At 66.7% G+C, this 57363-nt stretch carries 58 protein-coding genes and 1 pseudogene (1 of these 59 running past the window's edge); 29 read left to right on the top strand and 30 right to left on the bottom strand.

Annotated elements, in window-relative coordinates; genetic code table 11:
- A protein-coding gene (locus OG587_RS43390) for an LLM class flavin-dependent oxidoreductase (RefSeq protein WP_329084688.1) crosses the window boundary here: on the top strand, positions 1-314 show its 3' portion. Its footprint begins 790 nt before the window's first position; only the last 314 of its 1104 coding nucleotides appear in the window; its start codon lies off the left edge, out of view; it ends in the stop codon at positions 312-314.
- Positions 315-634: 320 nt separating this feature from the next.
- Positions 635-1183, top strand: coding sequence for a VOC family protein (locus OG587_RS43395; protein ID WP_329084689.1), 549 nt, complete (start codon positions 635-637; stop codon positions 1181-1183).
- A gap of 354 nt (positions 1184-1537) precedes the next feature.
- Here OG587_RS43395 and OG587_RS43400 read toward each other — a convergent pair whose 3' ends face one another.
- The 4 genes from OG587_RS43400 to OG587_RS43415 all read right to left on the bottom strand — a co-directional run bounded on the left by OG587_RS43400 (position 1538) and on the right by OG587_RS43415 (position 8977).
- Positions 1538-2821 (bottom strand): dihydrolipoamide acetyltransferase family protein, encoded by a 1284-nt coding sequence (locus OG587_RS43400; RefSeq protein WP_329084690.1) that lies wholly within the window; start codon positions 2819-2821, stop codon positions 1538-1540.
- A gap of 44 nt (positions 2822-2865) precedes the next feature.
- Positions 2866-5046, bottom strand: coding sequence for an alpha-ketoacid dehydrogenase subunit alpha/beta (locus tag OG587_RS43405; protein ID WP_329084691.1), 2181 nt, complete (start codon positions 5044-5046; stop codon positions 2866-2868).
- Between the two features lie 449 nt (positions 5047-5495).
- On the bottom strand, positions 5496-6410 hold the full coding sequence (locus OG587_RS43410; protein ID WP_329084692.1) for an alpha/beta hydrolase: 915 nt from the start codon (positions 6408-6410) through the stop codon (positions 5496-5498).
- A gap of 230 nt (positions 6411-6640) precedes the next feature.
- The gene (locus OG587_RS43415) at positions 6641-8977 is read right to left on the bottom strand and encodes a LuxR C-terminal-related transcriptional regulator (protein WP_329084693.1); all 2337 of its coding nucleotides are present in this window, start codon (positions 8975-8977) and stop codon (positions 6641-6643) included.
- A 507-nt stretch (positions 8978-9484) separates the two neighbouring features.
- On the opposite strand from OG587_RS43415, the gene OG587_RS43420 reads away from it, so the two are divergent.
- The 3 genes from OG587_RS43420 (at position 9485) to OG587_RS43430 (ending at position 11690) form a co-directional block, all read left to right on the top strand.
- Entirely contained in the window at positions 9485-10630 is a 1146-nt protein-coding gene (locus OG587_RS43420; protein WP_329084694.1) for an aromatic ring-hydroxylating oxygenase subunit alpha, read from the top strand.
- A gap of 119 nt (positions 10631-10749) precedes the next feature.
- Positions 10750-11157, top strand: coding sequence for a nuclear transport factor 2 family protein (locus OG587_RS43425; RefSeq protein WP_329084695.1), 408 nt, complete (start codon positions 10750-10752; stop codon positions 11155-11157).
- 92 nt (positions 11158-11249) lie between these two features.
- Complete coding sequence (locus tag OG587_RS43430) at positions 11250-11690, top strand: nuclear transport factor 2 family protein (RefSeq protein ID WP_329084696.1); 441 nt, start codon at positions 11250-11252, stop codon at positions 11688-11690.
- A 121-nt stretch (positions 11691-11811) separates the two neighbouring features.
- On the opposite strand, the gene OG587_RS43435 is transcribed toward OG587_RS43430, so the two are convergent.
- A complete protein-coding gene (locus OG587_RS43435; protein WP_329084697.1) occupies positions 11812-12483 on the bottom strand; it encodes a GntR family transcriptional regulator in 672 nt (223 codons plus the stop codon).
- A gap of 130 nt (positions 12484-12613) precedes the next feature.
- Here OG587_RS43435 and OG587_RS43440 point away from each other — a divergent pair, with 130 nt between their 5' ends.
- Both OG587_RS43440 and OG587_RS43445 read left to right on the top strand, forming a co-directional pair.
- Positions 12614-13873 carry an aminotransferase family protein gene (locus OG587_RS43440; protein WP_329084698.1) on the top strand — a complete coding sequence of 420 codons (1260 nt, stop codon included), beginning with the start codon at positions 12614-12616 and terminating at the stop codon, positions 13871-13873.
- Positions 13870-15354 (top strand): NAD-dependent succinate-semialdehyde dehydrogenase, encoded by a 1485-nt coding sequence (locus OG587_RS43445; protein ID WP_329084699.1) that lies wholly within the window; start codon positions 13870-13872, stop codon positions 15352-15354. The genes OG587_RS43440 and OG587_RS43445 overlap by 4 nt, the downstream gene beginning before the upstream one ends.
- An 80-nt stretch (positions 15355-15434) precedes the next feature.
- Here OG587_RS43445 and OG587_RS43450 read toward each other — a convergent pair whose 3' ends face one another.
- Entirely contained in the window at positions 15435-16898 is a 1464-nt protein-coding gene (locus tag OG587_RS43450) for an APC family permease (protein WP_329084700.1), read from the bottom strand.
- A 548-nt stretch (positions 16899-17446) separates the two neighbouring features.
- Here OG587_RS43450 and OG587_RS43455 point away from each other — a divergent pair.
- The 3 genes from OG587_RS43455 (at position 17447) to OG587_RS43465 (ending at position 20308) form a co-directional block, all read left to right on the top strand.
- Positions 17447-18052, top strand: a complete 606-nt coding sequence (locus OG587_RS43455; RefSeq protein ID WP_329084701.1) for a flavin reductase family protein — start codon at positions 17447-17449, stop codon at positions 18050-18052.
- Positions 18053-18063: 11 nt separating this feature from the next.
- A complete protein-coding gene (locus OG587_RS43460; protein WP_329084702.1) occupies positions 18064-19716 on the top strand; it encodes an amidohydrolase in 1653 nt (550 codons plus the stop codon).
- Between the two features lie 208 nt (positions 19717-19924).
- The gene (locus tag OG587_RS43465) at positions 19925-20308 is read left to right on the top strand and encodes a DUF427 domain-containing protein (protein WP_329084703.1); all 384 of its coding nucleotides are present in this window, start codon (positions 19925-19927) and stop codon (positions 20306-20308) included.
- Between the two features lie 213 nt (positions 20309-20521).
- Here OG587_RS43465 and OG587_RS43470 read toward each other — a convergent pair whose 3' ends face one another.
- The 3 genes from OG587_RS43470 to OG587_RS43480 all read right to left on the bottom strand — a co-directional run bounded on the left by OG587_RS43470 (position 20522) and on the right by OG587_RS43480 (position 23083).
- The gene (locus OG587_RS43470; RefSeq protein WP_329084704.1) at positions 20522-21358 is read right to left on the bottom strand and encodes a class I SAM-dependent methyltransferase; all 837 of its coding nucleotides are present in this window, start codon (positions 21356-21358) and stop codon (positions 20522-20524) included.
- A 268-nt stretch (positions 21359-21626) separates the two neighbouring features.
- Positions 21627-22250: a hypothetical protein gene (locus OG587_RS43475; protein WP_329084705.1), complete on the bottom strand. Its 624-nt coding sequence runs from the start codon at positions 22248-22250 to the stop codon at positions 21627-21629.
- A 596-nt stretch (positions 22251-22846) separates the two neighbouring features.
- A complete protein-coding gene (locus tag OG587_RS43480) occupies positions 22847-23083 on the bottom strand; it encodes a hypothetical protein (protein ID WP_329084706.1) in 237 nt (78 codons plus the stop codon).
- A gap of 39 nt (positions 23084-23122) precedes the next feature.
- Between OG587_RS43480 and OG587_RS43485 the strand changes: the two genes are divergently transcribed.
- Together OG587_RS43485 and OG587_RS43490 are read left to right on the top strand one after the other, a co-directional pair.
- Complete coding sequence (locus tag OG587_RS43485) at positions 23123-24175, top strand: hypothetical protein (protein ID WP_329084707.1); 1053 nt, start codon at positions 23123-23125, stop codon at positions 24173-24175.
- 128 nt (positions 24176-24303) lie between these two features.
- Positions 24304-24963 carry a rhomboid family intramembrane serine protease gene (locus OG587_RS43490; RefSeq protein ID WP_329084708.1) on the top strand — a complete coding sequence of 220 codons (660 nt, stop codon included), beginning with the start codon at positions 24304-24306 and terminating at the stop codon, positions 24961-24963.
- 125 nt (positions 24964-25088) lie between these two features.
- On the opposite strand, the gene OG587_RS43495 is transcribed toward OG587_RS43490, so the two are convergent.
- The 8 genes from OG587_RS43495 to OG587_RS43530 form a co-directional block, all read right to left on the bottom strand.
- On the bottom strand, positions 25089-25541 hold the full coding sequence (locus OG587_RS43495; RefSeq protein ID WP_329084709.1) for an NUDIX domain-containing protein: 453 nt from the start codon (positions 25539-25541) through the stop codon (positions 25089-25091).
- 177 nt (positions 25542-25718) lie between these two features.
- Positions 25719-26393, bottom strand: coding sequence for a hypothetical protein (locus OG587_RS43500; RefSeq protein WP_329084710.1), 675 nt, complete (start codon positions 26391-26393; stop codon positions 25719-25721).
- Positions 26394-26758: 365 nt separating this feature from the next.
- Positions 26759-27202 (bottom strand): NUDIX domain-containing protein, encoded by a 444-nt coding sequence (locus OG587_RS43505; RefSeq protein WP_329094189.1) that lies wholly within the window; start codon positions 27200-27202, stop codon positions 26759-26761.
- Between the two features lie 323 nt (positions 27203-27525).
- Positions 27526-28305 carry a helix-turn-helix domain-containing protein gene (locus OG587_RS43510; RefSeq protein ID WP_329084711.1) on the bottom strand — a complete coding sequence of 260 codons (780 nt, stop codon included), beginning with the start codon at positions 28303-28305 and terminating at the stop codon, positions 27526-27528.
- A gap of 15 nt (positions 28306-28320) precedes the next feature.
- Positions 28321-28806, bottom strand: a complete 486-nt coding sequence (locus OG587_RS43515; RefSeq protein ID WP_329084712.1) for a DUF6879 family protein — start codon at positions 28804-28806, stop codon at positions 28321-28323.
- A 4-nt stretch (positions 28807-28810) separates the two neighbouring features.
- A complete protein-coding gene (locus OG587_RS43520) occupies positions 28811-29050 on the bottom strand; it encodes a hypothetical protein (protein WP_329084713.1) in 240 nt (79 codons plus the stop codon).
- A gap of 109 nt (positions 29051-29159) precedes the next feature.
- Positions 29160-29366 (bottom strand): DUF397 domain-containing protein, encoded by a 207-nt coding sequence (locus OG587_RS43525; protein ID WP_329084714.1) that lies wholly within the window; start codon positions 29364-29366, stop codon positions 29160-29162.
- Positions 29357-30268, bottom strand: a complete 912-nt coding sequence (locus tag OG587_RS43530; RefSeq protein WP_329084715.1) for a helix-turn-helix domain-containing protein — start codon at positions 30266-30268, stop codon at positions 29357-29359. Before OG587_RS43530 ends, OG587_RS43525 begins: the two co-directional genes overlap by 10 nt.
- Positions 30269-30473: 205 nt before the next feature.
- Here OG587_RS43530 and OG587_RS43535 point away from each other — a divergent pair, with 205 nt between their 5' ends.
- Together OG587_RS43535 and OG587_RS43540 are read left to right on the top strand one after the other, a co-directional pair.
- Positions 30474-30764 carry a hypothetical protein gene (locus OG587_RS43535; protein ID WP_329084716.1) on the top strand — a complete coding sequence of 97 codons (291 nt, stop codon included), beginning with the start codon at positions 30474-30476 and terminating at the stop codon, positions 30762-30764.
- On the top strand, positions 30704-31246 hold the full coding sequence (locus tag OG587_RS43540) for an ATP-binding protein (protein ID WP_329084717.1): 543 nt from the start codon (positions 30704-30706) through the stop codon (positions 31244-31246). The genes OG587_RS43535 and OG587_RS43540 overlap by 61 nt, the downstream gene beginning before the upstream one ends.
- A gap of 85 nt (positions 31247-31331) precedes the next feature.
- On the opposite strand, the gene OG587_RS43545 is transcribed toward OG587_RS43540, so the two are convergent.
- The 5 genes from OG587_RS43545 to OG587_RS43565 form a co-directional block, all read right to left on the bottom strand.
- A complete protein-coding gene (locus tag OG587_RS43545) occupies positions 31332-31931 on the bottom strand; it encodes a hypothetical protein (protein WP_329084718.1) in 600 nt (199 codons plus the stop codon).
- A gap of 184 nt (positions 31932-32115) precedes the next feature.
- Positions 32116-32919 (bottom strand): ABC transporter permease, encoded by an 804-nt coding sequence (locus OG587_RS43550; protein WP_329084719.1) that lies wholly within the window; start codon positions 32917-32919, stop codon positions 32116-32118.
- A gap of 9 nt (positions 32920-32928) precedes the next feature.
- Positions 32929-33690: an ABC transporter permease gene (locus tag OG587_RS43555; protein ID WP_329084720.1), complete on the bottom strand. Its 762-nt coding sequence runs from the start codon at positions 33688-33690 to the stop codon at positions 32929-32931.
- 12 nt (positions 33691-33702) lie between these two features.
- Complete coding sequence (locus OG587_RS43560; RefSeq protein WP_329084721.1) at positions 33703-34680, bottom strand: ABC transporter ATP-binding protein; 978 nt, start codon at positions 34678-34680, stop codon at positions 33703-33705.
- Positions 34681-35211: 531 nt separating this feature from the next.
- Positions 35212-35667: a YncE family protein gene (locus OG587_RS43565; RefSeq protein WP_329084722.1), complete on the bottom strand. Its 456-nt coding sequence runs from the start codon at positions 35665-35667 to the stop codon at positions 35212-35214.
- 287 nt (positions 35668-35954) lie between these two features.
- Between OG587_RS43565 and OG587_RS43570 the strand changes: the two genes are divergently transcribed.
- The 9 genes from OG587_RS43570 (at position 35955) to OG587_RS43610 (ending at position 44590) form a co-directional block, all read left to right on the top strand.
- On the top strand, positions 35955-36671 hold the full coding sequence (locus OG587_RS43570) for an arsenate reductase/protein-tyrosine-phosphatase family protein (RefSeq protein ID WP_329084723.1): 717 nt from the start codon (positions 35955-35957) through the stop codon (positions 36669-36671).
- A gap of 101 nt (positions 36672-36772) precedes the next feature.
- Entirely contained in the window at positions 36773-37081 is a 309-nt protein-coding gene (locus OG587_RS43575; protein ID WP_329084724.1) for an ATP-binding cassette domain-containing protein, read from the top strand.
- The gene (locus OG587_RS43580) at positions 37078-37557 is read left to right on the top strand and encodes an HIT family protein (protein ID WP_329084725.1); all 480 of its coding nucleotides are present in this window, start codon (positions 37078-37080) and stop codon (positions 37555-37557) included. The genes OG587_RS43575 and OG587_RS43580 overlap by 4 nt, the downstream gene beginning before the upstream one ends.
- A gap of 327 nt (positions 37558-37884) precedes the next feature.
- The gene (chrA, locus tag OG587_RS43585; protein ID WP_329084726.1) at positions 37885-39066 is read left to right on the top strand and encodes a chromate efflux transporter; all 1182 of its coding nucleotides are present in this window, start codon (positions 37885-37887) and stop codon (positions 39064-39066) included.
- Positions 39067-39552: 486 nt separating this feature from the next.
- The gene (locus OG587_RS43590) at positions 39553-40722 is read left to right on the top strand and encodes a multicopper oxidase family protein (protein ID WP_329084727.1); all 1170 of its coding nucleotides are present in this window, start codon (positions 39553-39555) and stop codon (positions 40720-40722) included.
- 60 nt (positions 40723-40782) lie between these two features.
- A complete protein-coding gene (locus OG587_RS43595) occupies positions 40783-41235 on the top strand; it encodes a hypothetical protein (protein ID WP_329084728.1) in 453 nt (150 codons plus the stop codon).
- Complete coding sequence (locus OG587_RS43600) at positions 41232-42257, top strand: IS3 family transposase (protein WP_329084729.1); 1026 nt, start codon at positions 41232-41234, stop codon at positions 42255-42257. Before OG587_RS43595 ends, OG587_RS43600 begins: the two co-directional genes overlap by 4 nt.
- A gap of 3 nt (positions 42258-42260) precedes the next feature.
- Positions 42261-42581: a multicopper oxidase domain-containing protein gene (locus tag OG587_RS43605; RefSeq protein WP_329084730.1), complete on the top strand. Its 321-nt coding sequence runs from the start codon at positions 42261-42263 to the stop codon at positions 42579-42581.
- Between the two features lie 665 nt (positions 42582-43246).
- Positions 43247-44590, top strand: coding sequence for a condensation domain-containing protein (locus OG587_RS43610; RefSeq protein WP_329084731.1), 1344 nt, complete (start codon positions 43247-43249; stop codon positions 44588-44590).
- Between the two features lie 304 nt (positions 44591-44894).
- On the opposite strand, the gene OG587_RS43615 is transcribed toward OG587_RS43610, so the two are convergent.
- Together OG587_RS43615 and OG587_RS43620 are read right to left on the bottom strand one after the other, a co-directional pair.
- Positions 44895-45785 (bottom strand): NAD(P)-dependent oxidoreductase, encoded by an 891-nt coding sequence (locus OG587_RS43615; RefSeq protein ID WP_329084732.1) that lies wholly within the window; start codon positions 45783-45785, stop codon positions 44895-44897.
- Between the two features lie 13 nt (positions 45786-45798).
- A complete protein-coding gene (locus OG587_RS43620) occupies positions 45799-46800 on the bottom strand; it encodes an NAD(P)-dependent oxidoreductase (protein ID WP_329084733.1) in 1002 nt (333 codons plus the stop codon).
- A gap of 183 nt (positions 46801-46983) precedes the next feature.
- Between OG587_RS43620 and OG587_RS43625 the strand changes: the two genes are divergently transcribed.
- Positions 46984-47319 (top strand): winged helix-turn-helix transcriptional regulator, encoded by a 336-nt coding sequence (locus OG587_RS43625; RefSeq protein WP_329084734.1) that lies wholly within the window; start codon positions 46984-46986, stop codon positions 47317-47319.
- Positions 47320-48152: 833 nt separating this feature from the next.
- Here the strand turns inward: OG587_RS43625 and OG587_RS43630 are convergent.
- Both OG587_RS43630 and OG587_RS43635 read right to left on the bottom strand, forming a co-directional pair.
- Positions 48153-48713: pseudogene (locus OG587_RS43630) on the bottom strand (alpha/beta fold hydrolase); the annotation flags it as partial.
- A 463-nt stretch (positions 48714-49176) separates the two neighbouring features.
- Positions 49177-50517 carry an OmpA family protein gene (locus OG587_RS43635; protein WP_329084735.1) on the bottom strand — a complete coding sequence of 447 codons (1341 nt, stop codon included), beginning with the start codon at positions 50515-50517 and terminating at the stop codon, positions 49177-49179.
- Positions 50518-50590: 73 nt separating this feature from the next.
- Between OG587_RS43635 and OG587_RS43640 the strand changes: the two genes are divergently transcribed.
- Positions 50591-50734: a hypothetical protein gene (locus OG587_RS43640; RefSeq protein ID WP_329084736.1), complete on the top strand. Its 144-nt coding sequence runs from the start codon at positions 50591-50593 to the stop codon at positions 50732-50734.
- Positions 50735-50855: 121 nt separating this feature from the next.
- Here the strand turns inward: OG587_RS43640 and OG587_RS43645 are convergent, their stop codons facing one another.
- Entirely contained in the window at positions 50856-51128 is a 273-nt protein-coding gene (locus OG587_RS43645; RefSeq protein ID WP_329084737.1) for a hypothetical protein, read from the bottom strand.
- Between the two features lie 224 nt (positions 51129-51352).
- Between OG587_RS43645 and OG587_RS43650 the strand changes: the two genes are divergently transcribed.
- The 4 genes from OG587_RS43650 (at position 51353) to OG587_RS43665 (ending at position 53545) form a co-directional block, all read left to right on the top strand.
- Positions 51353-52078 carry a hypothetical protein gene (locus tag OG587_RS43650; RefSeq protein WP_329084738.1) on the top strand — a complete coding sequence of 242 codons (726 nt, stop codon included), beginning with the start codon at positions 51353-51355 and terminating at the stop codon, positions 52076-52078.
- A 22-nt stretch (positions 52079-52100) separates the two neighbouring features.
- A complete protein-coding gene (locus OG587_RS43655; protein ID WP_329084739.1) occupies positions 52101-52424 on the top strand; it encodes a hypothetical protein in 324 nt (107 codons plus the stop codon).
- A gap of 9 nt (positions 52425-52433) precedes the next feature.
- Positions 52434-52898: a hypothetical protein gene (locus tag OG587_RS43660; RefSeq protein WP_329084740.1), complete on the top strand. Its 465-nt coding sequence runs from the start codon at positions 52434-52436 to the stop codon at positions 52896-52898.
- A gap of 110 nt (positions 52899-53008) precedes the next feature.
- Positions 53009-53545 (top strand): GNAT family N-acetyltransferase, encoded by a 537-nt coding sequence (locus OG587_RS43665; RefSeq protein WP_329084741.1) that lies wholly within the window; start codon positions 53009-53011, stop codon positions 53543-53545.
- 21 nt (positions 53546-53566) lie between these two features.
- Here OG587_RS43665 and OG587_RS43670 read toward each other — a convergent pair whose 3' ends face one another.
- The 3 genes from OG587_RS43670 to OG587_RS43680 form a co-directional block, all read right to left on the bottom strand.
- A complete protein-coding gene (locus OG587_RS43670; protein WP_329084742.1) occupies positions 53567-54799 on the bottom strand; it encodes an MFS transporter in 1233 nt (410 codons plus the stop codon).
- Positions 54796-55956: a tetratricopeptide repeat protein gene (locus tag OG587_RS43675; protein WP_329084743.1), complete on the bottom strand. Its 1161-nt coding sequence runs from the start codon at positions 55954-55956 to the stop codon at positions 54796-54798. The genes OG587_RS43670 and OG587_RS43675 overlap by 4 nt, the downstream gene beginning before the upstream one ends.
- A gap of 67 nt (positions 55957-56023) precedes the next feature.
- The gene (locus OG587_RS43680; protein WP_329084744.1) at positions 56024-57259 is read right to left on the bottom strand and encodes an FxsB family cyclophane-forming radical SAM/SPASM peptide maturase; all 1236 of its coding nucleotides are present in this window, start codon (positions 57257-57259) and stop codon (positions 56024-56026) included.
- Between the last annotated feature and the right edge of the window lie 104 nt (positions 57260-57363).

Raw genomic sequence — 57363 nt, forward strand, 5'->3', positions numbered from 1 at the left:
TTAAAGAGACGCTGGGCTCGTACGCGCACTACGCGAGCCAGGCCGAGGCCATGCGCGGAACGTCGGAGGAGGCGGCCTTCGAGGGTTATCTCAGTGCGAATCTCTGGGGCGACCCCTCACGGATCCTTGACCAGCTGGCCAAGCGGCGGGAACTGCTCGGAGACTTTGAGCTCGGGGTGTCGGTGAACTTCGGCGAAATCGACTTCGAGGTCGCCTTGAACAGCATGCGCCTGTTCGCCGACAAGGTGCTTCCCGAGCTGAAGAGCTGGACGAGCACGTCGGATGTGGCGGTGGACGCCACCCGTGCGGTCTGAACCTCCCCCTTGGACGAGATCACGGTGACGGTCGAGGTCGCCTCGGGGATGGGGACGGGACCTGGTTCCGACGCCACCGTCACCGCTGCGGCCTGGGACCGGTCACCCACCGGGAATCGATACGCGTGTCCGTCACGGATTCCGATGGACGCGCGTACCCGCCAGGGCACCCACTCCCCGCGACCTGTTCATGGCGTTCATGGCGGCCGGATCGCGCGGGAGTCCGGCAGGGAATTCATCGCGGCACGTCGGACGTGCCACTTGCGCCAGGACCGGCCCCGTCACCCCTCAAGACGTTGGCTTCCCCAGAAGGAGTCCCCATGGAATCAAGTCGGCTCCCGCCACCGCTCGACGACCTTCGAGTCGCCCAGATCGCGTTTCTCGTACCCGATCTCGAAGTGGCCGTCGCGCGCTGGAGCCGCATGTTCGGGCTCACCGAGTGGTACGCGCTCACCTACAGCACCCGGTCGGTCCCGGTTCTGAGGTATCGCGAAGAACCCGGTGGTTTCAGCATGCGCCTCGCCCTCGCCGGCGCCGGGCCGCAAATCGAGCTGATCCAGCCTCTGGACGGCCCCAGCATCTACCACGAGTGGATCGAGGAACACGGTTTTGGTCCGCACCACGTCGGGGTGCACGTGTCCTCGATCGAGGCCACGGTCGACGCGATGGCCGACGCCGGGATCGGCGCGATCCAGGAGGGTTACGGGTACGGCGTCCGTGGCGACGGCGGATTCGCCTACTTCGACACCCTGGACACATACGGTGTGATCGTTGAGGCGATCGAGGTCCCCTCGCTACGGCAACCCTCGGAGACGCTGAGCCACGCGGGGATCACGTTCACCCCGTCTACCGGAGTACGTGGCCGGTAGACGTTGTCCGCCCGGGTGACAGCCTGGGGCGTGAAGTATTCAGGCAGAAGCGGGTGCCGTCCGGCCCGGGGTGCGCGGCGGAGGCACCGGGGTCACGGGCGGCGGACGTCTCCGGAGGGGTCGGACCGCCCCGGGTGACGCGGCTGCCGGGGGTGACCCGCGGCTCGGGGCCGGTCCTGTTCCACCGGTTTCGCACAGCGGGCAGGGCCGGGGCCGGCCCCGATCCGGCTATTGATCATTCGGTCGGCGAGTACCGGTCTCGCGATGGAAAATCCTGTCCCATCCCGACAGGTGGCGGCCTGTCCTTACCCGGCGGTGACGGGTAACTCCAGGGATCAAAGGGACCGAACCCACTTAGATGAGAATCCCCATGGGGTTCTCCACCAGTTCGACGAAGACACGCATCCACCGTGCGGCCAGCGCACCGTCGATCGGGCGGTGGTCGACGGACAGGACCACCCTGAGAACCTGTGCCACGTCGACGAGACCGTTGACCACCACCGGCTCCGTCCGTGCTTGCCCGATCGCGAGAATCGCCGCCTGGGGCGGGTTGATGATGGCGCTGAACTCCTCGACACCGAACATTCCGAGGTTGGTGATCGTGATGCTGCCGCCCTCAAGGTCGCTCTGATTGAGCCGTCCGGATCTCGCGCGCTCGACATGGCCCCGGACGGCCTTCGCGATGGTGGACAGCGACATGGTGTCGACGCCGCGCAGGACGGGAGTGACGAGGCCGGTCTCGGTCGCGATGGCCACCGAGACGTCCACGGCGTCGAACTGTCGTATCGCCTCGTCGGTCCATATGACGTTGGCCTGAGGAATTCGGACGTGCGCGGCCGCGATCGCCTTGATGAGCAGGTCGTTTACAGAGATCTTGATCTCACTGTTCTCGTTGATCTCATCCCGCAGAGCCAGCAGGTCGTCGACGCGGCAGGTCGCTCGCAGGTAGAAGTGCGGTATCTCCTGTTTGCTCGCCACCAGCCGGCGGGCAATGGCGGCTCGCATCCGGGAATGAGTGACATCGCGATAGCCGGTGCCGCCGGTGGCCGCCGCGGGGACAGGCGCCTGCCGCGGCACCGCGGTCGTCTGGCCGGCGATGACGGCGGCGACGTCGCGGCGCACGATCCGGCCGCCCGGTCCGGTCCCGTTCAACGAGTCGACGTCGATGCCCGCCTTCCTGGCCATCTGCCGGGCCAACGGGCTGGTGAACACCCGTTCCGGTCGCGCCGGGCCGGGGGCCACCGGGGTGTCCGAGGTGGACCCGCCCGCTGACCTCTTCTTCTGCCCCGCTACGTCCTGCTCCGGTACCTCACGGCGTACCGGAGCGGAAACAACGGCTCGCGGTGCGGACCCGACGCCCATTTCGGCGAGCAGCGCGTCGATGTCGGGCACCTCTTCACCCGGTGCCCCGAGAACCGCGATCGGGTCTCCCACCTCCACCTCGGACCCGGCCGGTACCAGAGTCTTGATGATCCGCCCGTCCACGATGGCGGGCAGGTCCACCTCCGCCTTGTCGGTCTCGACGATGGCGATCGTGTCGTCCTTCTCGAAGTCCGCCCCTTCGTCGAATGGCCAGGAAGAGACGGTCGCGGTCGTCGCCGCGGTCGCGACCTCCGGCATGCGGAGCAGTTCCGCCATTTGTTTTCCCTCCTCGGGATGTCGATATCCGAAGTCCGAAGAAATCAGTAGCTCGTGATCTCCGACAGTTTTTCCACGACCTCTTCCGTCTTCGCGATGGCCGCCCGCTCCAGGACTTTGCTGATGCTTGGCGAGGCCTCACCGCCGTGCACGCGTTGCACCGGCTGATCCAGCCAGTCAAAGAAACGTCTCTGGATCTCGTCGGCCAGCCAGCTGCCGTAGGAGGTACCGGCCGCCCCCTGCTCCGCGATGAGGACGTTGTTCGTCTTACGGATGCTCTCGCCGATCGTGTCCCAGTCGATGCTCGCTCGGTCCAGCCAGCGCAGGTCGATGACTTCGGCGTCGACCGATCCGAGTTGCTCGACCGCGGCGAGGACAAGGCTGGTCATGGCGAGGTAGGACAGGATGGTGATGTCGCCGCCCACCCGCCGTACAGCGGCCCTGCCGACCGGCAGGCAGTAGTCCAGGTCGTCGACAGGACCCTCGCCGACAGAGGTGTAGAGGTCGACATGCTCGATGACCACGACCGGATCCGCGCACCGTAGGGCGCTGTTGAGGAGTCCGACGTAGTCGAACGGCGTCGAGGGAGCGACAATGCGCCAGCCTGGCGCCGAGGCGAATATTCCTGCCGGGTCCATGGAGTGCTGTGACCCGTATCCGGTGCCCATGGCGACCTTGCTGCGCAACACGAACGGCACGGATCCATCACCGCCGAACATGTGCCGCGCCTTGGCGATCTGGTTGAACAGCTGATCGGCCGCGACCCACATGAAATCGGCGTACATGAATTCCACCACCGGTTTGAAACGGCCGTCTACGGCGATCCCGCCGCCAAGACCGGCGAAGGCGTTCTCGCTGATGGGGGTGCCCAGCACCCGATCCGGGTAGGCGGCGGCGAGGCCCTTCGTGGCGCCGTTCGTCCCCCCGTTGAGGCGGTGGACGTCCTCTCCCAGCACGACGACGGATGTGTCGGTCTCCATTCGTCGCGCCATCACGTCGGCCACGACATCGATGAACCTGCGTTCCCCTACCTTGCCGGTGAAGGTGTCGCGGTCCTCGATCCGCGCGCCGGCGAACTCGCTGAGATCCCCGCGCACACCGACGTCGACGAAGCCGGGGGCGGGCCATTCATCTGCCCTGATCCTGCGCTGGCCGACCTTGCCACCGGGAACCGGCTCGAGCAACTCGTCGCCGATCGCGTCCATGACGGCCTTCGCCCCCGTAGTGGCCGCGTCGATCTCCTCGGTGGTGAGGATGTTCCTGCGGACCAGTTGCGCGGCGACGAGATCACGGGGGTCACGCGCCTTCCACTCGGCCTCCTCGGCCTTGGTCCGATAGCCGAACGCACTACCGGGGAAAGGGCCGTTCTGGTGGAAGTAGCGGTATACCTCCGCCTCGACGATGGTGGGCCCGTTCCCCGCTCTCATGTGCGCCACGGCCTCAAGCATGGCGATGTGCACCGCGAGAGGATCCATGCCGTCGACGCGCCAGCTCGGGATGTTGAACCCGGCCCCACGCGCGGACAGTCGCGGCTCCGCCGTCGCCTCGTCGACGTGGGTGGAGACGGCGTACCGGTTGTTCTCGATGAAGAAGCACACCGGCAGCTTCCAAGCGGCCGCGAGGTTGAACGTCTCAAGTACCGAGCCGATGTTCACGGCACCGTCCCCGAAGTAGGTCACCGACACCGCGTCGGTCCCGGCTTGCCGGGCCGCCCAGGCGAAACCGGCGGCCTGGGGAACACCGCCACCGACGATGGCGTTCGTGCCCATCGCACCCGCTTCCTTCCACTGCAGGTGCATGGATCCGCCACGGCCGCGGCAGAACCCGCGGGCGAGACCGGCGATCTCGGCCAGGGTGCGCGAGAGTACCGTGCGAACCGCCTCCGGCATCGTCCCCGCGAGGTCGATGCCGGACGGCGCGACGTGCCCCAGCGCCTTGGCCAGGAACTGATGGTGTCCGCGATGCGAGCCGTTGATGAAGTCGCCGCCCGTCAGCGGCAAGATCGAGCCGACCGCACCGCCCTCCTGCCCGATGCTGGAATGGGCGGGCCCGTGGACCAATCCCTGGGATGCCAGTCCGAGGACGTACTCCTCGAAAACGCGGATCAGCGTGATCTGCTCAAACAGCCGTTTCAGGACCTCGGGGTCGGCCGAATCCCAGTCCTTTCGCGACGTGCTGACCTCGACCCATGGAGATGCGGGGTGGAGCTTCTTGCGTACGGCCATCGATATTCCTCGGTCTCCGGTGCTGGTTGTGCTGGTCGTACGGTTCGGAAAGGCTGTTTCGCGGGTTCGGGGTGCTTGCCGATGATTCTCGAAACCCCCTCGGAGATCTCCGCCCCGACTCGCCACCGGGATGCCCGCGTGGGCCGTCGGCGCGAACTCGGCGGACCCGCGGGTCGGCAAACCACCGGAGGTGGGCGCGTGGGCCGTCGGCGCGAACTCGGCGGACCCGCGGCTCGGCGAACCACCGGAGGTGGGCGCGTGTCCCACGGTGCGACAGGAGGGCCGGGAAACCCGGCCCTCCTATCCGATCGTCGGTGTGGCCTTTCCAGAGTTCGGACGTGTCCCCCGCGTGACTCCCGAACCGCATGACACCGGGGTCGACCTTCCCTCCGTCGCCGGTGAGCCGTCGGCGTACGCGAGAACCCCGGCGAGGGCACCCTCTTCGCCGGTCACATTCGTTCGGTGACCTGGGCCCTGCCGGGCAGGTGCCGATCGATGAACTCGCCCATCGCGGCGATCGCCTCGGCGGTCTCCGGAAGGTGCGCCGCGAGCTGGAAGTTGTGCATCAGGCCGTGATAGGTCTTCACGGTCGCGTCGACACCCGCCCGCCGCGCGCGCTCGGCGATGGACAGCGCGTCCCGGTAGCCGACGTCGCGGGTGGCCGCCAACAGCAGCAGCGGGGGTAGTTCACGCAGGTCGCTGTACAGCATGTTGACCACCGGGTCCGTCGGCGGGTGACCCTGCAGGTATTCGTCGGCGAAGAAGGTCAGGCTCTCGCGCGTACCGAACGGGTCGCCGACGTCAGCGGCCTCGGAGATCGTGTCACCGACGGCGAGATCCACCCACGGGCAGAAGCCGACGACCGCCGCCGGTGTCGCGATGCCCTCGTCGCGGACGCGCGCGGCGAGTGCGAGCGAGAAACCGACGCTGCCCGAGTCGCCGGCGATGATGACGCGGCCGGCGGGAAACCCGTCGTCGAGCAGGGCGCGATACGCGGCGAAGGCGTCATCGAACGGGGCGGGGTACGGTGCCTCGGGTGCCAGGCGATAGTCGACGGAGACCACACGCGTCCGCAACTCGTGGGCGACCCGCGCCGTGAACCCCCGGTAGCCGACCGCCGAGCCCATCGCGTAGCCGCCACCGTGCAGGTAGAAGACGACGCGGTCCTCGCGCGCCCCGGGCACGGTGACCCACTCGACCGGGACGCCGCCCAGCTCCGCGACGGTGACCTCCGCCTTCTCCGGTACCGGCTGCGCGGCCAGATAGGCATCGAACCCGACGCGCCGATCGTCCAACGTCGCGTCGGGCCGTGTCGGGTTGTCAAGGAACGCCTGGACCAACTGCTCATGAGCCTCGCTCGGCATGTGATCTCCCCTGCCTCTCGGTTGTACAGCGAACCCGAGAAGATTCGCAGTGGTGTACGGACCCGAGTAACGGGAGGAATCCCCGCCCCGATACCCGCAACCGACGAGCGGCGGGAGTGTGCCTGGAAGACCGTTGCCACCCTGCCGGTCTCCGGGTTGATCCTCGCGACGGTGGCGGTGGCCGGTGTTCTTCGCTTCGGGCCGTTGAGCCACGACAACGGCCCGAGGATTCAGCCCCCGTCCGTGGCGCGCGACATCCAGGCGGCGACCTGGGCACGTGAGTTGCAGCTGAGCTTGCGCAGTATGTTCTCGACGTGGCCCTCTGCCGTGCGCTGGGCGATGACGAGCTGCTGAGCGATCTTCTTGTTCGTCAGGCCCTGACTGATCAACCGCGCGATCTGTAGCTCTCTGGGAGTAAGGTCTTCGATGCCGCCCACAGTCTCAGGGCCGCGCGGCGAGGCGGCGGGCGTCTTCCTTCTGAGGACGCTGTTGATCGCTTCTGTCGGCGTCATCCTGGTTCCGCGCTGGTATGTCTGGTTGAACGACTCCTCTCCCAGCGATCTACACGCATGGGCACGTGTCTGTTCGTGGATGTGCCCCCATTCGGCGAACCGCAGGAGCGAGATGCCGGCGTTGCCCCACGTCGCGTGTGCCGCGCCGAGCAGCCAGGCCGCGGAGGCCGCGTCCTCGCGTTGCCCGGCCAGCCAGGACAGCGACTCAAGACACGAACCGGAGCTCATCTGGTCCTCGAAATCGAGGCTGATCTTGAGGGTCGATTCGAGCAGCCGCGTGGCCTCGTTGTGGTTTCCCTGCATGCGCAGAAGGTCGGCGACGGTCCATTGCAGGTACGACTGGAACCAGCGGGCGCCGTGCTCGACACATTGGCCGATCGCGAGCCGGCAAAGGTCGATGGCCGTGTCCTTCTCTCCCCGTGCGCCCAGCGCGCCCGCGAGATCCGAGGTCGCCAGCCACGCTCCCGCCAGATCACCCGTCTCCTCGTGGAGATCGCGGGCTTTCGACATCAGGGTCTTCACGCGCTCGTAGTCGTGGTCACAGGCGGCCACCAGGCCCATGAGGTAGGTCGCGTAGGCGCGGCCGAACGTGTCGTCGAGACGTTCGGCGAGCGCGGTGCTCTCCTCACCGTGGCGGCGCGTCGCCTCGATGTCGCCCTGGTAGAACGCGAGCCATCCGGCCAGCCAGTGTCCCCGCACCTTGGCCTTGTCCGCGTCCTCTCCCCTGGGCAGAGCGGCCAGCAGGCGTTCGGCATGGCGCCTGCCCTCGCTGATCCCGTGAACCAGCCAGAAGTATCGAAGGTTCACGGCCATACGCAGGCCACGAATGGCTTGGTCCGGGACGGTCAGGCTGTATTCGATCGCCGCGCGGATGTTGTGCCGCTCGGCCTTGAGCCGCCGATTCCACTCAAGCTCCTCCGCTCCCGTCCAGCCGGCGATGGCCTCCTTGGCCAGTGCGCCGTACCAGTCGCGGTGCCGCGCTCGCATGTTCTCCAGCTCGTCGGAGCTCGTGAGGTGGGCTCGACCGAACTGCCGGAGTGTTTCGAGCATCCGGTAACGGATTCCGGTCTCCACTTCGTCGCGGACGACGATCGAGCGTTCGACGAGGCTGTGCAATCGATCCAGCAACGACTCCACCGGGAGGTCGTCGTCGCAGCACACGGCCTCCACCGCCGCGAGGTCGAAACCACCGGCGAAGACGGACAGTCGCGCCCACAGCATGCGGTCGGGCTGATCCAGCAGTTCGTAGCTCCACTCGACCATCGCCGTCAGCGAGGTCTGGCGCGGAGCGGAGGCTCGGTGTCCGACGGACAGGAGCCGGAAGCGGTCGTCGAGCCGGGCGGCGATCTGGTCCACCGACAGCAGGCGCAGGCGCACCGCCGCGAGTTCGATGGCGAGCGGCACTCCCTCAAGATCGAGGCACAGGCGTGCGACGGCTTGGTGATTCGCGGTGTCCAGCTTGAAACCGGGGATGATCGACCGTGCCCGGTCCAGGAACAGATTGACCGACTCGTAACGCTGCAGCGCCTGGGCGGATTCACTGTCCGCCCCCTCCTCCGGCACGCTGAGGGGTGGCACCTCGAAGGCCTGCTCGCCCTCCACCCCCAGTGGCTGTCTGCTCGTCGCGAGTATCCGCAGGCCCTGCGAGGCTCGCAGCAGCGCCCGCACGAGCTGCGCGCAACTGGCGACCAGGTGTTCGCAATTATCCAAGATCAGCAATCCGTCCCGTTCGGACAGATAGTTGATCAGCGCCTCCATCCGGGCGGTGTTGGGCACGTCCGGCAGGCCGATCGCCGCCGAGATCGTCTGTGGCAGCAGGCTCGGATCTGTCAGCGTGTCGAGTTCCACCGACCATATGCCGTCGGGAAACGCACGGTGCATGGAGCGTGCCGTGTGCAGCGCGAGACGCGTTTTGCCGATGCCTCCGGGGCCGGTCAACGTCAGCAGCCGACTGGACTCCAGCAACCTGCGGACTTCGGCGCTCTCCCGCCGGCGTCCTATGAAAGTGGTCAGCGAGGCGGGGAGCGCTCGATCCGACCGGGAGGGTTTGGTCACTGTACGACCTCCTGGGTGCCAGCTCCTGGATACCAGGCGAAGCTGTGACACTTATCACATTGTAGTCATAGTGGCAAGGGTAGGGGCCGCAACGATCACCAGCACGAACGCCGGCCGGGTGCCGATCTCATAGGAGAACGACGGTGACCCGAGGTCATCGAGCTCGGGTTCATCGTGTCCACCGGACGTCGCGGGCCCGAGCAACCTCCCCACCGGCCGCCCCCGAGACGCGCACCGGGGGGGTTCGGGTATCCAAGCGGGGATTATTCCCGTCACTTGGCTCGGTATGCCGGTGCAACTCTGTTCACGTTGACGCGGTTGCTTCACGACGGTGCCTCTGCTAGCAGGGGAAACACCGTGCGAACGCACGCTTGGTTTCGCGAAGCTGCCGTGATCTTCATGTCTGTGATGAGGGAGAGGACGGATCAGAGCGGCGGTCGGTGTGCCGGAGTCCTGGCGATTCCCGGTCCCGATTGACCTGGTCCCGCAGATCGATGGAGGTGCAGCGTGACACTGACCACTGGGGCCGACGTCTTGCGGCCGGAGGAACTTCAGAATCTCGGTAAGGGGCCACACGAGGCGCGGGGCCTAGCCGGGCGACTCTACACCGATCCGGCGATTTTGAGCGTCGAGAAGGAGAAGATCTTCCGTCGAGAGTGGATGGCCGTGTTCCATGAGTCCACGGTCCCGAACCCCGGGGATTTCCGGGTGGTGGAACTGGCCGGCGATTCATTGCTGTTCGTGCGTGGCGAAGACGGTCGGCTGCGCGGCTTCCACAACATCTGCCGGCATCGCGGCGCGCAGGTCGCGGCGACCCCCCAGGGCAACTGCCAGAAGTTCAAGTGCCCGTACCACACCTGGACATACGACCTCCACGGCAAGCTGGTCAGTGCGCCGACGATGGAGCACATGCTGCGTGAGGGTGTGGGGCTCGTCGAGCTCCGTATCGACACCTGGATGGGGTTCGTCTTCGTCAACCAGGACGGGCGGGCCGAGCCGCTGGCCTCGAAACTCGCCGGGCTCGACGACGTCCTGGAGCCCTGGCTGTCCAAGCCGCTGGAGATTCTCTACGAAATTCCGTACCACGGGAAGTGGAACTGGAAGCTGACGTACGAGAACTCGGTTGAGGGTTACCACGTCATCGGCACGCACTACAAGAGCGCGCAGTGGCTGGCTCCGGGAGAGATGACCTACACCCCGACGGAGAAGTTCGACACGTGGACCACGTTCTACATGCCGTACGCCCCGGGCCAGAACCAGCGCGACCCCACGGGGGGCTCGGTCCCGATGGACAACCTTCCCGACTGGATCGACGAGGAAATGCGCTTCTTCGTGATGTGGCCGAATTTCCTGATCTCAGTGGCACCCGAGAATGCGACCGGCTACATAGTGCTGCCGGGCGCCACACCGGGTGAGGTGACATTTACGTGGTCCAACATCGTGCGGCCGGAGACGAAGGCCGCCGAGAACCACGAAAGCTACCTGGAGGAACAGAAGTACTGGTCGCAGACCGTGCAGGGCGAGGATCAGTATCCGTGCGAGACGATGTGGGCCAATGTCCACAGCGACGCCTTCATCCCCGGGCCGTATGCCGACGGGGAGCGCGCCGGTTACCACTTCGACCAGTGGTATCTGCAGCGTATGTCAGGTTGACAGGACCGGTCCACGCAGATGAGTTGGGAGTTCCGAGAAGCGAGAAGCGGTTCAGAGACGGTGACCGGCATGCGTGGGCTCTGTAAAAAACAAGAAAAATCCATGGAAGGGAACCTGATATGACAGAAGCCGTTGCCCGTGCGCTCATCGACAAATACTGGACCGCCTTCGAGAACAATGACCTCGAAGGCTGGCTCTCCTGCTACGCCGACGACGCCACCTACGAAGACTATGCCGTAAGTTTCTTCGCGAGCGACAAGACCGGAATTCGGGATTTCATCACGCAGTACTTCGACGGCGTCACGGACGGCGAAGTGACGTTGCATGAGGCGAACGTCTGGGACAACGGTTCGCGTTACCTGCTTGAGTGGACCATCAAGGGAAACCTCAAGGGCTCGTTCGGTCCCACGACCGAGGACAACGTGGGCAAGATCGGTGAACCGTTCGAGCTGCGTGGGATCGCGATGGGACACATCAGGAACGGGCTGTTCGTCGCCAACCGCGACTACTACGTGAAGTTGCGGTAGTCCGGGGAGCGACGCGTGCCACGAATTCGGAGCGGTGAGACTCGAAAAGCACTTCGCCCGGACGAGCGAGTGCCGTCAAGGAGAGCATGGTCATGGAAGACATCGCGCTGATGCGGAGCGTTCTGGGTCCGCTGGAACGCGGGGAGTCCGAGGACTCTCAGCCGCTCTACGACCTGTTCGCCGAGGACATCGTGTACAGAACCGCCCACGGTGACGAGCTCCGGAGCAAGACCGCGCTGCTCGACTATTTCGAGCGTGTCACCGACTTGCTGGAGGTCCGGCCGTACGACAGCCCCCTCCAGTATTTCGGCGACGGCGCTCGTGTCGTCGTCCTGGGCGTAGAGCACTACAAGGTCAGGAAGAGCGGCCTCACGGTCAGCCGTGAGTGGGTGTGGTTCCTCGACTTCCGCGATCGGAGGATCAGCCGGATCCTTGAGGTGCAGGAGCTGTCGGGGATCGTGGAGATCCGAAGAGAGGCGTTCGCGCGTACGGCCGCGAACTTCGCGGAAAGCACCGGCCCCGCCCATCCCTGATCGTCGGGGTGGCGCGGGATCGAGATCGGGAAAGTGCCTTCTCCGTAGCGGAACCGAACTTGCCGGGGGCCAGGTTCTCCGTGCGGAGGGGCACTTTTCCGCTGAAGGATCTTCGACGATGTCATTCCCGCCTTGAGCCCATCAGGGCGACGAGCCGAGCGGCGTTGCCGCGGATGTGCGCGGTGATCTCCTGGGCGGCGCGGTGGCGGTCGTGCGCCTCGAAGGCGACGACGATCACCTCGTGTTCGGCGGCGATTCGGCCGACGTCGTCATACTCGTTCTCGGCGACCGCCAGGATCGACAGGTAGAGCCGCAGCTCGTTGATGAGCGGTGTGAACGCGGCGGTCAGGCGGGAACTGCCGACCGCGCCGACGATCGCCGTGTGAAAGGCGAGGTCGGACGCGATCGCCGCCTCCGCGTCGGATGCGGCGAGCGCCGCGCTCAGCTGGGTGAACGCGCCGCGCACGGCGAGCGCCGCGGCAGGTAAGGGCGCCGCCATCGCGGCGCCGACCTCGATCGCGAGGCGTGCCTCGAAGAGGTCGCGCAGGTCGTCGACGGAGGGTTCACGTACGACGGCGCCGCGGTTCATCTCATGGCGCACGAGGCCGCTGCGTTCGAGGATTCGGATGGCCTCGCGGACGGTGTTGCGCGATACGCCGAGTTCGGCGGCGAGGACGCTCTCACGGATCGGGCGTCCCGTCGGCAGCTCGTGCCGGAGGATCAGCTCGGTCAGCCCACGGGCGATCTGCGCCGGTGTGCTCTGCCGGTCGATCGAGATCCGTTGTTCGCTCACGCTCATACCCCTCAAGCGTAGTGGCGCGTGGCCGCGTCGATCGATGTCGACCGATCCCCCGTTCATCACGCGGAGGCGTCGCTCGACTCGAGGCTTTACGAAGATTGCCCTACTGTACTACAGTTGCACAATGTCCACTTCTTACTCAGCGCTCTGGCATCCACAGGCGCATATGCCCAGCGTCGTCGACGATCGTGTGCTGATCGTCGGTGGCGACGGCGCCTACGTCGAGACATCCGATGGCCGCAGGTTGCTCGACGCGACCGCCGGCCTCTGGCACGCGAACGTCGGCCACGGCCGGGCGTCGATCGCACGGGCCGCGGCGCGCCAGATGGAGCGCCTGGAGACGTATCACCTGTTCGGCCGCTTCGCGAACGAGCCGGCGCTGGAACTCGCCGAGCGCGTCACGGCCACCGGGCCGATCGCGGACGCGAAGGTCTTCTGGACCAGCGGCGGCTCCGACGCTGTCGACCTCGCCTGCAAGCTCGCGCGGCGCCACTGGCAGGTGCGCGGCCGACCGGACAAGCGGGTGATCGTCAGCCGCCACAACTCCTACCACGGCCTGCACGGCTTCGGGACGAGCATCGGGGGGATTCCCGGCAACCGCGAGGGCTACGGCAGCGAGTCGTTGATCCCCGAGACGCTGCGCGTCGCGCACAGCGACCTCGACGCCGTGGTCACCGCCATCGAGGAGGCGGGCCCTGAACGCATCGCCGCCCTCGTCGCCGAGCCGATCATCGGGACCGGCGGGGTGATCACCGCGCCAGAGGGCTACCTCACCGGGCTCCAGGAGCTGTGTCGCCGGCATGACATCCTGTTCGTCGTCGATGAGGTGATCACGGGCTTCGGCCGGGCCGGCACACTGTTCGCGTGTGAGCGCTTCGGTCTCAGGCCCGACATGGTGCTGGTGGCCAAGGGCATAACCTCCGGCTACGCGCCGCTCGGCGGTGTGCTGATCGGGCCCCGAGTGTGGGAGCCGTTCTTCACGGGCGACGACGCGCCGGTCTTCCGTCATGGCATCACCTACTCCGGCCACGCGACCGCCTGCGCCGTGGCGCGGGAGAACCTCGACATCATCGAGCGTGAACGGCTCGTGGAGCGGGCCGCGGAGCTGGAGCCGATTCTGCGGGCGGCGCTCGCACCGCTCGCGGAGCACGACCTCGTCGCCGAGGTTCGCTGCGGCGCGGGTTTCATGGCGGGCGTGCGGCTCACCAAGGACGCTCCGGGTGAGGCCATCGCCCGAGCGAGCCTCGACCGTGGCGTCATCACGCGCGTGCTCACCGACAACGTCCTGCAGATATGCCCGCCGCTGGTCGTCGACGAGGCGGACCTGACGCTCATCTCCGAGGCGATCGCCGCCTCCCTCGACCACGTGGTGGTGCCGACATGACCGTGACCGATCACAGGCTCGACGCCGGGCAACGCGCGCTGTTGCGGCACGTACCGACCGATCTGCTGATCGGAGGGGAGTGGCGTGCCGCGACGGGCAACCGCCGCGCCGCCGTGTACGACCCGGCCACCGGCGCCGAACTCGCGCTCGTCGCCGACGCGACGGTCGAGGACGGACTCACCGCGCTCGACGCCGCGTGCGCGGCCCAGGGCGACTGGGCGCGACGGGCCCCACGGGCACGGGCGGAGATTCTGCGACGCGCGTTCGAACTGGTCATCGAGCGCGTGGAAGATCTCGCGCTGCTGATCACCAGCGAGATGGGCAAGCCGCTCGCGGAGGCGCGCGTCGAGGTCACCTACGCCGCCGACTACCTGCGCTGGTACGCCGAGGAGGCGGTTCGTCTCGACGGTCGCGTGTCGACGAGCCCCGACGGGCGCTCGCGCGTCATCGTGACGCACGAGCCGGTCGGACCGTGCCTGTTGATCACCCCCTGGAACTTCCCGCTGGCGATGGCCGTGCGCAAAATCGCTCCGGCGCTCGCGGCCGGTTGCACGATGATCGTGAAGCCGGCGCTGCTCACACCGCTGACGATGTTCCTGATGGCGCGGATCCTGAGCGACGCGGGTGTCCCCGACGGTGTCGTGAACATCGTCACGACGGCCGACCCGGGGAGCTTCTCCGCGGCTCTGATGGCCGATCCACGCCTGCGCAAGGTGTCGTTCACCGGCTCCACGGGCGTCGGTCAGCGACTGCTGGAGCAGAGCGCGGCGCATGTCCTGCGCACCTCGATGGAGCTGGGGGGCAACGCGCCGCTGCTCGTGTTCGAGGACGCCGATCTCGACCGTGCCGTCGAGGGCGCGCTCGTCGCGAAGCTGCGTAACGGGGGCGAGTCGTGCGTCGCCGCGAATCGCATTCTCGTGCACGAGGCGGTCGCCGACGCCTTCACCGAGCGCTTCGCGGCTCGCATGGCCGAGGTCGTCGTCGGGCGGGGCACCGAGCCGGGCGTGACCGTCGGGCCGTTGATCAGCGAGCAGGCGGTGAAGGGCGTGGCCGCGCTGGTCGACGACGCGGTGGCGCGCGGCGCGCGCGTGCTTGTCGGCGGCGAGGTGCCCGAAGGCACCGGCTCGTTCTACCCGCCGACCGTTCTTGACGGCGTCCCGCGTGACGCGCGCATTTTGCACGAGGAGATCTTCGGGCCGGTCGCGCCGATCGTGCGTTTCGCGGACGAAGCCGACGCGATCGCGCAGGCGAACGACACGCCGTTCGGACTCGCCGCGTACGTCTTCACGGAGAACCTCGACCGTGCGACGCGTGTCTCCGGCGCGCTGGAGGTCGGCATGGTCGGGCTCAACCAGGGGCTCATCGCGAACGCCGCGGCGCCTTTCGGCGGCATCAAGTACTCAGGGCTCGGGCGTGAGGGCGGGTCCGAGGGCCTCGGGGAGTACACGAACCTCAAATACGTCGCGCAGGTGATCGCCTGAGGAGGCGGCACCGCCAGGTCATCGAACGCGGCCCGGAACGAGGACACTCGCCCCGGGCCGCGTCGGTCTCTACCGCCGGCTCACACCTGGCTCCGCCCGATTCTCCGGTACGTCTCAGGTTGCACCCTGCGGTACACCAGGGCGACGACGGCGCCCAGCACGGCCGTGCCGAAGATGACGGCGGTGAGTATGTTCGTCGCGCCCAGGACGTCGAGGTTCAGCAGACCGAAGACCGTTAGTGTCACCATGAGAACGGCGGCGATCAACGGCGCGATGACGGTCTTCCAGGTGCTGGAGCCGGAGCCGTCGCGCCGGAAATAGACGACGACCGCGATGCTGCTCAGCGTCAGCAGGAGCAACAGCGCCAGAACGCCCGCCGCCGCCAGGACGGTGTACGGCTTCTCCGGGTCCCCGCCGACGAACGGCACGAACATGACGATCAGCAGGGCCGTGGCGAGAATGTTGGCGACGTACGGGGAGCCGTGCCGAGGATGGACCCTGCCGACGTTCCACTTGAGCACGCCGTCCGCGCCGAGCGCGTGGAGATACCTCGAGAGGATGTTCTGCGCAGCGATCACGCCGCAGAGGTAGCTCATCACCAGCATCACCGACACCAGGTCGGCGGACACGGATCCGAGATACTCCCGGACGGATGCGGGGAAGAAACCAGCCGGATCGGACAAGGCCGCGTCGACCACGCGGTCGGGACCGTAGGCCACGGCCGAGGCCCAGAAGGAAAGCACGTAGAAGACGGCGATGGTCGTGATCGATATGTAGGCGGCCCGGGGTATGGTCCGGTTCGGGTCCCGCACCTCGTCACGGAAGACGGCTGTGGACTCGAAACCGACAAAGCCCGTGATCAGCAGCAGGAGTGCGATCGGAAGCGACCCGTTCGAGAGGTTCGCGGGCACGAAGGAGTCCAACGGCGTGCCCTGGGGGCCACCCTTGACGAGCACCACGGCGTTCCAGACCAGCACCGCGATCACCTGCACGACCATCAGCTTGGTCATGATGCCGGCGGACACATCGACCCGGAAGTGTCCGAGGACACCGGTCACGGCGAGCGAGACGATCACGATCAGCTGCCACGGGATCTCAGGGCCCCCCAGGGAGCTGATGAACGTCTTCAGCACGATCGCCAGCCCCGAGTGGAGGGTGACGCCGAACATGAGGTAGGTGAGGTTGGCGAGGAAGGCCGAGCTGAGCCCGAGGACACGTCCAAGCCCCGCGGTGACGTACGTATACAGGGCACCCGGCTGGGACAGGCTCTGGCTCATGGCCACATAGCCGACCGTGAACACGCACAGGCCGCCGGCCACGAGCACGACCGCGAGCGGAGTCGCGGCACCGACGCCGTAGCCGATGACGAAGGCGCCGAAGAGTCCCACGACCACGAGCGGGCCGGCGTAGGAGAGCACCATGATGACCAGGTCGAAGACCCCGAGATTGCCCTGAAGCCGGGTTCCTGGTGCGGGTTCGGGCGTTTCCTGCCGCGTTGGCGAAGGGCCCTCGTGTGACGATGTAGAATGATCAACTTCAGGCACTGGATGCCACCTCGTTGTCTTCTGTATTTCCGATCGTAACGGCCATCCGGATACTCCACTCAGGGCGACCGATTAACACGGGGGATTCTCCCCATATCGCTCCCCGGGCGGGCAGGTGGAAGGCTCTGAGGCCGCGCCGCGACAGCTCCGCCACGTGCACGCGTCGACCGCACACGGCCATGACGAACTCCACCGACTCGATGCCGGCTCCGCGCCGAGACCGACCGCGGGCCGCGGGCGGATCGAGGAGGCCGGTCCGCCCGCGCGGGCGGTGACGTAGGCGGCCCCGGGCGCGCGGGAAGTGTCGCCCGGCCTCCCCCGCCGTGGATTCACCGGGCGGGCGAGTCCGCCGATCCGTGATCGTGGCCGGTACCACCCCGGCAGAACGGACCGTCGCGGTCCCGGCCCCACGGATCGGGCCGACTCCGCCGGCGTCAGCGGTCGACGGCGCTGTCGTCGCTTCGGTTTTTCCCGGGTCCGGGTACCCAGGTAGGGATTCCTCCCGTGACGCGAGCGGGTACCTCGCGGCGAAGCTCCTCATAGTCGCGGTGCGGGCCCTTCAGGCCGGCGCCCCAATTGACGAGGTCGAAGAGCCGAACGAGTTGCCTGGCGTCCGCGTCAGGACATCGGAGGAAATGATGCACAGTGTTGGCGCGGATCGCTTCCGTACGATCCTCGGTCATGTCCCCACCGGGGTCGTCATTGTCACCGGCGCCGACGAGGGCGGCCAGCCGGTGGGATTCACCTGTGGCTCCTTTTTCTCGGTGTCGTTGGATCCGCCGCTGGTCGGCTTCTGCGTCGCGAAGACCTCGACGTCGTGGCCGCTCATGGCCGGCGGTGCGCGGTTCTGCGTGAACCTGCTCGCGGAGGACCAGCAGGACATCAGCAGCCGGTTCGCCCGGAAAGGCGGTGACAAGTTCGGTGGCCTGAGCTGGCAATACGGACCGTTGTCGCTGCCTTACCTGGACCGCGCGGTGGCGTGGATCTGGTGCGAGACAGCCGACGTGCATGAGGCCGGTGACCACGTCATCGTCGTGGGGGCCGTGTCGAAGATGCTGCTGGATCCGCAGTCCCCCATGCCGCTCGTCTTTCACCGCGGCGGCTACAGCGGTGTCACGGAATTCGCGCCGGCCCGGCGCTCTCAAGCTTCCTGAAGGGAACGCCTGTGCGATTGGACACGATCTATACCAACGCCCGCGTCACGACACTGGATCGATCCCGGCCGACAGCGCGGCGAATAGGCGTGTTCGCCGGGCGGGTGGCCGGGTTTGACGAAGAACTGGAGGGGGTGAGCGCGTCCCGGATCGTGGATTTGGGCGGCGCGCCAGTGGTGCCGGGGTTCAACGACGCGCACTACCATCTCAGCGCTTTCGGCGTGCGGATGCTTCAGGTCGACCTTCGAGCCGAGACCGTGTCCACCCTGGACGAGCTTTACCGTCGGGTCGCCGAGCACGCCGCGCAGCTGCCCCCCGATTCGTGGGTGATCGGCGCGGGATACGACCAGAACAAGCTTGGAGCACATCCAGACCGTGATCGGCTCGATCAGGTCAGCGGCGGCCGCCCGGCCTTTCTCCAACACTGCTCCGGACACCTCGGGGTGGTCAACTCCATGGGGCTGGCCCGAATGGGCATCGTGGAGGGACGGGCACCGGTCGAGATCGAGGGCGGAACGGTCTATACGGATGCCGGCGGCAGACCCAACGGCCTGCTCGCCGAACGGGCGGTCGAAGTCGCCTACGAATCCGTGGGCCCCGCGCCGTTCGAACGCTTCGTCGAGGCGATCGGCCGCGCCAGCCGGGCAGCGGTCGCGTCCGGCCTCACATCGGTGACCGAGCCGGGGATCGGCACCGTCGGGATGCTGGGCAACAACTGCGCCGACCTGGCAGCGTTCGCGCAGGCGCGGGACCGGGGACTGCTGCACGTCCGGACGAACGTCATGCCGGCCGCCGAACTCCTTCGTGAGATCGGCCCATTCGAGGCGGAGCGGCAATGGTTCGGCCTGGATCTTGGTCTGTCAAGCGGCTTCGGCGACGAGTGGCTCAAGGTTTCAGCGGTCAAGTTCATGGTCGATGGCTCGCTCATCGGCCGGACCGCCAACATGTCAGTGCCCTACGCGGACACTCCCGGGCGATCCGGCTACTTCCGCGAAGACCCTGAGATCGTCGTCAACCAGATCATCCAGGCACATCGGTTCGGCTGGCAGATCGCCGCGCACGCGGTCGGGGACGTCACGATCGATTTTGTCATCGACGCCTATGAACGTGCGCAACATCTCTATCCGCGCCGTGATCCGCGACATCGCATCGAGCACTGCGCGGTGACGCGGCCGGACCAGTTGCCGCGCATCGCCGCGGTGGGCGCGATTCCCGTTCCCCAAGGCCGGTTCATCCACGAACTCGGAGACGGCTTCATTCGCGCACTCGGCTCGCCCCGCAGCGAATGGTGTTTCCGAGCCCGGTCGTTCCTCGAAGCCGGGCTGCGGGTGCCTGGCAGCAGCGACTGTCCCGTCGCCCTCGGCGACCCCCTGCTGGGCATTCACTCCCTGGTCAACCGCCAGACCGCGAGCGGCCGGCTGCTTGGCGCCGAGGAGACACTGACACCTTTGCAGGCCCTGCACGCCTTCACGACGGGATCCGCCTTCGCCGCCCGCGAGGAGACGATCAAAGGCACCCTGTCACACGGGAAGCTCGCCGACTTCGTCGTTCTCTCCGACGATCTGCTCCAGGTCAGCCCGGATCGGCTCAGCAGCCTCACGATAGGCGCGACGGTTGTGGGCGGACAGGTGCGGTACGACGCCGGCGCGGTACGGTCAATGTGATGGACGATCCACAACGATCCGGCCGTGCCGGAACCGAATCATCGTCCCGGACGCCTCGTTCGGCATCCTCGCCCTCCATCCGATGCGGGCGCCTCCGGGTTCCGTACCCGAGCGCCCGGCCTGACCGCTCCCCCGATCTCCGGGGGCGGGGGCGGCACCGCGATCCGGGGGTCCGGCAGACTGGGGGTGAGAGAAAGGGGTTCCCGCCATGACCGACAAGCCCATCCTGCAGCCCAGCCCCAGTCATCCGATCACGATCACGCCGAACCCGGCCCGGGTCGTCGTCTCGGTGGGCGGCCAGGTGATCGCCGACTCGCAGCGCGCGCTGACGCTGCGTGAGGCGGCGTACCCGCCCGTGCAGTACGTCCCGATCGCCGACGTCGACCGCTCGCTGCTGGAGCGGACCGACACCGCCACCTACTGTCCTTTCAAGGGTGACGCGAGTTACTACACCGTCACGGTGGACGGCAAGCCGGCGGTGGACGCGGTGTGGTTCTACGAGTCGCCGTACCCGGCCGTCGCCGAGATCAAGGACCACGTCGCCTTCTATCCCGACCGGGTCGACTCCATCGTCGAGCAACCGACCACCTGAACCCTGGGCGTCCGGTGGGCGTCCGGAAACTCGGGTCACCGGTCGCCGGTGCGGGCGAGCCGGCGTGACATGATCATGGCGATGTAGATCATGGCCAACAGCAGGCCGCCCGTGGGTGGTGGAGCGAACGTTCGCCTGGACCGGCAGGCTTCGCCACCGGTTCACCCACCCGAAGCCGGACCGGTTGTCCGGCCAAGGCAGCGTGACGGGCCACTAGCGGGCGGGGACGCTCGCACGGGCGAGCACGGACAGTTCGAACGGGCGGAGCGAGTCGGTGCGTTCCCAGCCCGCGGGGTCGATCGTCTCGCGCTGCCGAACGTACTCGACCGGCTGGAGCCGGTACTCGAGCAGGAGATCGTCCATCTGTTCGAAGCTGAGGAAGGTCTGCCAGGGCTCGCCTTGCTCGGCCGTCGCAGCCATGACCAGCTCCGCATAGGACTGGCCTGCCTCGTCGCGCGATTCGGCCGGGAGAAGGTACTCCACGACGATCTCGGTGCCGGGCGCAAAGCCGCTGACGGCCGCCAGGGTCTGGCCGATCGCCTCCCGGGTGAGGTACATCGTGACCCCGAGCCAGCTGACCAGCGCGGGCCGGCTCCGGTCGAAGCCGGCCAGGACGAGATGGTCCGTCAGAGACCGGGTGGACTCCTGCTCGAAGTCGATTGGGACGAAGACGGTGGATGACGGCACCTTCGTCCCCGTCGCAGCCAGCAGCGCCCGCTTCCAGTCCTGGGTCGAAGGCTGGTCGACCTCGAACACCCTGACTTGGCCGGCCAGTTCGGACCGGCAGGCGAAGGAGTCCAGCCCCGCACCGAGGATCACGTACTGGTCGATGCCGTGGGCGACCAGCTCGGACAGCCGATCCTCGGTGTAGCGGCTGCGGGTGACGGCCGTCGTCCGTGCGCCGGACAGAACGGGGTGGCCTCCGTAAGACCGGTGGTAGCCGAGAAGTTCGTCTGCGCGCTCCCCCAGGAAGGTCTGCGCCATGGTGTCGGCGAAAATCGAGGGGGTGTCGTCGACAAGGAGATGCGCCGCGCGCGCCGCGGCCGCCATGAGAGCTGTCCGGCTTGGTTGTCCATTGTTCATCATAGAAACGGACATTACCCGCAAGCTTTGACATTATATCACAAAAACAAAAATTTCAGAAGAGCCTTTGAGTTGCGATTCGGCGACGAACGCGAAACTCTCAATCTCGGGATGACGTGCTGCTTTGAGTTCGAGAGGCGACATACCCGTACCGTTCCATCCCTTCCGACCGGCCGTGCCGCAACCGAGCGGCGGCCTGCGCGAGCCGCCGCTCGGGTTTTCGAGGAGCCGCCGATCAGCTCCACCTGATCGATCGCGTGTCGTCGTTGAAGTTGTGGTAGCGCCTCAGGCGGTCAATGGTCGGCATGACCGACCGGTCGTTCAGGTAACCGGTCTCCGAACCACGGAAGCCCGAGAGGGCGTAGTGGTTGGTATGACAGTTGGCGTAATTCTTGAAAGAGGAGATGCGGTCCCACCACCTCCGCGGAAGCTCGAACGAGTAGTCGACGTCAGTGGTCGTTCCGGTGCAGTTCCGGGTTCGGCGGAAGGTGTACGAGGCACCACGGTAGTACGCGTCTCCGTACTCGATCCCGATCACGACCAGGGCCGCGATTGGCTCTTTGGTGTCGGCGGACTTTTCGCTGCTACCGAGTAGTTCGTTGAGATCGGGGTCGTCCACGCCCTCGGCGGCGGTGGTCGGGGCGTCGGTGATGGCGCCGTCGGTGGCGAATCGGATCGCCTCGGTGAATGTGGGGAAGCACCGCTCGCTCGGTGTGGCCGATCCGCTGGTCACGTCGATGACGCAGTTTTCGGCGGGGGCTGGGGCGGGGTCCTCGGGTGTCGGAGTGGCCCCGGCGGGCGCCGGGACGAAGGCGACCAGGGGCAGGGCCGTGCTGAGCCCCAGCGCGAGGAGGCGCAACCTCCGTACCGTGTCACGCTTGGCACCCCGACGCGATTCAATGCTAATTTTCTGACACATTTCCATTCCCCTTGTTGCCCTCTATTTATCAAATCCATGTAACAGTTGTCAGGATTTTGGCGATGATTTTCCGCCTCCTGGAAGATTCGTACACCCGCCCCCCGCCTCATGATTTTGCTCTTTTCGGATGCCGGCTCGCGCCGCCGTCCAACTCAATGCCGACTCTCCACTCATCTGCTACGACGTACCGCGCGTTTACATTTTCCGGATTACACCCGATTTCCGGTTCTCGCACTCTTTTGGCCTGATTCACCCTGCCAGCCGGCGCACCTTACCTGAATGTAAGGGATGCGCGGTTTCCCGCAATGACGAAACACGGCAACCTGAACATGATTATTGGCGCCAGAGTTTGCAATATTCCAATAAGGCTAGCCTGAATGCTTATATCAACATAAACTGTCCGTGGTTGCCCGTTACCCAAGGCCGTTGACCGGAGTTATGAACACGGCGGGTGATCACGCCGTAACGAGAACCGGAAGCGGCACGAGGGCTCCGACGCGGCCGGCCGGGAAGCGCCGGGTTTCCGGCGAAGGACGCTAGATGTGCTTGCGCTGGATGAGAAGGCGATGTGACTCCTGCGGCTCTCCCGGCAGATCGTCCGGCGCGAACCACCCCGCCTCCAGGATCTCGAAATCGTCGATCTTGAGCGTGCCGCCGATGAACTCGGCTTCGTAGGCCACTTCCAGGCGCAGCCGGTAGCCGCTCCTCAGGCGAACCAGCTCTCCGCGGACGGGGGCGCCAGGAACCCAAACGGTGCCCCATGCGTCTGACACCCCGTGGATCACACGCGGCTTTCCCGACTGTTCGCGATCATGGTGATGTCCGTCGTCGCGATCAGCGCGGTCTCGGCGTGTACGGTCCCCTTCGCCGACCGCCATCCGCCGTCACCGTCCCGGCCCGTGAAGCTCCCGGAGCCGCCCACGCTGGATCCCGCCTCCAAGGTGTGGCCCGAGGCGATGTTCACCCTGCCCGCCAGGTTCGGGAAGGAGTCCGACGTCCAGCCGCTCGCCATGCTGAGCAAGACCGAGGCCCTCATGGTCACCCTCGATCTACGCCCCCAGTTCTTGACGTACGACCGTAAAACGCGTCGGCATCGAGTGCTGGCCACGGCTCCGAAGTGGAGTGAGTGTGGCATGTGCTACGAGATCAAAAGCGTTGCCGTGGGCGACGAACAGATCGTCTGGACCGTCGGTGTCTACCGCTCCGAGCGCTGGAACCCGGGCAAGCGGCACGTCGAACTGTGGGCCATGCCGAGGTCGGGCGGGCAGATGAGACTGGTGACCTGGCTGACGGGCCACTACGACTACTTCCCTCCCCGGGACAGGCTGTCGATCGACGGTGACCAGGTCACCTGGCGGAGCGAGAGCGTCTCCTACCTGATTCCTCTCTCCAGCGGAAAACCACAGAAGATCGCCTCGGCCCCAAGCCCGTACGTGGAACGGCCCGATCCGGACGTACGGTTAATGAACTGCGGGGTCGAATGGTGCGCGGGCGAAGTGACACCGGACATCTACCAACTGTCCACGGTGGTGATCCAGCACAGGAACGGCTCGGGGCGCACCACCCTCCCCGCAGCAGGGGAAGGCCCCTTGATCCATGACAGGTTCGGTCTCTTCGGCCTGCCGTACGTGCACGGGACCGAGGTGAACTTCTCCGTCAAGGACTCGGGCTCGTCCGCGCTTCTGTACGACCGGTGCACCGCCAGATCGGCGTGGGTCGGCGTCAAGCACGAAACCGAGGGCTCCAACGCGATCGGCCAGGGAGTGTCTGGCCGGGAGGCTCCGATCCTGTTCTGGAGGGAACGGGGCAACCGGTACACGGTGCTGGATCTTTCGCGCGTCTCCGACCGGCCGTGCCGGAGCTGAGCGGGTCAACGTCCGGAGAGAGCACCGGAGCGGGAGGGCCGGAGGCGGCCACCCCCTGCTGTCGTATTTGTGATCTTTCACCCCAATACTGAGCTGCGGAAGAGGCACGGAGAGCTGGGGAGGAACCGGTGGGCGCCAAGGGCGGTACGGCCGAAATCATGATCGCCGAGGCCCGCAGGGCGTTCTGGGTGATGGTCGGGTTCCTGGCCTTCATATGGGTGATGCAGATCGCCAACTGGACATCGGGTTACGCGCTGGGCCAGGAGCACGGCGTGCGGCCGTGGGATCCCACGAGCCTGCCCGACATCGCGTCGGCACCGTTCCTGCACTGGAGCTGGGAACACATCCAGGCCAACTCGGGACCGCTGTTCGTCTTCGGCTTCCTGTCGGCCTACCGGGGCGTCGTCAAGTTCCTCGGCGTGACGGGGCTGATCATTCTGGTCAGCGGCCTCGGGGCCTGGTTCACCTCCGACCCGCAGAGCGTGGGCGCGGGCGCGAGCGGCGTCGTCTTCGGGTACTTCGGCTACGTCCTGGTGCGGGGCGCCTTCGACCGGCATCTGATCGACATCGTGATAGGCCTGGTCATCGCCCTCTGCTTCTCCTACCAGTTCACCGGGCTGCTGCCTAAGGAGGGCATCGGCTGGCAGGCCCACCTGTTCGGCTTCCTCGCTGGCCTGCTGGGCGGCTGGCTGTTCCGCGAACGCAACCGCACACGACCGGTCCCGACCCCCTCACCCCGGGATCCGAGAGCCGCGCTGCGGAAGGAACTGGACGAACTCGGGCTCTGACGACTGAACGAACTCGGGCTCCGACGCCGGCGCCACCAAGAGCGGCTGCGACGGCGATTCGCAAGAACTTCGGGCGCTTCCCGGGAGTCGCGAAATGGCGGGGGCCGGCTTTCCGGCACAGGACGCTAGACATACTTGCGCTGGACGAGAAGACGGTGTGACTCCTGGAGCTCTCCCGGCAGATCGTCCGGCGCGAACCACCCCGCCTCCAGGATCTCAAAATCGTCGATCTTGAGCGCGCCACCGACGAACTCGGCCTCGTAGGCCACTTCCAGGCGCAGCCGGTAGCCGCTCCTCAGGCGAACCAGCTCTCCGACGTGAACCTTCAGCCCGGTCTCCTCCCGCACCTCGCGGCAGACCGTGTCCTCGAAGGTCTCCGATCTGTTCGCATAACCGGTCGGGAGGCCCCACTGCCTGCCCTCCGGCCAGAAGCGGTGCTTCAGCAGGAGGACGTTGCCGTCCTCGTCACGCACGATGCCGGTCACACCGACCATGAACGTGGCGTGCCGAAGCCAGTTGATGCGCCACTGGAGCGAGCCGTTGGTCAGCCTCCAGAGCCGGACGATCAGCTTCTTCACGGTTGGTCCCATCCACGGGTCGGCGCCTGTCTGAAGGCTGGACGCTATCGGGAAAGGGCGGTGCGGTGCCGTTACTCGACCCGCCTCGTACGAAGCCGAACGCACGTCGATCGTGTTCACCGTGCTGGACATCCGGCGCCTGGGGTGTTCAAGTAGTGACCACAGGCCGCGTCTGCTTCACGGCCGAATGACGCCGGATCTCGCAGCGCTTGAGGCCTTGAACAAGGTGGCGAACGTCTTCGGGCCATGACGCCGATCAAGCCAGTCGGAGAGCCGCGTGAGCGAGCCGCTGATCATCGCTCCGAGGATGACGGTGTGCAGTTCCTCCGCCTCGTCCCTGCCGATTTCCGCGAGGAAGAGCTCGTAGCGGGCTCCGACGTCGCTGGTGTAGGCGCCCATTCGCCGCAAGAAGTCATCCGCCGCGGCGCTCTGGGCGGCGGCCGGGCGCCGTACGGGATCACGGAGAACCATGAGGTCATCCGCTTCCAACCGGCCTGTAGCGTCTCGGAACAGGTATCGGTCCGGGCCCGCCGACGGCTCGCTCACCTTGGCCCGCTGCGCCACCTGGCGAGTCACCGCCTTGGCCTCCCTGTCGGTCGCCCCCTCCATCACGATGCCGAGGTTGCGTGTGGAGGAGGATCCGGCGGGGTCCGGGGAGGAGTAGGTACGGCCGTCACGGGCGCGCGAGTTGATGCCGTATCTGGTACGGCCGATCTCGTCACCCCACAGGCGGTACTCCCGGTAGGTGCCGTAGTGCAGGCAGTCGTGCGCGTAGGCCCGCAACAGATCCAGGGCGACCAGTTCGGGGCGAAGGCCGGCGGGATCGGCGAGGTCGCCGTAGCGAGTGATCACCGCGCCCATTTGCAGATGGCGATAGCCCTGATCGGGGTAGTGAAAACCCCCGAACGCGGGCCTCCCAGATCGCACACCAACCCATACGCGGTCGAACGGAAGCCGCTGGGACAGCCCGAGCTCTTCGTATCGGGCGGCCAGAAGAGTGGCACCCAGAAAGAAGAGATCCACCGGCTTGCCTCGGTAAGGCCTCGATCCCAGCAGCCACGGCAGTAAGGAGAAAGTGAGGTCGGGGTGCGCCCGATCCAGGCCGACCGTTGCCCGTAGGGCGGTGAGGCGTTCGAACAGGGTCGCACGGGCGGCCGAGTCGCCCCTGAGGTGCTCGTTCGGCGCCAAGCAGGACGAGGCGATGCCCCGATTGGAAGCTAAATCCGTTTGCGGTGGACGAGGAGGCGGTGCGACTCCTGAATCCCTTCCGGTAGATCGTGTGGCGCGAACCATCTCGCCTCCAGAATCTCGAAATCGTCGATTTTGACCGTGCCGCCGACGAACTCGGCCTCGTAGGCCACCTCCACGCGCAGCTTGTAGCCGCTCTTCAGATGAGCGATTTCTCCAACACGTACCTTCAGCCCGGTTTCCTCCAGCACTTCGCGGCAGACCGTGTCCTCGAAGGTTTCCGACTTGTTGGCGTAGCCGGTCGGAAGCCCCCACTGCCTGCCCTCCGGCCAGAGGCGATGCTTCAGGAGAAGCACGTTGCCGTCTTTGTCACGCACTATCCCGGTTACTCCGACCATGAACTTGGCGTGGCGAAACCAGAGAATGCGCCATTGGAACGATCCGTTGATGAGTCTCCAAAGCCGGGCAATCATGTTTTTCACGGTGAGCTCCATCCCACGGGCCGACGTCTACCTGAAGGTTGGACGCTACCGGGAAAGACCGTCGGCGAAGACCATGTCCACGACCGCGTGTGGCTGATCGATGTTCACCGCTTGGGCCGCGGTGTCCTCCGAGGACAGCAAGACCAGGTAGCGACCGGGACTCCGCTGCCATCTTTCCGGTCATGTGTCAGACGTTAGAAGCGGGCGTTTCCCGCACTCAACAAGTGTGCGGGAACTTGCGCCGATTCAGTCCAATCCCTCGATGGCAGCGGTGATGAGGCTGCGCGCACTGGCACCATAAACGGCAATACCAGCTAACTCTGCGAATCCCTTGACATACTGTGATATTTCATCTGGCTGAGTGATATTAACGCCGCAGATAGCAACTCAACCTGTACGAGTGTTTCATCGAAAATGTTGTAGGCCTCGACAGGCCACATACGGCGCGGCGCGGTGAACGGGATCACCCCGAGAGACACGGACGGCAAGGACGTGACGGCCAGCAGATGTCGAAGCTGCTCGGCCATGACCTTCGCGTCGCCGACACGGCAGCGGAGCACCCACTCCTCCATCAGCACGGCGAAGCGGTGATCACCTTGATGGAGGACGCGCGAGCGAGCAGTCCTCGCGGCCACGGCGTCCTCCACGTCGTTGGGGACACCACGGAAGGCGGAGATGGATGACAGCAGCGCGCCCGCATAGCCCGGCGTCTGGAGCAATCCGGGTATCACATTGGAGCAGTAGACGCGGAAGTGCCGGGTGCCTTCGTAGAGAGGCACCTTGGACTCCTGGAGCCGGCGAAGCCCCGACTTCTGGAGCCGCCCCCACTCCACGTACATCGAGTCGGCGGTCCGAGAGGCGGCTATCAGATCCGCCGCCTGGTCCTCAGCTCCGCATGCCCCGCACCACGCCCTGATATCGCCGGCGGAAGGGGCCACACGAGCATGTTCGATCCGGGAGGATTTCGACTCGTGCCAGCCCGCCTCCTTCGCGATGGCGCGAGCGCTCAGTCCAGCGTCAAGACGGATCTCCCGCAGTCGTTGAGCGACCCTCTGACGAGCCTGCTGGGCGCTGGAGGACGGCGAGATGCCCACGATGCCGGACTGTAGTCAGACGAGCCGGTAGTCGGCGTGGTCGACAGCCCGTTCCCAGACCGCGTCGAACGCGGAGAGACATAACTTGATCACAGCGGGCTCGTCGGTCAGCTCCTCGCCGAGATAGTGCCCATCTCCGGAGAAGAAGCCGAAGCGCACAAGGTGATCGTCGAACACCCAGTAGTCGTTCCCCGGCAGCGCCAGGTCCGATGCCAGCCGCCGGGGCAACCACCGCACCTTCTCACCGGCGGTGATGTTCATCGAATCGGTGACGGAATGCTCGAAACGAATGTAGTCGGCCACCGGCTCCGAGACGATTCGCGCCCGGCGCACCCGCACACCTCGACCAACGGCCTGGCCGATCAGGTGATGCCACTGACTCTCCCGCTCCGTACGGTCGAAGGCCGGGCCCCCCTGCCACGCGATGAACGAAGGATCGTCCGGAACGTAGGTGTCACGCATCTCCAGGTGCACGGCGGAGTGCCGCGCACCAGCGATCATCTCGTCAAACGTCAGCGGCCTTGTCACCACATGCCTCCGTCAGGAAGTGCGCCATCCGTCGCGGGATTCGGATGACCTTCTCATGATCCGGGATCGGGCCGCGCTCCGACACCTGTGCCAGCTCGGCGGGGTCGGTGACCTCCCACCCTTGAATCACGAGGCTGCCGTCGGTCTCGTCGACCCAGACCGACGGACAGTTGTTGCCGTCCGTACCGGGGTCGATGCCGATGAACCGTAGCGTCACGATGGTCTCCCATACCGGAGGCGCGTGTTAACTGACGACTTGATGGGCTTGGCCATGGCCAAGGGCTTCGGTCCGCAGAGCAAGGTGAGTTGTCGGGCTTTCCGAGTGATCAGATCAGCCGGTCGAAGTCTCCCACCTTCACGCCGCTGACGAAGGACCGCCACTGGGCGGGAGTGAAGAGCAGGCTGGGGCCGTGAGGGTCCTTACTGTCACGGACCGCCACCACACCGGACACATTGGCAGCGACCTCCACACACTGCCCACCATTCGAACCGGAACGCGATGACTTCCGCCACGCAGCGGCACTCAAGTCCATTCTTCCTTCACTTCCTCGATCATTTTGAGGGACATATGGTCAGGATAAGCCCATCGCCGTATCGCTTCATAGCGGTTCCATATTGAGGTCACAAGTCTAGGGTCAGCCGAAACCTGTCCCTCAGCTGGGGAATCCGCGTGAATAGTGTCCGGCTGCCCATTAGGGAGCTCTGCGATCATGAAAGCACCCAGCAAGCCCATCAGGCATCGCTGGTCAACGAGTTGGATGGAGATGTTGGGGCGCTGAGCGGTCTCCAGCAGATGATCGAGTTGTTCGCGCATTATTTCGGCGTCACCCACCGGACGGCGTAGCACTCCCATGTCGATGAGAGCCAGGAACAGGGGAGGGTCATCCTTGTCGAGGATCTTCCGACGCAGCGCACGGGCTTGGACACGCTCGTCCACCTGTTGAGAGGTCATCCGAGGTTCTTGGCTGAGCACTTGACGCGCGTAGGACTCAGTCTGCAAAAGGCCGGGGATGAGCAGCGGATCCCAGGAGCGCATGACGAGGGCGAAGGGTTCGACCTCCTCGGTCCAACTCATGAACCAGATCGGGCCACCGGGGCGGGCGACGACGTGTTGACGCAGATCCGTGAAGTAAGTACTGCCGTTGGAGCCGAAGAGCAGGTCCAGTCGCTCGGCGTCGGACTTCGACGGGGTGCGGCTGCCACCTTCCAGGCGGCTCACCTGGGTCTGGGTGCAGCCGAGGCGTGAGGCCACGGCGGTCTGGGAGAGCTGCGCGGCCTCGCGCAGGCGGCGCATCTCGGTGGCGAAGCGCGCGGGGGGGATCCGGGGTCCAGGGGGACCTCGTCGCTCATCGCATTCCTCCCGAATTAGAGAAAAACGGATTTTTGCCTTATCGGCTATTCCAGACCCGGGTATAGGGAAACCCCTACCCGTCATTCCAGGTCATCTTCCGAGGTGTCAATCCGGCCATGAATTCACCTGTCACATGGGCAATCTAAGCACACGCCCTCTCACTTCGACAGGACGAAAAAGAAAGCATCCCATCGCCTTTATACCGGAGACGAGACGAGTGATGAATGATCAGAACGGCGACCTTTCACGCCTCAATCGCGCTCGCCGGGGGCACTCGGAGGACAGGAGTGTGACGGCGGTCGAGCGGCACGAGCGATTCGTCCATCTGACCCGGCTTGGCTGGGATCTGCATCATCTCGGCGTGTGCACCTCGCTGGTCCTCCCGGTGGCGGGGCAGCCGATTCTGGAGATCCGTACGGCGACGGGCACGGCACTGGTCAGGATCACGGTCGTCCGGCGCTACTGCGGGTGGGCGTTCGTCTGGCGGCCCTGGTGGGCGCGGCTGTGGCAGCGCGGGGAATGGGTCTGGGCGGAGGCCGACAACGCGGCCGACATGATCGTGTCGGCGGTGACCGCGTGAGATCCGAGAGGGAGACCACGGGGAAGGAGGACAGCTGCCCTGGACATCAGGGTGACGGAACTTCAACGTCGCCGTGGGCGGACAGGCCACACAGCGCGTGGCGGAAGGTTTTTCCCGGCCGGGTCGAATCCGTGCCGGAGGCTCGGGCCTGGGCGCGTGACCTGCTGGCCGGTCGAGTCGAAGTTTCGGTGCTCGACGACGTGCTGCTCCTGCTGAGCGAGTTGGCCACGAACGCCGTGGCCCACTCCGACTCCGGGCGTGCGGCGGACGGGCGGATGACGGTGTACGTGGCCCGTCTTCCCGGTGCGGTTCACGTGGAGGTCATCGACGACGGGTCCGAAGCGAGCGCGCCCGCCGTGCGCGTGCCGGAGGCGGACGACGACGGCGGGCGGGGGCTGTGGCTGGTGGCCATGGTCGCGGCCGGATGGGGGTCGCACCGCGACGACGCGGGCGGATCGGTCTGGTTCCGGGTGGCGGATTAACCAGCGGTCTGGTTTCAGGTGGCGGGATAACCAGCGGCCCGGTTCCGGGTGAGCGGATGAGCCGGAGGTCCGGTTACGGAAGCGGTCAGTTGGCCCAGGTGGCGTTTTTCAGGATCGTGGACAGGCCAGGGGTGGCCCACTGGTCGACGACCAGGATCTTCGTCTTCGGCAGGTACCACTCGCGCTGGTTGAACGTCGACTTCTGCCCACCATCGGTGTACGAGACACACCGGCCGGGCCACACCCGGTAGTGCGCCTTGTGCGCCACCCCGATGTTCCGGTAGCCGACCACGATCGCCTTGCCGATGACCTGGCCGTACTTGGGGTTGGTCGGGCAGCGCTGCACGTCGGATGCCGGATAGAACGGGCTCTGGTCGGGGTTGTAGCGACCGAAGCCCTCGGCGCCGGTCTTGATGGCCTTCGGTCCCATGACCCAGAAGCTGTCGCATCTGGTCTGGAAGTAGCCTCCGTTGGGGCGGGCGCAGGCTCCGGTCACCACCCGGACCTGGTCGGCGGTCCCGTACACCCGCCAGGAGCTCGGGATCTCCAGGGTCAGCCCGCCGCGCAGGCGCAGCAGCGCGGTGGAGGACGCGGAGGACACAGCGGAGGTGGCGGACGCGGGGAGCTGGGCCGCCAGCACGACGGCTCCGGCGACGGCGGCCAGCGTGATCGTTCTTCTCATCATGGCGGCGATGCTATTGATCCACACTTGCGGTTGATTTGCAGGTTCCTTGCGTCCGGAAGGTCGGCGAGTGAGTGGACGGGCGTTGCGGTTGCTCGCGCGGTCCTTCCGCACCGCCGTACGCGACGAGGACGACGACGCCGCCGGGATCCTGAGCCGTTCCGTCGCCCCTTGGTGAAGGCGCCGTTCAGTGGAGCATGACGCGTGCCCACTGCCTCCGGGCCACTACGAGGCCCAGCGCCCCCATGACCAGGAGATAGACCACGCTCACGATCATGCCGGGCTCGATCTGGCCGAGGGCGCACCCCCGCAGCAGCTGGATGGCGTGGTAGAGCGGCAGCAGCTCCACGATGACCTGCACCACCCGGGGGTAGACGGTGACCGGGTAGAACGTCGTCGCGAAGAGGAACATCGGCAGCAGCACCAGCTGCACGTACTGGAAGTCGGACCATGCCCGGATGCGCGTCGTCACGGCCAGTCCCGCGCTCCCGAAGGCGAAGGCGACGAGCAGCGTACCGGTCGCCGCGACCAGGGCGTCCGGCCAGGAGACCAGCCCGAACACGGTGATCACGAGGAGGAACCCGATCGCGGTGACGAAGCCGCGCAGCACCGCCCACGCCACCTCGCCGACGACGATCCCGGTGAGGGACACGGGGGTGAACAGGATCGCCTGGTAGTACCGCTCGTGGGTGAACTTGACGAAGGCGCCCTCCATCGTCTCGTACAGGGCGCTGTTCATCACCGCCGTGGCGAGCAGGCCGGGCGCGACGAACGCGGCGTAGGTGACGTTCACCCCGTCGACGTCCCCGACGAGCTGCCCGATGCCGACGCCGATGGCCAGCAGGTACAGGATGGGCTCGAAGATCGAGTACATCGCCATGGTCCACGGGTTGCCCCCCGTGTGCACCCGGAGGTTGCGGAACACCAGGAAGTGCGCGCCACCCCAGCGGGGAACGGCGGACGGCACCCTGTTCTCCAAGTTCTGCAGCATGTCGACCCCTCAGACGTGGATGTGGCGCCGGTACGTGACCAGGGCCACCGCGATGCCCCCGGCCGTGAGCGCGGCCAGGTAGCCGACGTGGATCGCGGAGGTGAGCAGGGTGGCGGTGCCCAGGCTCAGGGTGCGGCACAGGTCGACGCCGTGCCACAGCGGCATGACGTACGCCAGCGGGCGCAGCCAGTCGGGGAGCGTCTCGATGCCGAAGAAGGTCCCGGAGAACAGGTACATCGGCATCAGCACGAACCGGAACACCGTGTTGAGGGTGCCGAACTTGTCGACGGTCACCGTCCACGCCGCCAGCGGGGCCGCGAAGGCCATGCCGGTCAGCAGGGCGGCGGGCACGGTGAGCACGGCCCACGGGGAGCGGGTGGCGCCGAAGGCGGCCATCACCACGGCGAAGGCCAGCGCGCTCGTCCCGATCCTGAACGCCATGAACAGCATGTGCCCGGCCATGATGTCGCGGGGCTCCAGCGGGGTCGCGGCGGCCACCAGGTAGCCCTTGCCCTGCCGCAGGGAGCTGTGGACCACGAACGCCGCCTCGATGTAGGCGTTCTGCATCGCCGCGGCGGCGAGCATCCCGGGGGCGAAGAACTCCAGGTACGTCAGGCCGCCCAGCGACGCGGGGTCCACCAGCTGTCCGAGCCCGGCGCCGATGGCGATCAGGAAGAGCAGCGGGTTCGCCACGCTGATGACGATGGTGCCCTTCCAGGTGCGGCGGTAGCGGAGCATCCACGATGAGAACTCGCGCAGGATCATGGGCATGCGTCGTCCGCCTCAGTCCGTCAGGGTCCGACCGGACAGACGCAGGAACACGTCCTCCAGCGTCGATCTCCGGACGAGGGCGGTGATCGGGGTCATCCGCGCGGCGGTGACCTCGGCCAGCGTCGCCTCACCCTCGTGCGTGTAGACCAGCACCCGGTCGGGCAGGACCTCCACCCGCTCCCCCTCACCGGGGCTGACCAGGTCGTGGAGCTTCTCGGCGGCCTGCTCGTGCTCGTCGATCCGGAACCTCAGTTCCAGGACCTCGCGCGTCGAGTGCCGGCGGATGAGCTCCTGAGGTGATCCCTCGTCCGCGATGAGCCCCTTGTCCATCACCACCAGGCGGTCGCACAGCTGCTCGGCCTCGTCCATGTAGTGGGTGGTGAGCAGCAGCGTCACCCCCTGCTGCTTCAGCCTGAACAGCCGGTCCCACAGCACGTGCCGCGCCTGCGGGTCGAGCCCGGTGGTCGGCTCGTCGAGCAGGAGGATGTCCGGCTCGTTGATCAGGGAGCGGGCGATCGTCAGCCGTCGCCGCATGCCGCCGGACAGCGCCCCCAGGGTCTCGCCCGCCTTCTCCTCCAGCTGCGCGAACTCCAGCAGGCGCTCCGTCCGCTCCCTGATCACGCGGCGGGACAGCCCGAAGTAGAGGCCGTACATCGTCAGGTTCTCGCGCACGGTGAGGTCGGGGTCCAGCACGTCGTCCTGCGGGACCACGCCCAGGCGCGCCCGGATTTTCCGGCCGTCGCGCGCAGGGTCCATGCCGAGGATTCGCAGGGTTCCGGCGGTGGCCGGGGAGACGCAGCCGAGCATGCGCATCGTCGAGGACTTTCCCGCCCCGTTGGGGCCGAGGAATCCGAACGCCTCTCCCCGGTCGACGTGGAAGTCGATCCCGGCCACGGCCTGGAACCCGGCACCCCGCCGGTCCCTGGGCGGGTACGTCTTCCTGAGCCCCTCCGCCCGGATCAGTGGTGTCACACTGTCGTCGCCTGCCATGGACACCTCGGACTCTCCAGCACGGTCAGTCGTGTTACCTATAGATCACGGGATCTTCAAGACATGATTTTGTAAGAGCTGGAGCAAGTTGCGCAATATATTTACCTGACAGACAGGACGCCACGCGGCGGGTCAGACGCCTCAGGGGTGGCACCCCGCGAGCGCCACCCGCGACATGCTTGGAGCGGACTGGGGGTCCGGTAGGAGCCGGAACGGTGAACCCGGGTTGGTGTCACATCCGTTGACAGGATCGTCGCGAGCCGGTGTTTCACCAGGCACAACGGGCGTGTTTCCGGAAGCTCTTCTCGGGTCCTACGTTGCGCCCTGGGACGCGTTTCCGGAAGCTGATGGCTGATCTACTTCCGGAATTGAGCAATTCCGGAAGTAGAGGAAAACGCTGGAGGCCGGATCGAAAGTGTCGCTCTGTGCTTTTCCGCCTCGCGTCCACCACAGGAAGACCAGCGGGGCCGGGTGGGTCACGGCGGCGGGCACCACCAGCCCTGGTGTCCGCCGCCGTGGCTTTGGGGGTGGTCAGTGTCTCAGGGTGAGTACCGAGACGCTGTGGGAGCCGGTGTTGGTGACATACAGGAAGGTGCCGGCGGGTCCGGAAGCGGTCCAGCGGGGGTCGTCGCCGACGGCGACCTCGCCCAGGACGGTGTTGGTGCGGGTGTCGAAGGTGGAGACGGTGTCGGAGCCGGCGTTGGCGACGTAGGCGTGGCGCCAGCCGGGGGTGAAGGCCACCGTGCGGGGGTTGAGGCCGACGCCGATGGTGGCCAGCACCACCGGCTGGGCCGGGCCGGTGGCACCGGTGGCGGATCCGCCGACAAGCGCGGCGGTCGAGGCGGTGATCGGCTGGTGGGGCGGGGCCGGTGCGGCGTGGGCGGCCGACGGGTGCAACAAGGCGGTGATGAGCAGCGCGAGGCCGGCTGCGAGGCGTGAAGGCAGCCGGGCTGCGCGGGGGTGGGCAGTGCTGCGCTCAGGCGACATGGTGGGGGAAGGTCCTTTCCAGGAGAGTCCGGTGCGCCGTCCAGGTGCTTGCTTCGGGTGAGGCGAGCGGACGGCGGCCGGGTGGTGCGGCCCCAGTGCAGTGCAGTGCGGTGCGGTGGAATCCGGCGGGCGGGGAGGGTGCGCGGCCCCGCAGGCGGTTGAGCCGGGGGTGGGGGTCAGGCGGTGGGGGCGCCAGTCGCTGTCTGCGTCGGCGGCGCCGGTTGGGCGCGGGTGCGGCGGCCCCGGGGGCGTTGACTCATGGAAACACGTCAGCCACTATTGACTCAATGGAAATTGAGACAAATGAGCGGCGGGGGCGGGCCGCCCTGCACCATGCCCTGGCCGACCCCGCGCGGCTGGCGATCGTCGACGCGCTACTGGTCGGCGACCTGTCGCCCGGGGAACTGGGCGCCGCCTTGGACCTGCCTTCCAACCTGCTGGCTCATCACCTGCGCGTGCTGCAGGACGCGGGGCTCATCACCCGCACCCGCTCCCACGCCGATCGCCGCCGCGCCTACCTGCAGCTGATCCCGGCGCCCCTGGAGGCTCTCAGCGCCACCACAACCGTCGCGGCGCCCCGGGTGGTGTTCGTGTGCACCCGCAACGGCGCTCGCTCACCGCTGGCCGCCGCGCTGTGGGCGGCCCGCAGCCGCATCCCGGTCACCTCCGCCGGAACCCACCCCGGCCCCCGTCTCAACCCGCGAGCCGTCAGCACCGCCCGCCGTCACGGCCTGCACCTGAGCCGCTCTCACACCGCCCACATCCACGACGTGCTCGACCCCGATGACCTGGTCGTCGCCGTCTGCGACAAGGCTTATGAGGAACTCGGCCCCGCCCCTCGGCGCGTGCACTGGTCGGTTCCCGACCCCGGGCCGATCGACACCGACGAGATCTTCGAAGACGTCTTGGCCCAGCTCGCCGAGCGCATCGACCGGCTGGCCGCCCTGACCGCCACCCCTGCTGCGCCGCCTAGGAGTGCCGACCCTCACCCGCTGGCGCCGTAGGGTCCGCCATGATCCGTGCGCGGCGAGTCTCACCACTTTCGCCAGGCGGTGCGCCACGGCGGCGTGCCGGCGCCGCTCTCACAGACAAGGACCCGTACGCCATGGATCCGATCTTGCACCTGCAGGACCTCCACCTGCGTGCCGGTGACCGGCTCATCGTCCGGGGGTTGCACCTGCGGGTCCGGCGCGGCCAGATCGCCGCTCTGACCGACCCGAGCGGCAGCGGCAAGACCGCTGTGCTGCGGGCGATCCTCGGCCAGGTCCCGGTGACGGCAGGACGCGTCCAGAACGACGGGGCGGCTATTCCTTTCAAGCCACAAACGCGGCAAACAACCATCAGCCACACCCCATCGCCCTGGGCATCCAGAGCGACTCACTCCAGACAAATCGATCTTAGGGAACAGCCATGACCGACAGCCCCGAAAGCCGCGCCTGCCCTTACTGTCACCTGGAGGAGGCCGGCCGGGACCCGATCGGCGGGTGGGTCCACCGCGACGAGCACTGGCTGGTTGGCCAGGGGCCCGCGGACACCACCATGCCCGGAGCCCTGAAGATCACCTCACGGCGGCACTTCGTCGACTTCGCCGAGATGACCCCGGCCGAGTCAACCTCCTTCGGCCTGCTGCTCACCCGGCTCGACACCGCGCTGCGCGCGAGCACCGACGCCGAACGCGTCCACCTGGTCTCCACCCGCGACCGCGTCCAGCACTTCCACGCCTGGTTGTATCCGCGCCCCGCCTCCCACTCCCTGCGCGGAACCGCGTTCCTCGACGCCCCCCAGCGCAGCGACCCCGCCGACGCCGAACGCACCGCCCGCGCCGTCCGCGACCGCCTTGGCGCGAGCGCACCCGAACACCGCCACGCCCACGAACCGTCCGCGCGTTGATCCACCGCACAGGCCGAACGCCGCCCCCAGAGCCCGGCTCGCACAACCCTGCGACCGGCAAAGCACCCGAGCACGAAACGCGCCGGAGCGCTCGCATGAAAGCTCACCGGCCGATGCGCCGCGTCGGTGAGGAACGCTTTGACACCCCCACAGGCACATGACACTTCCTGTCTCATCTCTGAGATCGTTTCTGGCCGCCCAGGTATCGACCTACCAAGGTCACCGTCGTTCACGGCCGCGCTCTTCCTGTTTCACCGCGGTCGGCCCGGCGTTCAGCGCGGTCGTGGACAATGCGCGATTCGGTACACGCCGCACTGGAGGCCATCGATGAACGAATCCGACGACGACGCCCGCGGCGAGCGCGGCGGGCGGCCGGTGCACGCGCTTGGCGAGGTCGTCGGGGTCTTCCTGAAACTCGGCGTGATCGGGTTCGGCGGCCCGGCCGCGCACATCGCGATGATGCGCGAGGAACTGGTGCGCCGGCGCGGCTGGCTCTCCGATGAGCGTTTCGTCGACCTGATGGGCGCCGTCAACCTCATCCCCGGCCCCAACTCCACCGAACTGGCCATCCACCTGGGTTATGACCGGGCCCGCTGGAAGGGCCTGATCGCCGCCGGGGTGTGCTTCATCCTGCCCGCCTTCGCCATCGTGCTCGCCCTGGCCTGGGCCTATGTCCGCTACGACCGGACCCCGGCCGTCGAAGGGCTGCTGTACGGGATCAAACCGGTGGTGGTGGCCATCGTGATCTGGGCCCTGATCGCACTGCTCAAGACCGCGATCAAGGGCCCACTGACCGCGCTCGTCGCCGCAGCGGCACTGGCGCTGTACCTGCTGGGGGTCAACGAGCTGCTCGTGCTGGCCGCAGGCGGGCTGATGGTGATGGCGGTACGCACCAAAAACAGCTGGTCGCCGCATCGCGGTTCCCCCGCCCTGCTGCTGGTGCCGCTGCTGGGCGGGCCGCGTTTTCCCGACCCCACCGGCGGCCAGCTCACCCAGCTGTTCCTGACCTTCCTGAAGATCGGCGCGGTGCTGTACGGCAGCGGCTACGTCCTGCTGGCCTTCTTGGAAGGCGACTTCGTACAACGGCTCGGTTGGATCACCCGCGACCAGTTGCTGGACGCGGTCTCCATCGGCCAGGTCACCCCGGGGCCGGTGTTCACCACCGCCACTTTCCTCGGCTACGTCATCGCCGGCTTGCCCGGCGCGGTGCTGGCCACCGTCGCCATCTTCGTCCCGTCGTTCGTGTTCGTCGGCCTGCTGACCCGCATCATCGACCGGATCCGCGACCGCGTCTGGTCCTCGGCGTTCCTGGACGGCGTCAACGCCACCGCGCTGGCCCTGATGGCCGGAGTCACCCTGCAACTAGCCGGCGAGGCCTTCGTCGACCCGCTCACCGTGGCGCTGGCCGCGCTCGCGTTGCTGTTGCAGTGGCGCACCCGGCTCAACACCGCCTGGTACATCGCCGTCGCGGCCGTGATCGGCCTGGCCCGCGTGCTGATCATCGGATAGCCGCCGGGGGGGCGCCGTACCCGCTCATCCGACACTCCCGCCGACCTACCGATCCGCCGCTCCCCCCTCCGCTTGACCGGCCGCCACCGCCGAGATCATCGCCACCGACGTCACCTCATCGAGCATCACACTGCACATCCCCCGGCAACGCGACGACGACGGCGGCCACACGACCAGAAGGGCTCAGGGTTCGAACCGATAGCTACTCCATGCCGTGACCAGACGGGCCGGGCACACAGGGGCCCTCCGCTTGCGGCGCAGGTAGCGAGCCTCCTTGACGGCTTCCGGCCGGAGAACCTCCGTGTCCGCCACCAGCTCACCGTGAGGAGATCCAGCGGGAAGCAAGGATGGCGCGGCGAGCTGTGCCTTAGCGCGAGATGCACAGCCGTTGACCTTGGCCAACCTTGACAAGAAGATACAGGTCAGCTCAGCACAGGGCGGTCTGTGACGGGGTATGCACCAGGGCGTCCGCGTCCGAGGAGCGCCATGTCTGTGTCCAGACTCATCACCTTGTCAGCCTTGGTGCTCGCCGCGCTGAGCGGCTGCGGCACCACCGCGATGACGGGCAAACAGAGCACTGGTATCGCGCCTGCCAGTCCCGACGTGCCGGTCTCGCTCACCCAGCCGGAGTTCCGCCAGCCGCGCGAGTTGTCGAGTCGCGACGGTCGCCTGCACGTGCGGCTGGTCGTGGAGCAACGCGTGGTACAGCTCGCGGGCCAAAACGTCCGGGCGTTGACCTACAACGGTGACTACATGCCGCCGACGCTGCGCCTGTTTCCCGGGGACCGGCTCGACCTGGACCTGGTGAACCGGCTGGGGGAGCACACCAACCTGCACACGCACGGCTGGCACGTCTCACCCCAAGACAGCTCCGACAACATCTACCTGCACATCATGCCGGGCCAGACCTATCACTACACCTACCGGCTGCCCAAGGACCTGGCCCCGGGCACCTACTGGTACCACTCCCACGCGCACCCGATCTCCGAGCCGCAGGTGTTCGCCGGGCTGTCGGGCGCGATCGTGATCGAAGGGCTGAACCGGTATCTCCCGCCTGTCCTCCATCGCACCGCAGAGCTGCTCATCGCGCTGAAGGACTTCCAGGTGCACAAAGGGGCCATACCGACGGCGAACATCGACAGCAACGCTCCGACCAACCGCACCGTGAACGGGCTCCTCAACCCGATCATCCACATCCGACCCGGCGAGACGCAGATGTGGCGGCTGGCCAACATCGGGGCGAACATCGCCTACCACGTCCAGCTTCCCGGCGTGCGCTTCCACGTCATCGCCCAGGACGCCAACCCCGTCGCCAGGGTCTGGGGCACCGACACGTTACTCATGCCCCCGGGCAGCCGGTGGGACGTGCTCGTGCAGGGACCGCCGGCCGGCCGTACCCGTTTGGTGACCCTGCCCTACAGCACCGGCAAGGACGGCGACTCCTACCCCGAGGCGACCCTGGCCACCCTGGTGTCCGGGGGACGCGCCGTGACACCCGCACGCCTGCCCACGACCTTCGCCGCCCGGTACTTCGACGACCTGAGGAAGGATCCCATCGCTCAGCGGCGGGTCATCACCTTCTCCGAAAACACCCGCACCAACCAGTTCTTCATCAACGGCAAGCTGTTCGATCCCCTCCCTGTCAGACTGGTGTGACACAAAAGGACAAACTAACCTTGCATGGCATGAGTAGGGCGAGAACTGGATGTTTCTGACGTGACGTTGAGCTTGACCGACCTGGAGCCCGAGCCGGGAGATGATGTCCAGGTGAGCAGCTCCAAGAAGCCCTCGGGCGGCGGCCGGCCCAAGCGCCGGACGTTCACCGCGGACTACAAGCTGCGGATCTTGGAGGAGTACGACCGGCTGCTGGCCGACGGCGAGCCCGGCGCCTCGGGCGCGCTTCTGCGCCGGGAAAAGCTACTGACCTCGCACATCACCGAATGGCGCAAAGCTCGCAAGAACGGCGCATTGGAGGCACTGACCCCGAAGGTCCGCAAACCGTCGAAGTCGGCCGCCGAGGTCGAGAACGAGAAGCTGCGCGCGCAGAACGAGAGACTCACCAAAAAACTGGCGACGACGGAAGCCGCGCTGGAGATCATGGGAAAAGCACACGCGCTCTTGGAAATGCTCTCCGAGAGCGCGGATTCCGACACGAAACCACGGAAGTGATCGACGGGGCGTTCACCGAACTCGAGCCCTTGACTTCCACGAAATACGCCTGCGATATTACCGGGAAATCCCGGTCGACCGTGCACCGATCACGTAACCCCCGGCCGGGACCTCCCGTGGCGCGGCCGCGTCCGGCCCATCCGGCGAAACTGTCGCGAGAAGAGGCGCACGAGGTGATCGAGACGCTGAACTCGCGGCGGTTCATCGACAAGGCACCTGCCCAGGTGTGGGCGGTCCTGCTGGACGAGGGCACCTACCTGTGCAGCATCTCCACCATGTACCGGCTGCTGCGTGCCGAGGGCATGACCGGCGACCGGCGCGCCCAGGCCACCCACCCCGCCAAGGTCAAACCCGAACTCGTCGCCGATGGCCCCGGCCAGGTCTGGTCGTGGGACATAACAAAATTGAAAGGACCCGAAAAGGGGGTCGTCTACAACCTGTACGTGATGATCGATATCTACTCGCGGTACGTCGTGCACTGGGAGACCTGGCCCGCCGAGAACGCCCACCTCGCAAAACGGTTCATCAAGAATGCCATCGAGCGGAACGGCGGATCGACGCCGAAGACGATCCATTCCGACCGGGGTACCCCGATGACATCGAAAACCGTCGGCCAGCTCCTCACCGACTTGAAGATCGACCAGTCACATTCCCGGCCGAAGGTATCGAACGATAATCCCTATTCGGAGGCGAACTTCCGGACGTTGAAGTACTGCCCGGCGTTTCCCGGACGCTTCGGGTCCATCCAGGACGCCCGCCAGTTCTGCCGGCGGTTCTTCACCTATTACAACAACGAGCACCGGCATTCGGGGATCGCTCTGCACACGCCGGCCTCGGTCCACCACGACACCGTCGGCCAGGTCCAGACCGAGCGCGCCCGGGTCCTGGCCGCCGCCTACGCCGCCAACCCCGAGCGGTTCCGACGCATGCCCACCCCGCCCCGACTACCCGAACGTGCCTGGATCAACCAGCCAGAAGCCAAGATCGAAACGGAGCAATCAGCACAGAACGCTGCAGCCTGACCTGTGTCACCCAGTTTGACAGGCACCGATCCGAACCGGATCGACGTGCGGGCGAGGCTGAACACCACCGAGGAGTGGCGGGTACGCAACCTTGCCAACGAGCAGCACACCTTCCACGTGCACGTCAACGACTTCCAGGTGATCAGTGTGAACGGCAGGCCGTACCACGCCCGCAACTGGCAGGACACAGTACAACTCCCCGCACACGGCGAAGTGGTGATGAGGACGAGGTTCAGGGATTTCGTCGGCAAGTACCCGCTGCACTGCCACATCCTCAACCACGAGGATCGCGGCATGATGGCCAACATCGAGGTCGTCCGCTAGGCGATGTCTGACAAATGATCACGACGGGTGCGGTTAGATGATCGTTCGTGGTGCGAGGAGGCGAACTGACCGGCAAGGCCTGGCAGCGGATCAAGCCCCCTGCTGCCCGCGACGGACGGCAGGGGACGTCCCGGACTCCGCGGCCCCACGGCCAGGACCGCGCGGGATACTCCCGCGAAGAGGGACGGGGCACGAAGCCCGGCGATGCCCCCCTCCGGCCGCGCCTCAGCCCGATGTGCCCTTCCCAGCCTCCGCCGGAGCGCCTCGAAGAGCGGGGCGGCGTGGGGTTCCGGACAGAATCGTGGCGCCCCTAAAGAGCTTGCAGGCTTTTCTTCATTTATTTCCGATTAAAGCGCATATTGTGCATCCAGGGCACGCGTCCTACGATCGCAGCCAGTGCGAGGAAAGGAAGCCGGAGACACCCGCGAGCGGGGTTTGTGACTAAAAATCTGACCGTCTGACCGGCACGGTCTGTCATGAATAGCCGGAGGCCGTCGCACCCGCCCCTCATTCAAGAGTTCTGCACTGTCTTCACAGTTAATAACACGTTAATTACGTCTTATGTGCAAGAAGGACGGACAATGTGCACGTCTCACCCTGTCAAGACGTTCGCGTTTCACCGGGTCACGGTGGCCTTTCACGCGCCGCACGGGGACCGGGGGCCCTTGACCTGGGGGCAGACGGCGATCTGGGAGGTGCTGCGCTGGCTCCCGCCGGGGGACGCCTCGCTGAACCTGCTCGCCGGATGCGAGGTCGAGCCCGGCCGCGACCTCGACGACGTGCTCGCCGCCGTCCGCGCGCTCGTCGAACGCCACGACGCCCTGCACACGCTGTTCCCCCGCGATGACCGTGACGAGGGGAAACCCGTCCAGGTGGTCGTGCGCTCGGGTGAGCTGGAGGTCGCCGTCCACGAGACGGGGGCGCGGAGCCCCGCCAACGTGGCGGCGTACGCCGGGGCGAGGCTACGTGACGTGCCGTTCGACGTCGGCGGGGAGCTTCCGCTGCGGGTCGCGGTGGTGACCAGGCAGGGCGTCCCGGTCCGGGTGATCCTGGCGATGAGCCACCTGGCGGTCGACGGGTGGAGCGCGAAAATCGTCTGCGACGACCTGAGGACACTCCTGTCGGCTCCGTCCGCCCTCGGCCCCCCTGCGGAGCAGCCCTTGGTACGCGCCGCCTACGAGGCGTCGGAACGTGCCAGGCAGCGGGAGCGGCGGGCCTTCGACTACTGGGCCGGGGCCGTGCGCGAGCTGCCGCGCGTCTGGCTGGAGGACCTCAGGCAGGGCGGCGAGGCCAGGCAGGGCTGGTCGGAGATCCGCTCCCGCGCTCTCTCGCGGGCGGTCCACGCGCTGGCCGCCCGCGCGGGCGTCACCCCCGGCATGGTGCTCCAGGCCACCGTCGCGCTGCTTCTCGGCCTGTACAAGGGCGAGGACGACGTCGCCCTGCGGCTCATCGTGTCCACCCGCTTCAAACCCGAGACGCGACGCTTCGTGGGAGCCTTCAACCAGAACGCGCTGCTGCGGCTCCGCCTGCGCCACGAGTCGTTCTCCGGCTTCCTGTCCCACGCCGGAAGGGCCGCGCTCGCGGCGTACAGCACCTGCGAGTACGACCCCGTCCGGCTTGAGGAACTCGTCGCCCGCGTCACCGCCGAACGCGGCATCGGCACGGACGGCTACTGCTTCTACAACGACATCAGGTTCGACGCCCCGGCCGCGCCCGCCGGGCGCCACCTGTCCCCGCCGGAGTACCACGCCCTGCTGGACGAGACAGAGCTGGTGGAACCGTCCCACGACACCGACCAGAAGGGCGCGACGTTCTTCCTGTACGTCCACGAGCTGTCCGAGCGCGCGGTGCTCACCCTGTGCGCCGACCGGCGGTTCCTGGGACCGAGGGGACCCGCCGACTTCCTTCTGGACCTGGAGTGGCTGGCCGTCGAGGCGCTCCACACGGATGCCGGGCCGCTCCGGCTCGCCGAGGCGCTGGCGGGACGGGCGAACCGGCACCCGGGGTGACCGCGAGCGCGTCGAGCATCCCCGCCCGGCGATCTCCCGGACCCGGCGATCCCCCGATCGTCTCCGGGGCCGGGGCCGGACGGAAAGTCACCGGTCGCGGTCACGATGCCGGTACGAGTCCTCCGGGCACCTCCGCGAGGCACGAGAGACCACCGGTCACGGTTCCGGTACGGGCCCTCCGGGTGCCTACGCCGCCGGCCAAGATGCCGGTGCAGGCTTTCCATGCACCTCCAGGCGTAAAAGGCTGCCGGTCAGGGTGCCGGTACGGGCCTTCCGGATACCTTCAGGCGCGAAAAACCGCCGGTCAGGGTGCCGGTACGGGCCTTCCGAGCACCTCCGCCAGGCGTGAGAAGCTGTCGCCGCCCTGACCGGCGTCGATCGCCCGCCGGGCGACGGCCTGGGCGGCGCTCAGCACCCCGGCGTCGATGCCCTGGTCCTGGGCCGCGTGGATGATGTGCTCCATTCCGGCGGCGGCCGACAGGATGGTGGACTCGTCGCCCGGGTGACTGCCGCTGTCGACGTGCCGCGCGAACTCGTCGATGAGATCGGGCAGCAGAGCGCCGATCCCCTTGGCGAGCGGGGCGAGGTCCGTGGCCGTGATGTTCTCGGCGGCGGCCAGGGCGAAGGCGTGGACGAGACCGCTCATGGACGTCCAGAAGAAGTCGAGCAGGGCCACGTCGTGCGCCGCAGCCCTCCCGGGGTCCGCGCCCAGGTACGCGGAGGTACCGCCCAGGCTCGCCAGCGCCCGCCGATGGGTCTGGTAGACCTCTTCCGATCCGCTGTACAGGACGACGGCCGCCGGTCCCCCGATGGTCGGCGTCGGGGTCATGATGGCGCCGTCGAGATAGTCGATGCCCCGCTCGGCGGCCCACGCGGCCATCCGGCGTGCGCGTTCCGGCGTGTCGGCGGTGAGGTTGACCAGGGTACGGCCCTTCAGCGCGTCGGCGGCGGGGTCGACGATCGCCTGCGCGGCGTCGTAGTCGATCACGCAGGCGATCGTCAGCGGGCTCGCCGCGACCGCGTCGGCGACCGTGTCCGCGCGGGTCGCCCCTCGGGCGACGAGGGCGTCGCCCCTGGCGGCCGTGCGGTTCCACACGGTCGTGGAGTGGCCTTTCCCGAGGAAGGCCCCGGCCAGCGCCTGGCCCATCGGTCCCAGGCCGAGAACCGTCACCGGTGCGGGAGAGTCGTGGGTCATTTCCTTCTCCGATTCACGTCGTTCGATCCGGCGTCCGGGACCCCGCAGGGTCCGTGCGGAGCAGGTCGATCAGGGCTGAGATATCGCCTTCGCCCAGATTCGCGGCGACGCCCCGGTGGAGCAGCGTCCCCATGGGCTCCAGCAGCTCGGCGCTGACGCCCTGCTCCCCGCTGGCGTCCAGCAGGTTGACGAAAGCCTCCGCCTGCATCCTCAGGTTCGAGGCGGCGGCGGAGTGGTCGTTCGCGTCGTACGCCTTCGCCATCCCGGGAAGACTGGTGATCATGGCGTTGAGCCACGAGACCACCAGCGGCGTGAACTCCGTCGCCGGGACCTTCTCGGAACCGACCATGGCGATGGCGTGGAAGAAACCGCCGAACATGCCGTACATCGCGCTGAGCAGCGCGATGTCGTACAGCGACGCCCGGCCCGCGTCCTCGCCCAGGTAGCTGACGGCGCCCGTCGCCGACAGGGTCCGCTCGTGGGCGGTGAACGCCTCGGGCGATCCGCTGCAGAGGATGAGCGATCCGGGGGTCCCGATCATGGGGGGCACCGCCATGATGCCGCCGTCCAGGTAGTCCGCTCCCCGCTCGGACGCCCAGCGGGCCAGCTCGCGTGCCTGGCGGGGCGTGCCGTTGGTGAGATTCACCAGGGTCCGGCCCGACAGGAGGCCGGCCACGGTGCCCTGCGTGCCGGAAGTGCCGGAGCCGTCGGGGGTTCCGGACGTGCCGGGTGCTTCGGGGGTTCCGGGGGTGTCGAGGACGTCCGCGAGGTCCGCGAGGTCGGAGGCGCCGGGCGCGCCGAGGACCTCGCGCACCGCGTCGTAGTCCAGCACGCAGACCACGACGATCGGGCTCGCCGCGATCGCCTCGGCGACGGTGGCCGCCTCGGTCGCGCCCCGCTCCGTGAGCTCTCCGCCCTTACCGGCGGTACGGTTCCAGACGGTCGTGGGATGGCCGTTGTCCAGGAAGGCCCCGGCCAGCGCCCTTCCCATCGCTCCCAGACCGATGACTGTCACCGGCGAACGGTCGTCGGTATTCATTTATCCCCCATGTTTCATACGGTGTCGGCATGCGAAGGTCCCGGTCCCGGATCCCTTCGGACCCTGGCTGGGACGATTCGATGCTGGCGTGCCGCTGAAGTTTCCTCAAGTACCTACTATTTAGTCAGATACCAACCTTTTTGTAAGTATGGGAGTGGGATGAAGAAGCAGACCTACTCGTGTGGGCTCGACGCCGCCGTCGACGTCGTGGGCGGCAAGTGGAAGGCGCTGATCCTGTGGGCCCTCCACTACAAGGCCCTCCGGTTCGGAGAGCTGAGCCGGAGCGTGTCGGGCATCAGCGAGAAGATGCTGATCCAGCAGCTCAGGGAGATGGAGTCGTACGGCCTGGTGCACCGCGAGGTCTATCACCAGGTTCCGCCGAAGGTGGAATACTCGCTGACCGAGTTCGGCCACTCGCTCAACACCGCGCTCATCCCGCTCGGCGACTGGGGCGAGCTCCACATGGAGACCATCAAGGCACTCCCCCGCCCCTGAGCCTCCGTTGAGCCTCCGTCCCAGTCCCTGAGCGCCCGTCGAGCGGTGCCCGGGAGCTTGTCAGCGTCCCAGGAGCCCGTCAGTGCCCGGGACGCCGACGGGCACCGGCTCGCGACGAGCGCGAATCCGACTCGCCGCTCTGTCTCGCCGTTTCGTTCCGTCGTTCCGTCGTTCCGTTGTTTCGTCTCGCCGTTTCGTCTCACCGGGAGAGCCCGGCCCCGGACGGGACGGGAGGTTCGGCGTGCACCAGCAGGTCGCTGAGAACCTCGCCGAGGATCTCCACGCCGTTGCGGGTCAGCACCGACGCGGGGTGGAACTGCACCGAGACGAAGCCGGGGCCGCGCAGCGCGTGGACCTCGTCGCCCGACGCCGAGCAGCGGCGGAAGCGCGCGGGCCGGCAGCGGCGCCGGCGGGTTGGGGGCCTTGGCCGCCCACGGCGAACACGCGATCCAGGCGTTTTCCCGCATGCCGGAGAAGTTCGGCGACACCTCGACCGAGCGCCGCACCGCCGCACGGTAGGCGCGGTAGCCGTCGTAGCGGAACCCATCGGCGCAGTTCACCGCGAGCATGGCGGTCACCCGCCGCGCCATGCCGCGGCCCTGCGGGTCAAAACCGGACGCGTCGCCCTTCGAGGCGCTCGCAATGGCCTTGGCCAACGTGGGCCAGTCCGCCGTGCTGTCGATCATGCCGTAGGCCAGGAACTTGAGGTCGTCACCGTCGTAGCGGCGCTCACCGGCGGACGCGGCACCGGGCAGGGGATGACGCTCGGCCCGCCGCACGACGTCCTGCCAGGTCTTTTCCACGTCGGTCCCGTGCGGCGCGCAGTCGGAGGAGTCGGCGCACCAGCGGACGAAGCGCTTGAAACCCGCCTCCAGGCCCTTGTACTGCAGCCGCTCCGACTCCGCGAGCGGGGATACGTGGTTGGGCACACTGTCCACCACCATCGCGCGCAGCCGCTGCGGGAACAGCCGCGCGTAGGAGGCCCCGAGCACGCCGCCGTAGGAGTTGCCGAAATAGGAGATCTTCTCCTCACCCAGGGCGGCGCGGATGGCGTCCATGTCGCGTGCCTGGGTGGCGGAGTCCATGTGGGCGAACAACTCGGGCACGGCGTCCCGGCAGGGAGCGATCCCGGCGGCGTTCGCCTTGAGTGCCTGGTCGTACTCGCGCCTGTTGTCCGGAGTGGCGAACACGGGGCCGGCCGCGCAGGACGCCAGCGGGATGTGCTCGCCGCTCACCCCGCCGCGCGGGTTCCAAGTGACGACGTTCATCCGGGTACGCAGACCGGCGAAGTGGGACAGTGCCCGGGACAGCTCCCGAACGCCGGCGCCGCCGGGACCTCCGGGGCTGAACAGGACGGTGCCCGCGGCCTCGCCGGTCGCCGACGTCCTGGCCACGGTGAGGGTGATCGTCTTCCCCTCGGGCTTCGACCAGTCGACGGGAACGGCCAGTTTGGCGCACTGCAACTCGGCCGAGACATCCCCTCCGCATGCGGACCATGTGAGAGACGACGCCGGTGCCCCGCTGGACGAGGCGGAGACGGCTGGAGCGTACGCTCCGCGTCACCACCAGGGGCAAGGCAAGCAAGACTGATCTTGGCCAGGTCATCGAATCCTCCGACAAGATGGTGCGGCGAGCGCCGCGGATGACCTCACAGGCTAGGCAGGCGAACCTCCCGCCACATCTGCCAGAGGGCATACATCCGACCGTGTGCCTCATGCCCCCGTCGATTTCCTGATCCCCGCCCTTCCCGAAGGGCGTGGGCCCGCCGCCGTCGCGGGCAGCGTCAGTGGCTGCTCCAGGAGCGGTGATGTCGGCGACGATCGCCTGGCGGCGCTCGGCGTTGAACTGCCCCTGCCGTTACTGGATGGAAACGTGGAGGTCGCGGAACGGGCCGATCTTGACCTTGAGGGTGTCGGCGGTATCGGGCAGGGCGAAGAGGTTCCAGAACTCGCGGGTCTGGCCAGGCGCGAACTTCTCGGTGCTGATGCGGACGCCGGAGACGTCTGTGCATGCGCAGTAGAAGTCCACGCCGTCGTCGGTGGGGACCTCTAAGCGGCCGGGCAGGTACTGGCGGCGGGCGGCGACGTCGGTCACGCGGACGTTGCTTGCGGCCTGGTACTTGTACGCCTCCCAGTCCTGAGCGTGGTGAAGGTCGGTGAACCAGGTCTCGGCCGACCCTTCATTGGTGATCTTGTAGGTGAGCAGGCCGAGGCCGCCGGGCAGTCGGCGCAGGCCGGCGACCTCCATGGCGATGGGCTGGCCGTCCGCCCTGGTGGTGCCGGTCAGGCCGGTCGCGCCGGGAGAAGTCGTGGCCACCGGTTCCCGGGTAGCGGGCTGAGGTTTGGGGAAGGTCACCGTGACACGGCGGTTGCGGCGCCTGCCCTCATCGCTGTCGTTGTTGTACAGCGGGCGGCGCGAGCCGTACCCCTCGGTCTGGAAGCGGACTCCGTCCCTGGATAGCAGCGCCGACAGGGCGCGCTGTACCGCCTGGGCGCGGTGCAGCGACAAAGGGTCGTTGATGGCGTCGTTGCCGGAGGAGTCGGCGTGGCCCGCCACCGTCACCACTGTGCCGGGGGAGGCGTCGATGAGCTTGGCCGTACGGGCCATGATCGACTTGGCTTTGGGGGTGAGGGTGGCCTTGTCCACCGCGAATAGCACGTCGGAGGAGAGGTTGACCTGCAGATCCTTGCCGTCGTCGGCGGTCTCCTCTGATTTGTCCAAGGATTCGGAGGGGAGGATGAGGCGGCGGGTAACCAGGGTGACGGTGTCGGCATCGGGGTCGGGAAAGTCACCGGTCGGAGCTTCGTCGCTGATGGGCACATTGAGCATCGGCGGGCCCACGGGGGTGATGACGGTGGTCGTCGCAGGGTTGCCCGACGGTGCGGGCAGCACCGCGTAGACGGTGATCGACTGGCCAGGGTCGATAAAGCGGCCGAGGCCGTCGCGGTCCCGGTCGCTGCACAGGCAGGGGGAGCCGGCGGGTTTGTACGGCAGAAGCCAGGTGCGGGCCTGCGCGTCGAGGACGCCGATGCCGGAGGCCCACTTGATCTCGCCGAGGGGGCGGGTGCGGTCGCCCATCTCGCCGGCCCAGGACAGGTGCTTCTCGGTGCCGGTGTTGGACAGGCGCATCTGGGCGATGAGGTGCTTGCCCTTGACGCGGTTGAGGCCGACGACCTCGACCTTGAGGTTCTCGGTCATGGTACTGCGGGTTTCGGCCAGGGCCGGCCGGGTGTCTTGACCCGATGCCGTGGCGGTGACGGGCGGGGCGCCGGTGGCTGGGGCACTCGACGCCGGCGCGGTGGTGGCGGGCGGTGGCGCGGCTTCCTTCATCGGCAGCACCCCGCACCCGGCCGCGGCCAACGTGAGTACGGTGGTTAGGGCCAGGCTACGGTGGGGCATGGGGGAGATCGAGTGATGTCCGAAACGACAGAGCTTGATCATGGTCCTCAACTGCGGTTGATGGGGTCGGTCGCGAGCGGACCGGGACTGGCGCAGCACCTTGCTCGCCTCCCGTACCTCCGCGCGAGTCTTCGTCTTCATCGAGCTGCGGTGTGGTCCCGGCTCAAGGACCCGACGGGCCCGCGAGGCGGTGCGCCGGGCGAGTGCCCGTCGCCGGCGGATGCCATCTCGCTGCGGCGGGCGGCCGAGACGGCCAGGGCCGCCGGCAGTGCGGTCACGACCACCGTTGCGGCGAGTGCGGTCCACGTGGCCGCGTCTGGGTGAACCAGCGACTGGCCGCGCATCGCCTGCCACGTCGTGATGGCGAACAGCGAGGTGTAGCCCAGGATGACGACCCCGGTCAGCCGCACGCAAACATCGTATCCAACCTGTGCGAAATGCTGTCATGTACAGGTTAGAGAGCCCAAAAAGTGAACTAGTACGTCAAGAATTGGACTAGTGCACTTTCCGCAACCGATGCTATCGTCGTCGACGATCATGAGGTGGCCTCGTCGCTCATCACGATCTTGGATGTGATCGCTCGCGAGGTGATGCCGGGATCAACGCGGCTTCAGGGTTGGGGGCACGAGTTCGGGTGCGCGGCATCGGCGAGTCGGAACACATCCGAGCGGTCGTCACCGATGGGCAGTTGACATCGGTGACCTTGAACCCGCGGTCGTTGCTCCTCACTCCGGAGAAGCTGGCCGTTCACGTCCTGGTGGCCGTGAACGCCGCCTTGGACGACTTCTTCGCTCGGTCCGCTGGACCGGATCCCCTTCCGGCAATCGATCCGCTGGCTGTAGCCCGGCAGATGCGGGAACTCCGTGACGAGATCGGTGTGCGGATGAGGGCCATCACGAACTCGATGCAGGCGAGCGCGGACAAACTCCGGCAAGAGGCGGAAGTGGCCTCCGATGTGCCGACCTTGGACTTACGGCATGCGTTCGACCAGGTGGCCGACCTCTTGGAGACCATCGGTGACGTGCCCGACGGCGAGGCGGGGGTACCGCTGGGCGAAGGGTTCGCCGCCCGGGGCATGGTCCGGGCGACCTGTGGGCCCGGGCCGAGGCTCACGGCTGTGATGATCGACCAGCGGTCGATGCGCACGACGCCGGAGTTGAGCGGATACCTGGTGAAGGCGCTCAACCACGCCATGGACGAGTTCGCGGCGAAGCTACGCGAGCATCGTAGAGCCGCAGGTGCCGACCCTGACCTGATCGAGGCGCGGATCCACGAACTTCAGGAATCGGGGATCGCTCAGATGCGGTCGTTCGGGGAAAGGCTGAGTTCGTTCATGGAAAGCGTGCGGCCCCATGAGTGAAGGCGATGGGGCAGGAAAGCGCATGGAAGACGAACTGGAACTTGACTACGCGCAATGCCGCCGATCGGGTGAGGGCTTGGCCAACACCCACGCACAGGCGTCGGCGCAGATCCAGACGTTCTTTGAGGAAGTGAAATCCTACGGCCAGCCGTGGGGAATGAACAATGCCGTCGGTCAAGCGATCGGCATGTGCTACGACATGGCATTCGGGCTGATCAACGACTGCTTTCAGAGCAATCTGGATGACTATACCGGCTACCCGGAGGGCCTGCAGTTCATGACCGCCGACTACAGGTCAGCCGAAGCGGAGTCCGTTGCCGTCATCGACAAGAGCGTGAAGGTGTAGTGACGACTAATGGGTCTTGAGCGCCCCCATGGGGAACTGGCTGTTCTTGAGGATTTCCTGGGTTGTGTTTTCCCGGACGGCGACGAGAACGCCTGCATGACCTTGGGCAGGGCCCACGATCTACAGGCCGATCGGCTCCACGAGCCGCTGACCGACGGGGATGGCCACGTGCGGGCTCTTACCGCCACCAGCCGAGGAGAGGGCATCACCGCCTTCACCCAGGCCTTCTCTCATCCGGTAGGGGCGGGCAACAACCTCAGGGACGCCACCACGGGAATCCGCGTTGCCGGTCTGGGGCTTCATGCCGGCGCGCAACTCGTGCTCGCGCACAAGGGGCTCACGCTGTACTACTACGGCTTGGCCGCCGCTGCGCTCGCGTCTGGAGGGACCATGGCCGCGCCCGCCGTCCAGAGGGTCTTCCGGATCGCTATCGACAGGATGACCAACACCGCGGCCAACGCCGTCCTGACCTGACCTCATGTCGCCTGTCCGCGTCGGCGGAGTGAATCCCAACGGGTGAGCGTCGTTACCGAATGTCCATGATTCTAGGCTCTCTCTTCAAGGCCATCCCAAGGTTTCTGCGTGTGCCCGCCAAGGCGGGTGAACGCGCCATGACCGGTGTACGGATAAGCCCGGTACGGCCCGATGACGCGGCAGGCATATTGCGTGTCCACTTGGCCGCCTTTCAAGACACCTACTCCAAGGTGCCAGGGGTGGACGGCAAAGCTCTCGCCAGGTTCGTCAGAGATGACCTCGCGCCGCGCAAGAAGCTTGAATGGGAAACAAAGGCGCATGGCAAGGGCTTGTTCGTGGCTCGATCCGACCAGCAGGTCGTCGGGTTCTGTGAGGTGACGCGCGACAAAGCCGGGGCAACGCTCAGCGGCTTGTACATCCTGCCCAACAGCCAATCCCGCGGACTCGGACGGCAACTGATGGAAAGGGCCTTGAACGACCTTCCCCGCCCTGTGACCGTGACTCTTCATGTGGCACAGGACACGCCCGCGGTCGGGTTCTACAAGAAGTCCGGTTTCGAAGCCACCGAGGTCATCCCGACTCCGAAACCGCTACGCGATGCGGGTATCACTCTCCCTCTGATCGGTATGAAACTCGAACTACCGTAAGGCGACGTATGCGATCGCCGCTCAGACGGCGGATTCGGCCGGGAAGATCGACGTTCGACGAACGGCGGGAACGGTGGTGGCCCAGATGGCGAGGAGGAGCATTCCCGCGAACAGGATCAGCACGGTGACGTCGACGCCCACGCGCTCCGAGAGGAAACCGCCGCAGAGAGGCCCCACCGCGTTGCCGACGAACAGGGCCATGAGCGCGACGCTGGATACCCGACCCAGCAGGTGTGCGGGCGTCTGCTGAACCAGGTAGGTGCTCATGGCCACGTTCCCCACAGAGCCGACGAATCCGACGATCAGCAGGGTGACCGTCATCGGGAGGATGCCGACGCCCAGCAGTGGGATGGCCATCGCGCCGACCCAGCTCCACATTTGTGCGAGGACCAGCGGAAAGTTGAAGCGCCGGAAGAACGTGGCCGCGACGACTCCGCCGATCACCCCTCCGATTCCCGGCATCGACAGCGTCACACCGATCAAAAACGGTGACGTCCCGTTCTGCTGCGCACTTGCCATAAAGGTGAGAATCAGCGCGTGCACGAGGATGCCCACACCCACCGTCGTAACGACGGTGGCTCTGAAGAACGGATCGCGTCTCACCCAGGTGAGCCCTTCGACCATTTCCCGCAGAACATGCCGTCGCTCGTGAGCCGACCGCCTGGTGGTCACCCGCATGGACAGCAGCGTCCCGACCGAGACAGCATAGGAGATCGCGTCGACGACGAAGGGGACAGCTCGTCCGAGGCTGAAAAGAAAGCCGCCCAGCGACCGGCCCAGCAGCATGGCGGACTGGGTGCGTGTTTCGTTCCCAGCCAAGGCGCTCATGACCTGATCGGCGGGCACGATCGATGGGATGGAGAGCCGCTCGGCCAGGCGGTAGAAAACGCCCAGGGTTCCTTCGATGAAGGAAACCGCGATAATGAGGGCGATGCCCGGAGTCCCGAAGACCAAGAAGAGGACAAGGGCGCAGATGGCCAGCCCCCGTCCGAGCTCGGACAGCAGCATCACCCTCCGCCAGTCCCACCGATCGACCAGGGGGCCCGCCGGAAGGTAGAACAGGAGATCGGGGAGCACCCCGGCCAACGCCACCCATCCCGCCTGCACGGGCGAACCGGTCTGTGCCAGAACGAGCAGGGGGAGCGCGATGCTGGAGGCCCGGCTGCCGAGGATGGTCACCCCGGATCCGATCCAGAGAAGGACGAAGTTCCTGTTCCGCCACAAGGAGGGGGACGTCTGGTGGATGGCCGTCATTTCTGGAGGGTCTTCAACCGCTCGTCCACCACGTCGACTGTGGGATCAACACGTTGAGACAGCAGATAATGGTCACGAGCGAGGTCCGACTTGCCCTGCTGTTCGTAGATCCAGCCCAGGTAGAAGGCCGCTTCGGCGACCGCGATGCCTCCCAACGGCAGCGTGCGCTCGAACGCGTACAGCGCCTCGTCGATGCGCCCCGCCGCGGCGAGGGCCCGCCCGCGCGCGTTCCATGTTCTGCGATCGTTCGGCTCGAGTTCGACCAATCGGTCCGTCGCCGCGACGGCCTGCTCTGGCCGGCCGAAGACGAGGTGAGTCTTCGTCAGTGTTTCGTACAAGGGCGTGGCGTGATCCTCCCAGGCCAGGAGGCGCAACGCCCCATGAGAGGGCCGTCCAAGAGCGAGACACTCCTCCGCGCGGTCGAGCAGCGCGAGCGTGGCCTTGGCGTCCGACTTGAGGAAAGGGAGGTAGGCCACCGCGCGCAGCCAGGTGTGCTCGGCGAGATATGTGGCCGACTCCGTGTCGTCGATGGACGCCAGCGCCTTTTTGCCCAGCTCCGCCGCTTGGTGCGCCTCCGGGGTGTCGGTCCCTCTCTTGCCGTTGCGCACCACGACGAAGTTCGCCAGCATGAGACGCGCGTACGCGTCGATTCTCTCGTCCGCTGCCACGTTCAGCGCGATCTGGTCAAGCTCGTCCGAGTCAGAGTGAAACCTGAGGAGAACGGACATCTCCTCGCGGGCCAGCTGCGGACTGAAGCGATGAGCGCCGGCCTTCGTCCCGGACATGCCGAGGATCTTGGCCGCTCGTTTCGGATATCCCAGGCGGAGTAGCAGATCGCTGGCGGCCCGCAATTCGGGGGTCGTGAGGGAGTCGCTGTCATGGCACACTTTGTCGACCTGGAACCAGAGGCTCGACGCCAGGTCGGCGGGCACATCGCCGAACTCTTCGGTGCAGGCGTCCAGGCGATTCCAGCTGGCAGCGGTGAGAATGCGCAAATCGTCGGGTGGCCAGGTGTTGAAGGTCGGCAACGAGGCGGCGTTTCCCTCCACCAGGTGCGTGGCGATGGCGTGCGTAATGATCGCGAGCGTGTTGGAGAGCGGCTGGGGGGCCGCGAGGCCGATGGGTACGGGGCAGGCGGCGGGCTGGTTCGCGGACATCAGTGCGCGCAGGCGCCGAGCGAACGGCCGCACTCCCCCCGAACGCCGGTACCCGGGAATGAGAAGCTCAGGCATCTGACGCTGCGCTGTCCGCAAGAAGCTCTCGTCTCATGTCCTGCCGAATATGCGTGATCAGTCGCAGCAGATCGCCGCAATATACCGATGGGTTGAGGAAACCTGACCCACTGCGATATCTGTGTGTATAGAATCCGCCGCCGCAGATGTCTCTGATCGTGCATTCTTGACACGTCGCGCTAAGGGCCGAGACGCCTATCTGTCTGGCTATCACCGCCGGGTGAGTCAGGGCTGTGTCGAAGTTGTGCTCGAACACATTCAGCCCGGTCTCGGGGGCTCCCGAGAAAGCCGATTTCAGCGAATCGCCCTGCTGCAGACTGCCGTCGGTGTCGACGACGATGATCCGGACCGGTAAGAGTCCAATGGATTCCAAGGTGCTGGGGCCGCCCAGCAGCAGCCGGAAAATATTTTGAAAGAAACGTATCTTGGTTTTCTGCGAGCTCCCCCGCCAGTGTTCGTAGAGCTGGATCAACCAGTCCGCGTACGGCGTGAGACCGGAACCGTCCTGGGCAGGTGGCGGGGTCGTCCAGTTCCCGTGCGGAAGCAGGAAGTCAATGGTCGGCGGCGAAAATTCAGCCAGCGCCTCGTAGCATTCTACCGGGTCGTTTCTCAGGTCGATTGTGCAGAGAATGCCGCCGAAGGACGGTCGATACCGGTCAGAGCGAAGAAGCTCCACCGCGCGCGCCACGTTCGAATAGCTACCCCGACCATTGCGGTATTTACGGCTCCGGTCGTTCGCCTCCATGCCGCCGTCCAGACTGACCCCGACGCGAACACGGTGAGCGAGCAACATGTCGAGCATCGGCTCGTCGAGTAGCAGGCCGTTCGTCTGCACGGTGAATCGCACATCGACTCCGCCCGCGACGGCGCCGCGCACGGTGCGCACGAAACGGTCGATCATGTCAGGGCCGGCCATCAGCGGCTCGCCCCCATGAAGGAGGATGTCAATGGCCGGCAAGTCGTGTGCATCGACGTGCTCGGAAATTCGCCTGGCAAGCGCCTCGACCGTTTCATCGGCCATCGTCATCGGCCGTCCCCGCCACGACTGGTCTGCCATTTCGTACATATAGCAGTACGTGCATGCCAGATTGCAGCGCTCATGAATTTTGACGACAAACTGGCTGAACGGCAGTGGCCGCCAGCCCTCGGCGTGCAGCCTCGTCACATCCAGGCCGACCTCTGGCCATTCTTTGCGGTGCGGCTCTGCAATTTGGATCAGTTCTGACACGCCTTATCCTCCACCATAATGACAGTATCCCTCTCCCTAACAAAAGGCGGAGGGATACTGTGGTTCTAGTTTCTAGACACCAGCGTTAAAACCGGTTCCAGACG

This window comes from Streptosporangium sp. NBC_01469, assembly GCF_036227305.1.
GTDB lineage: Bacteria > Actinomycetota > Actinomycetes > Streptosporangiales > Streptosporangiaceae > Streptosporangium.

Coding starts and splice junctions, on each gene's coding strand:
- OG587_RS43395 (WP_329084689.1), top strand. CDS start 635: ATGGAATCAAGTCGGCTCCCGCCACCGCTCGACGACCTTCGAGTCGCC.
- OG587_RS43400 (WP_329084690.1), bottom strand. CDS start 2,821: ATGGCGGAACTGCTCCGCATGCCGGAGGTCGCGACCGCGGCGACGACC.
- OG587_RS43405 (WP_329084691.1), bottom strand. CDS start 5,046: ATGGCCGTACGCAAGAAGCTCCACCCCGCATCTCCATGGGTCGAGGTC.
- OG587_RS43410 (WP_329084692.1), bottom strand. CDS start 6,410: ATGCCGAGCGAGGCTCATGAGCAGTTGGTCCAGGCGTTCCTTGACAAC.
- OG587_RS43425 (WP_329084695.1), top strand. CDS start 10,750: ATGACAGAAGCCGTTGCCCGTGCGCTCATCGACAAATACTGGACCGCC.
- OG587_RS43430 (WP_329084696.1), top strand. CDS start 11,250: ATGGAAGACATCGCGCTGATGCGGAGCGTTCTGGGTCCGCTGGAACGC.
- OG587_RS43440 (WP_329084698.1), top strand. CDS start 12,614: ATGTCCACTTCTTACTCAGCGCTCTGGCATCCACAGGCGCATATGCCC.
- OG587_RS43445 (WP_329084699.1), top strand. CDS start 13,870: ATGACCGTGACCGATCACAGGCTCGACGCCGGGCAACGCGCGCTGTTG.
- OG587_RS43465 (WP_329084703.1), top strand. CDS start 19,925: ATGACCGACAAGCCCATCCTGCAGCCCAGCCCCAGTCATCCGATCACG.
- OG587_RS43470 (WP_329084704.1), bottom strand. CDS start 21,358: ATGGCGGCCGCGGCGCGCGCGGCGCATCTCCTTGTCGACGACACCCCC.
- OG587_RS43485 (WP_329084707.1), top strand. CDS start 23,123: ATGGTGATGTCCGTCGTCGCGATCAGCGCGGTCTCGGCGTGTACGGTC.
- OG587_RS43505 (WP_329094189.1), bottom strand. CDS start 27,202: ATGATTGCCCGGCTTTGGAGACTCATCAACGGATCGTTCCAATGGCGC.
- OG587_RS43515 (WP_329084712.1), bottom strand. CDS start 28,806: ATGATCGCTGGTGCGCGGCACTCCGCCGTGCACCTGGAGATGCGTGAC.
- OG587_RS43525 (WP_329084714.1), bottom strand. CDS start 29,366: ATGGACTTGAGTGCCGCTGCGTGGCGGAAGTCATCGCGTTCCGGTTCG.
- OG587_RS43530 (WP_329084715.1), bottom strand. CDS start 30,268: ATGACGGGTAGGGGTTTCCCTATACCCGGGTCTGGAATAGCCGATAAG.
- OG587_RS43540 (WP_329084717.1), top strand. CDS start 30,704: ATGGGTCTGGGCGGAGGCCGACAACGCGGCCGACATGATCGTGTCGGC.
- OG587_RS43545 (WP_329084718.1), bottom strand. CDS start 31,931: ATGATGAGAAGAACGATCACGCTGGCCGCCGTCGCCGGAGCCGTCGTG.
- OG587_RS43550 (WP_329084719.1), bottom strand. CDS start 32,919: ATGCTGCAGAACTTGGAGAACAGGGTGCCGTCCGCCGTTCCCCGCTGG.
- OG587_RS43555 (WP_329084720.1), bottom strand. CDS start 33,690: ATGCCCATGATCCTGCGCGAGTTCTCATCGTGGATGCTCCGCTACCGC.
- OG587_RS43560 (WP_329084721.1), bottom strand. CDS start 34,680: ATGGCAGGCGACGACAGTGTGACACCACTGATCCGGGCGGAGGGGCTC.
- OG587_RS43565 (WP_329084722.1), bottom strand. CDS start 35,667: ATGTCGCCTGAGCGCAGCACTGCCCACCCCCGCGCAGCCCGGCTGCCT.
- OG587_RS43570 (WP_329084723.1), top strand. CDS start 35,955: ATGGAAATTGAGACAAATGAGCGGCGGGGGCGGGCCGCCCTGCACCAT.
- OG587_RS43575 (WP_329084724.1), top strand. CDS start 36,773: ATGGATCCGATCTTGCACCTGCAGGACCTCCACCTGCGTGCCGGTGAC.
- OG587_RS43580 (WP_329084725.1), top strand. CDS start 37,078: ATGACCGACAGCCCCGAAAGCCGCGCCTGCCCTTACTGTCACCTGGAG.
- chrA (WP_329084726.1), top strand. CDS start 37,885: ATGAACGAATCCGACGACGACGCCCGCGGCGAGCGCGGCGGGCGGCCG.
- OG587_RS43590 (WP_329084727.1), top strand. CDS start 39,553: ATGTCTGTGTCCAGACTCATCACCTTGTCAGCCTTGGTGCTCGCCGCG.
- OG587_RS43615 (WP_329084732.1), bottom strand. CDS start 45,785: ATGACCCACGACTCTCCCGCACCGGTGACGGTTCTCGGCCTGGGACCG.
- OG587_RS43625 (WP_329084734.1), top strand. CDS start 46,984: ATGAAGAAGCAGACCTACTCGTGTGGGCTCGACGCCGCCGTCGACGTC.
- OG587_RS43635 (WP_329084735.1), bottom strand. CDS start 50,517: ATGACCGAGAACCTCAAGGTCGAGGTCGTCGGCCTCAACCGCGTCAAG.
- OG587_RS43655 (WP_329084739.1), top strand. CDS start 52,101: ATGGAAGACGAACTGGAACTTGACTACGCGCAATGCCGCCGATCGGGT.
- OG587_RS43660 (WP_329084740.1), top strand. CDS start 52,434: ATGGGTCTTGAGCGCCCCCATGGGGAACTGGCTGTTCTTGAGGATTTC.
- OG587_RS43670 (WP_329084742.1), bottom strand. CDS start 54,799: ATGACGGCCATCCACCAGACGTCCCCCTCCTTGTGGCGGAACAGGAAC.
- OG587_RS43675 (WP_329084743.1), bottom strand. CDS start 55,956: ATGTCCGCGAACCAGCCCGCCGCCTGCCCCGTACCCATCGGCCTCGCG.